Raw genomic sequence first — 57,671 nt, 5'->3', positions numbered from 1 at the left:
TTGGCTTTCATTATTCTATCAATCTTTTGCTGGTGTACTTCATAATACTGGTCAAGCGTGGCAGTACCATAGTCAAAATATATACGGTGCGTTTTTGGTGAAGGCAGGTTTTCCTCTATATACTTCCGAACAGATTCGGACGGGCTCATGTTATTGTTGTCAAATAAAAGCGGCCAGTGGGTGGATATACAGGCTACCTGCCCGAAAACTTCAGGGTATTCACTAATGGCATACAGCGAAATCAGGCCGCCCATAGAACTGCCGCAAACAGATGTGTTTTCCCTGTTGGAAAGCGTGTGGTAATTTTTATCTATATAGGGTTTAAGCTCTTTAACCATAAACTTTAAATATTCATCTGCCAGCCAGTTATATTCTACCTTCATCAGCTTTACAAGGCCCTGCATCGCTTCTTTGTCTTCACGGGTAAAATATTCTGATGCCTTTTCAGGAAAATATTCCATATACCTGTATTCGTTAGTATTCCATGAAGCTACAATAATGGCAGGTTTTATCTTGTTTTCAGTAATCAGTTTTTCTGCTGTGCTGTCTACTTCCCAGGCTACACCAAATCCCGAAACTTTTTTATTAAAAACATTTTGCCCGTCATGCATATAAAGTACAGGGTATTTTTTTCCGGGATTTTCATAATACCCGGGTGGCAGCCATATTTCTACATTGCGGCTTTTAACGTAATCAGACCTGAAGTTATCAATTTTTATATAGCGTTCCTGTGCAATGCCATTAACACACGCCAGGAATAACAGCAAAATTCCATGTAATATTTTCATAGTATGAAATTAAAAAATAAAGATATTAAAATAAGTAGTTGTAAAAAGAAAAGGCCCTGAAATTTCAGGGCCTTATGTAGTTATAGTTAAATTATTATACCTGAATTACACCCAGGTTAAATTGCTTTTCGATAGGGGCATGGTTTGCAGCCTCAATCCCCATAGATATCCATTTGCGTGTATCAAGCGGATCTATTATGGCATCTGTCCAAATCCTTGCAGCCGCATAGTAAGGCGAAACCTGGGCATCATACCTGGCCTTTATTTTATTAAAAAGTTCCTGTTCTTTTGCTTCATCCACTTTTTCGCCTTTTGCTTTTAAAGATGAGGCTTCAATCTGCATTAAAACTTTGGCTGCCTGTGTGCCACCCATAACGGCAAGCTCGGCACTTGGCCAGGCAAATATCAGCCTTGGGTCATAAGCCTTGCCACACATGGCATAGTTGCCTGCACCATAGGAATTTCCTACAACTACCGTAAATTTGGGCACTACCGAATTACTTACGGCGTTAACCATTTTGGCTCCGTCTTTTATAATACCGCCATGCTCTGATTTGGAACCTACCATAAAGCCTGTTACATCCTGTAGGAATACCAGCGGAATTTTCTTTTGGTTACAGTTGGCTATAAATCGGGTTGCCTTATCGGCACTGTCGCTGTATATAACACCGCCAAACTGCATTTCGCCTTTTTTGCTTTTCACTACTTTGCGCTGGTTGGCTACTATACCCACAGCCCAGCCGTCAATACGGGCATAGCCTGTTATAATAGTTTGCCCATAGCCAGCCTTGTATTCTTCAAACTCACTGTTATCTACCAAACGGGTAATAACTTCCATCATATCATATTGCTCAGCACGTGATTTTGGTATTATGCCATATATATCTTTTACCTCATGTGCGGGTTTTTGTGGTGCAATTCTGTTAAACCCTGCCTTTTCATAATCACCAATTTTGTCCACAATATTCTTTATAGTGTCCAGTGCGTCCTTATCATCTTTCGCTTTATAGTCGGTAACACCTGATATTTCGCAGTGTGTTGTTGCGCCACCCAGGGTTTCATTATCTATATTTTCACCTATTGCAGCTTTTACAAGGTAACTACCTGCTAAAAATATACTCCCTGTTTTATCTACTATCAGGGCTTCATCACTCATAATGGGAAGGTAAGCACCACCGGCCACACAACTGCCCATTACGGCAGCTATCTGTGTTATTCCCATACTGCTCATTATGGCATTATTTCTAAAAATCCGCCCAAAGTGTTCTTTATCAGGGAAAATTTCGTCCTGCATGGGCAGGTAAACACCTGCACTGTCAACCAGGTAAATTATAGGGAGTTTATTTTCTATAGCAATTTCCTGTGCACGCAGGTTCTTCTTTCCTGTAATAGGGAACCACGCGCCGGCTTTTACAGTAGCGTCATTTGCAACAACAATACACTGCTTTCCTTTTATATAACCTATTTTAACTACAACCCCGCCGCTGGGGCAGCCCCCGTGTTCTGCATACATGCCATCTCCTGCAAAAGCACCAATTTCAATACTGTTGCTTTTGGCATCCAGCAGGTAATCTATCCGCTCCCTTGCGGTCATTTTACCCTCGGCATGCAGTTTGGCTATTCTTTTTTCACCACCACCCATTTTTACCTTTGCCAGTTTTTGTTTTAATTCTGACAATAAAAGTTTATTGTGGTCTTCGTTCTTGTTGAAGTTAATATCCATATTTTTGAAGAAAGTGTATTATTGATTTGTATTTTGCAGTGCTAAAATACGAAATCGTTTGATAATTTAATAAATAATGAAAAAAGTGTAGTTTTAACGGCTGTAAATATTTATTTAATAATCATAACCTGTTATTTATAATTAGTTAACCATTTCTTAACATTGAGAAGGTACTTTTGCGGAAACAAAAATCAGTTCAATGTCTATAAACAGCATTTTTCAATTTCTTGTACCAAAGGACAGGAAATTTTTCCCACTTTTTGAACAGGCTACCCAAAATTTAGTATTGCTGGCAGAAAAACTTCATGAAGCAGTTAATGCACCTAAAGACAAAAGGGAAGAATATTTTAAGGAAGTGGAAAACCTTGAAAGCATAATTGAAGGTATAACCCACCAGACTAACCTTGAACTTAGCCGTAATTTTATTACACCTTTTGACAGGGAAGATATTCATGCACTTGTTTCAGCTATTGATAATGTGGCCGACTATATGTATGGTGCGGCAAACAGGATGCGCCTGTACCATGTTGAGAAAATTACCAAGTCGATAAGGAAAATGACTGAAATTAACCTTGAGGCATGCCAACTTATACAAATTGCTGTGGCCGACCTTAAGAATATGAAGAACCTTAAAGGTATAGCTGACTGTTGTAAAAGGATAAACAAGTTGGAAAGCAAATCGGATAATGTATTTGATAAAGCTGTTGCGGATATTTTTGAAAACGAAACAGATGCGTTAAACGTTATTAAATATAAGGAAGTGCTGGCAGCGCTGGAAACAGCATCAGACAAATGTAAAGGGGTTGCCAATGTTTTGGAATCTATTGCCGTAAAACATTCATAAACCTACTTTTCAACCCTACTATTTATTATGACGTTACTTGTAATAATTATTGTTTTAGCTTTTGCTTTTGATTATATAAATGGTTTTCATGATGCGGCCAACTCAATAGCCACTATAGTAGCCACTAAGGTACTTACGCCTTTCCAGGCTGTATTGTGGGCGGCTTTTTTCAACTTCATGGCCTATTTTATATCCAAATATATTATTGGTGAATTTAAAATTGGTAACACTATAGCTAAAACTGTAAGCGAAGACTTTATTACTCTTGAGGTTATCCTTGCAGGGCTTATTGCCGCAATAGCATGGAACCTGCTTACCTGGAAGCTGGGTATCCCTTCATCATCATCGCACACACTTATAGGCGGTTTTATGGGTGCAGCTATTGCGCATGCCTTTACAGTTGATGGTGCCGACCTTAACACGGTAATTAATTATGCCAAAGTATTACCTATTGTATTGTTTATTTTTATGGCTCCGCTTATAGGTATGTTTGTTGCTTATTTAATTACCATACTTATTTTGAATATATGCAAGCGCGCCAACCCTGCAAAAGCTGATAAGTGGTTCAGGAGGTTACAGCTTGTGTCTTCGGCCTTATTCAGTTTGGGCCACGGGGCTAACGATTCGCAAAAAGTAATGGGTATTATTGGTGCTGCGGTAATTTTTTATCATGTTAATGTAATGCAGGACCCTGCATTTATTAATGCTGCCGACCCTTTTAAAACATTTATAAACGAATGGGGCTGGGTGCCGTTAACAAGTTTCCTTATGATGGGTCTTGGTACTATGAGCGGCGGCTGGAAAATTGTAAAAACAATGGGCTCTAAAATTACTAAAGTAACATCTTTAGAAGGTGTTGCAGCAGAAACTGCAGGAGCTATAACCCTTTATACTACAGAACATTTTGGTATTCCGGTTTCTACAACACATACCATTACAGGATCTATAATAGGTGTGGGTATTACAAAAAGGATATCTGCTGTACGCTGGGGCGTTACCATAAGCCTGCTTTGGGCATGGATACTTACAATACCTGTATCAGCGGTAATTGCTGCACTTATATACTATATTATAAGGTTATTTTAATTCGTATTTAATTAATCATAAAAAAGCCCTGCTTATCGAAGCAGGGCTTTTTTTATCTTGTATACCGATGTTTTAATTCCCCATTAATTCAGTTTTTTTGAGCAACGGGAGTTTTACATAAAATGTGGTGCCTTTATCCTTGCCTTCACTGGTAGCAAAAATTTCGCCATTGTGCATTTCAATAAGCGATTTACAAATGGATAGCCCAAGCCCGTTTGATGTTTCCTTACCAGTAGGCCTGGAGCTTAGCTTTACAAACTTCATAAACAGTTTATCCATATCATATTTGTCCAGTCCCTGCCCGTTATCCCTAAATTCTACTACAACCATACTATTTTCCTGCCTCACAACAATTGTAATTACAGAATCGTAATAAGAATATTTAAGGGCATTGCTTAGCAGGTTATGAAAAACATCCGAAATTTTAGCTTTGTCTATATGTATAGGAGAAAGGCTGCTGTCATATTCCAGTAATATCAGCTGCCTTTTACGGCCCGCCTGCAATTCAAAATTCTTTATCAGCACATCCAAAAGCTCCCTTAGGTCGGTTTCCTCAATATTCAGCTTTAACTGCTCTTCTTCCATTTCCGAATGTTTCAGCAGGTCGTGCAGTTTGCTTTGAATGCGGTTTACACTCTCCTTTATCATGTTGCTCATTGGGGTAATCCTTTCGGGGTCTTTCCGCAAAACATCGTTTGCCAGCCTTATGGATGCCAAAGGGTTTTTTATTTCGTGCAGTGTAATATTCATCAGTTCGTTTTGCGAACGCAGCAGGTTTTTATACCTCAGCCTGCTTTCCAGCTTGTTTATTACTACTTCTGATAGTGCCTTTAGCATTTGCAGGTCTTTTTCATTTACACTTTCCCGCGGGCGGGTATCGGCTACACACAAAGTACCTATTAAAAAGCCTTCGGGCGTTTTTAATGGAGCAGCCGCATAAAACCTTATCCCATCAGCAGAGGTTGCCACTAAACTATCTTTTAAATAGGGCTCGTTTAAAATATCATTAAATACGGTAAAATCGTCAGTTAATATAGCCAGGGCACACGGATTTTTTTCCCTGGAGGCAAAATTGCCCTGAAAACTGCTGTAATTTGCTTTTAAAAATACCCTGTCTTCATCTACAAAATTTACAAAAGCAAAGGGAGTTTCAAATATTTGAGAAGCCAGCATTGCTATTTTATCAAAGGTGTCTTCCGAATGAGTATCAAGTATTTGATAGTCATAAAGCTTTTTAAGCCTTGCACTTTCGTTGTGTGGGATCAGGAAATCTGGAACTACGCTCATTCGTTGTTTACGGGTGTGATAAAACAAAACCCTAAAATACAATTTAATTTTTTAAATAAACTGTATAATAGGGTGTTAAAGTTTGTTAACAAAAATGTGCTTTTTTAACTATTCATCAGTTTTCTGCCCCATCATCATTAAATATGCTTTTAAAAATTCATCAATTTCGCCGTTCATTACACCTTCCACATCACTGGTTTCATATTGTGTACGCACATCTTTTACCAGCTTATAAGGATGCATTACATAATTACGTATTTGTGAACCCCACTCAATTTTCATTTTGTTGGCTTCAATTTCATCCCGCATGGCCTGACGTTTTTTAAGCTCAATTTCATAAAGCTGCGATTTTAACAATTGCATGGCCTTTGTTTTATTGTCAAGCTGGGAACGTGTTTCCGAATTTTCAATTATAATACCGGTAGGGTGGTGGCGCAGCCTTACGGCCGTTTCAACCTTATTTACATTTTGCCCGCCAGCACCGCTGGAACGCATGGTTTCCCAGGAAATATCTGCAGGACTTATTTCTATTTCGATAGTATCATCTGCCAATGGATACACATAAACAGAGGCAAATGATGTATGCCTTTTAGCGTTGCTGTCAAAAGGAGATATGCGCACCAGCCTGTGCACGCCATTTTCACCTTTTAAGTAGCCAAAGGAATAGTCGCCTTCAAACTCAAGGGTTACGGTTTTAATTCCGGCAACCTCGCCTTCCTGATAATTAAGTTCCTTAACCTTATACCCGTGTTTTTCGCCCCACATTATATACATACGCATCAGCATGCTGGCCCAGTCGCAGCTTTCTGTACCGCCGGCGCCGGCAGTAATCTGCAATACGGCACTCATACTGTCGCCCTCATCGCTCAGCATATTTTTAAACTCAAGGTTTTCTATATGGGAAAGTGTCTGCTGGTACTGGTTGTCCAGTTCCTCTTCGGTAGCATCGCCCTCTTTATAAAATTCATATATAACCTGTAGCTCTTCTGCCATGTTTATTGCTTTATCATAATCTTCCACCCATTTTTTCTTGGAGCGGATGTTTTTTACAATAAGTTCGGCTTCTTTGGCGTTGTTCCAAAAATCAGGGGCATAGGTTTTTTCTTCCTCGTTGGTAATTTCAATTAACTTCCTGTCGATGTCAAAGATACCTCCTCAGCGCACCAAGGCGCTCCATAATACCTTTAATTTGTTCGGTATTTGTCATAAATTCATGTAGTTTTGTATTTGCAAAAATAAGCTATCCTTTTCATAATATGGAAATAAATTTAGTAAGCGACACAGTTACCAAACCTACGCATGAAATGCTGCAGCATATGTTCAGGGCAAAAGTGGGGGATGATGTTTACAAACAGGACCCTACGGTAAACGAACTGGAGGATACTGTGGCTAACTTATTTGGAATGGAAGCAGCTTTATTTTTTCCCTCTGGAACAATGGCTAACCAGGCAGCCATTAAACTGCACACGAACCCCGGGGATGAGCTTATTTGTGATAAATGGGCGCACGTTTTTAATTATGAAGGGGGCGGGGCAGCATTTAACAGTGGTGTGTCATGCAGGCTTATTGACGGCAATCGGGGCATGATGGATGCTGCACAGGTTAAGGAGGCGGTAAATCCGCCGGATTTTTACCACAGCCCCCTAACAACTCTTGTATGTATAGAAAATACTACCAACAAAGGGGGCGGTGCCTGCTATGAAATGGAAACGCTTACAGCAATAGGGCAGGTTTGCAGGGAGCATAACCTTAAATACCACCTTGACGGCGCAAGGCTTTGGAATGCACTTGTTGCTAAAAGGCAGCACCCAAAACAGTTTGGCGATTTGTTTGATACCATAAGCGTTTGCCTTTCAAAAGGGCTGGGGGCACCTGTAGGCTCTTTGCTTTTGGGCAGCAGCCAACATATTAACAAAGCATTGCGCATAAGGAAGGTACTGGGCGGAGGTATGCGCCAGGCAGGATATCTGGCTGCAGCAGGGCTTTATGCGCTGCAAAATAATGTGGGCAGGCTGGAAAACGACCATAAAAGGGCTAAGCAGTTAGCAGAGCTTTTACAGCAGCTACCCTGGGTAGAACGTGTTGAGCCTGTAGAAACCAATATACTTATTTTTGCGGTAAAACCACAATACAGCGAAGCTTCGGTTATTGAAAAGCTGAAGCAGAAGAATATATTTATCAGTTCTTTAGGTAAAGGCAAGCTGCGTATAGTTACCCACCTTGACTATAAGGAAGTAATGCATCAGTATGTACTGGAAACATTCAGCAAACTTAGTTTTTAGGCAATAGCGATAAGGCAAAGTTTATTATACTAAAAAATAGTCATTACGATGGGATAACAACTAAGGCAATTATTAAATTGCCACTATCCGCCCGTAATGACTTTTTTGTTAATCAGGACTAATATGTTTTACCCCTTAGTTAATGGTACTCTATTTAAACATATCAAGCCCCGGTATGTTCGGCATGCCCTCTTTGGCAACAGCGCCCAGTTCGGCTTCATTTATGGCGGTAGCTTTTTCAATGGCTTTGTTAAGCACCAGTATCAGGTAGTCTTCCAGCTGCTCTTTATCTTCAAGCAGGGCATCATCAACAGAGATTGATTTTATAGCCTTATTTGCTGTAAGTGTAACTTTAAGAAGACCGTCATTACTTTGCTCATCTACCAGTACTGTATCAAGCCTTTTTTTGGTATCTTCAATCTTTTGCTGGGTTTCTTTAATTTTCCCCATCATACCCATAATATCTCCAAACATTTTTGTAAAATTTAATGATTTATATTTTGCAAAATTATTAAATTGCATGGTTATATACCAACTTTTAAAAGAATGAGAAAAAGCCTGCTTATCACAAGCGTTTGTGTTATTTTTGCAGCCAATGCACAAACAACAAAAGATAAAATGTTAAAAACGGTATTACCCCCTAAAGCTGCAATAAAACCACATAAACTCGAAAAGCACGGCGATGTTCGTACAGATAATTATTACTGGCTTAATGACAGGGAAAATCCTGAGGTTATTGAATATCTTAATAAAGAGAATGAGTATTATGAAAAGATGACTGCCCACACTAAAAAGTTCAGGGAAGATCTTTTCGAGGAGATGAAAGGCAGGATTAAGGAAGACGATTCTTCCGTACCTTATTTTTATAATGGTTACTATTACATAACCCGTTATGAAAAAGGGAAAGATTATCCTATATATTCACGTAAAAAAGGCAGCCTGAGCGCAAAAGAGGAAATAATGTTTGATTGCAACGAAATGGCAAAAGGACATTCCTACTTTAACCTTGGCGGACTTAACGTAAGCGAGGATAATAAATGGGTAGCTTTTGGTGTGGATACTGTTTCACGAAGAAAATATACCATTCAGGTTAAAAACCTTGAAACAAATGAAATTTTACCTTTGAAAATCGAAAATACAACTGGCGGTTCCACCTGGGCGGGCGATAACAAAACGCTTTTTTATACCCGTAAGGATGAGGTAACGCTGCGTTCCGATAAAATTTACAAGCATAAGCTGGGTACATCTGCAGAGGATGATAAACTGGTTTACTTTGAAGAAGATGACACTTTTGGAACCTATGTATATAAGGAAAAATCTAAAAAATATTTGGTAATAGGCTCCCATAGCACGCTTACTACCGAATACAGGATACTGGATGCCAAAAAGCCTGACGGGGAATTTAAAATATTCCAGCCAAGGGTGCGCGGTATGGAATATGGCATATCACACTACGATGATAAGTTTTATGTGGTTACAAATAAGGATAAAGCCAGCAATTTTAAGCTTATGGTTACCCCTGAAGGCAAAACAGGCATGGATAACTGGAAAGACCTGATACCGCACAGGAGGGATGTTTTGCTTGAAGATATTGATATTTTTAAAAATTACCTTGTAATAAGCGAGCGTAGTAACGGGCTTAACAAAATAAGGATTCGCCCGTGGGATGGAAGCGATGAATACTACCTGCCTTTTGATAGCGAAACATATACAGCAGGTACATCTGTAAACCCTGATTTTGATACTGATGTATTAAGGTACAGCTACCAGTCATTGGCTACACCGTCTTCTGTTATCGATTTTAATATGAAAACCCGCGAGAAAACTGTTTTAAAGGAGCAGGAAGTGCTGGGCGGGAAATTCAATAAAAATAATTATGAGGAAAAAAGGGTATGGGCCACCGCACAGGATGGTACCAAAGTGCCCATTTCCATGGTGTACAGGAAAGGTATTAAAAGAGATGGCACAAATCCACTCCTATTATATGCTTACGGCTCGTATGGGCATTCTATGGATGATGGCTTTTCATCGGTAAGGCTAAGCCTTTTGGACAGGGGCTTTATTTATGCAATAGCCCATATAAGGGGAGGGGAAGATTTAGGCCGTGAATGGTATGAAAACGGGAAACTGCTTAAAAAGAAAAATACTTTTACCGACTTTATAGACTGCTCTAAATACTTGATTGAGCAAAAATATACCTCGCCAAAGCACCTTTATGCCGAAGGAGGTTCAGCGGGAGGATTGCTTATGGGTGCAATTATAAATATGGCACCACAGCTTTATAATGGTGTTATAGCACAGGTTCCTTTTGTTGATGTGGTAACTACCATGCTTGATGACAGCATACCGCTTACTACCGGAGAGTATGACGAATGGGGTAACCCTAACAATAAGGAGTATTATGAGTATATGAAATCATACTCGCCTTATGATAATGTAAAGGCGCAGGATTACCCTAACCTTTTGGTAACTACAGGGCTGCATGATTCTCAGGTGCAGTACTGGGAACCTGCCAAATGGGTTGCCAGGCTAAGGGCTGTAAAAACAGATAACAACTTGCTTTTCCTGGACACTAATATGGAGGCGGGGCACGGTGGTGCTTCAGGGCGTTTTGAGGCTCTTAAGGAAGTAGCTAAAGAGTACAGTTTTTTGTTAGATTTGGAAGGAATTAAAAAGTAATTAAATTTTTTTTGTTAGCTTTGCAAGGTTTTGAGGTTAAAACTTTGCACATGGTTTTACCTTGATTAACTTATTTTTTATGAAAGAAGAAATAAAAGCCTATAATAATGTTCTGGAGTTAATTGGGAATACCCCTCTCATAAAACTCAATAAAGTAACAGAAGGATTAAAAGGAAATTTTTATGCTAAAGTAGAAGCTTTTAATCCGGGGCATTCCACAAAAGACAGAATTGCACTTTATATAATTGAAGAAGCCGAAAGAAGAGGAATTTTAAAGCCGGGCGACACAATTATTGAAACAACTTCGGGCAATACAGGTTTTAGTGTGGCAATGGTGAGCATTATTAAAGGTTATGAATGCATACTTGCTGTAACTTCAAAATCATCAAGGGATAAAATAGACATGCTTAGGGCAATGGGTGCAAAGGTTTATGTTTGCCCTGCCAACGTTTCTGCCGATGATTCCCGTTCTTATTACAACGTAGCCAAAAGGCTGCATGAAGAAATTAAAGGTTCTGTTTATATTAACCAGTATTTTAACGATTTAAATATAGACGCCCACTATAAATCCACCGGCCCCGAAATTTGGGAACAAACCAATGGGAAAATTACCCATCTTGTTGCTTGCAGCGGTACAGGAGGTACTATTTCAGGCGCAGCCCGTTTTTTAAAGGAGAAAAACCCTGATATTAAAATACTGGGTGTTGATGCTTTTGGCTCGGTGCTTAAAAAATATCACGAAACCAAAGAATTTGACAGCGAAGAAATTTATCCTTACCGGATAGAAGGCCTTGGCAAAAACCTTATACCTACTGCAACTGATTTTGATGTTATAGATAAGTTTATAAAAGTATCAGATGAGGACAGTGCACATTCTGCAAGGCAGATAGCAAAGCAGGAAGGACTGTTTGTGGGGTATACCAGCGGTGCTGCATTACAGGCTGTTAAACAATATGCTGAAAGCGGAGAATTTGGAGAGAACAGTAATATTGTAATGATTTTCCCTGACCACGGTTCACGCTACATGAGCAAAGTATTCAGCGATGAGTGGATGAATGAACAGGGCTTTTTTGACAGTGTTAACCTTGAGGCTGCACAAAAGATAGAATTTATAAAATAATATTATAATTATATATATAGAACCCCGGGCATTGCCGGGGTTTATTTTTTTATATACCGCAATAAATAAAAAACCACCCATAAGGGTGGTTTCTTTTCGAAGTGAATATAAAGCTAAAGCGGTCTAAACACGCCCCATGCCTTTCTTTTAAAATTCTTCTGACTTAATTATTTTCTGTTCCTGCAAGTTTTACTGAGTTACTCGTGGTATGTACTATTGCTTCTTTATTATCTGCTGCGGCCAGTTCAATTGAGCCTGAGCCGGCCAGGTCAAGCTTAACATCATTATTCAAAGGTTTTTTGGAAACTATTTTACCTGAACCCTGTAGAGAGATAGCATTAAGCTTACCTGATGGTACTTTTACAGTAATAAAATGGCTGCCGCTGCTTTTAAACAGTTTGCCTTCCATAGGTTTAATAATCAGTTCGCCGTTTTTAACTTCGGTAACTACAAAATCTATGATATTTCTGTCGGCTTCCACAGTTATTTTAGTATCGTTACCCGATACCAGTTTTACTGTAAAAGGGCCTTGAAGCAGCAGGCTGTTATATCCGCCCACGTTACGTGTAACTTTAGTTAAATGGCCATTGCCAATTACTACTTTCTTTTCCTGTGCTGTTGCAAAAAAGGCACTAAGGATTACTACCAATAAGAAGATTGATTTTTTCATGATGATTGATTTTTGATTGATGATTAATAAATTGATGATTGTTTTTAATTTACATAGTGTCTGTTATTAATTTTTACTGAGATTTATGTGTCCGTATTCTGTTTTAATATAAACTTTGTTTAGGCCACTGTTTTTATAATATCCTTTATAATAACCCCGGTTATCATTTTCCTGCTTTGTGGTGTACTGAATGCCTGAAGTATCACTTACACCTCCATATTGAGTTGAAAACTCAAAATCAAAATTGTAGTTGGGGTTAAATTCAAAATCAATACCCATGTAGCTGGAATTGATTGCTATATTTTTTGTAGTGATACTACGGTTGTTTACCTTCAGGTTGCCATAATTTGCCGTTACATTAATTAAGTTGCTTATAGTGCCTATTTTAGTATTTAAATAATCGCCCTTGCCAATAACTTTAACACCATTGGCTATTTGAATATCACCATAGCTACAATTGTAATTTATTTCGTTACATTTTTTAATATCAGTGTTCGAATATTCAGCGATAAGATTTACCACATAGCTGTTTCCTATATAAATATCCGAATAACTGATTTTTATATCTGCAGTTTTTACAAAATCTATTTTTGAAGCACCACAATACTCTATTTTTATAAGATTGCTGTTACTGTTAAGCTCATTTGCGGAAAAGCTACCATACTGGCACCTGATATTGGAAGAACCATATATTGTACCCAAAATAATATTCCCATATTCATTACTAAGTTTAATATTACCCTTTTTAGGTATTTTTACTGTATAGTTTATTTCCATGGTAATATTACCCCTTATCTGCATATCGGCTATTTGGGTAATAGCAGACACATTGCTTTTAGTGGCGTTAAGCAATACGTTAATAGAGTTAAGCCTTTTTACTACAATCCTTTCATCTTTTGCACTTACCCTGATTACAATATCTATGGCTGTTTTATTTTCGTCCCAGGTAGTAACATATATATTGCCATATTTATTTGTTATATCAAGGCCGGCATCACTGCTGACATTATATACCTTACTTATTTTTTTTTCTTTAGTATGCTTTGCTGCAAATGCAATGCAGGGCACTATATATAGTAACAGCAAAAATTTAAATGTTGTTATTTTCATTGTATTTTTCTTTGATGTTTTTAATGTTTTCAATCTGTGTAAGTACCTCTTCCAGGAAAGCAATCCGGGTTTGCAGATTAGTGATCATGGCATGTATTATTTTTTTATTTTCTCCATTTTCTATCAGCTCAAGGGTTAACTTATCATAATCCTTTTCCAGTTGCTCCATCCTTTTTAATGCATCCTGTACAATAGCTTTGGTTTCGGGGCTGTTTTCCTTTTCTACTTTAGCCAGTTCCTTTTGTATGATAGAAGCAAAGTAAACTTCAGCTTCTTTTGCCTTTGGGGAAATTTTGGCAAGTTGTGTACTGTCGCTTTTTTCGGGCTGAGGGTTATAGGTTATAAATATGCCCAGCAGTATTGCCAATACCGCAGCCGAAGCGTAAAACAGTTTATATACAGCCTTCTTTTTTCTTTTTTTACTCTCCAGCTTAGCGAGAAAACGCTGCCCGTGGCCCTGCCCCGGTTCTTCTGTGTCCCACTGGCCTGCAAAGCGGTTAAAAATTTCGTCTGTATTTCCCTTATTGTCCATTTTGCTTTATTTTATTTATAAGGCTTTCTTTAGCCCTGCTTATCAATGTACGGCAGTTACCGGGCGTAATTTTTAAAATTTCACTTATTTCTTCATTATCATACCCCTCAATATATAGCAGTGTCAACACAATCCGGTAATTTTCTTTTAGCTGCTGCAAGGCATTTTTTACTTCCTGTATCTGCACCTGCTGAAAATCGAGTACACTTTCGTTGTCATTTTCATCGGCAACTTTATACAAATGCCCATCTATAGAATCAATTGCTGTTTTACTTATTTTCTTGTAATAATCAAGGCTAAGGTTTACAACAATTTTTTTTAGCCAGGCACCAAAAGCTACTTCGCCTTTATATAAATCAAGTTTTGTAAAAGCCTTTAAAAATGACTCCTGCATTATGTCCTCGGCCCAGTGGCTATCTTTTACAATACGCAGAGCAGTGTTATACATAGCTTTATAATAGCGGTTGTACACTTCAAATTGTGCGTTGCGGCTTCCCTGCCTGCATTGCATTAATAAAAGATTTATTTCACTACCTGTGTTCAAGTTTATCCGGCCGGTTTTATATAATGACTTTACTGTTTACTATTTGTTACAGTTTGTATAAAAAAAATTAAAACAAAAAAGCACCTGTGAAACAGATGCTTTTTAAATTATTGATAAACAGGAGAATATTATTCTTCCTGCATGGTATGATACACATTCATTACATCATCATCCTCCTCAATTTTTTCAAGAAGTTTTTCCACATCGGCCTGTTGCTCGGCGGTAAGTTCCTTGGTTACCTGCGGAATCCTGTCAAAACCGGAAGAAAGTATTTCTATACCACGGTGTTCCAATTCTTTTTGTATAGCACCAAAACTTTCAAAAGGGGCATACATCATTATACCGTCTTCATCGGCAAAAATCTCCTCCACACCAAAATCTATCATTTCCAGTTCCAGTTCTTCAACATCCTGACCTTCGGCAGGAATACGGAAGTTACAGGTATGGTCAAACATAAATTCAACCGAACCCTGTGTGCCAAGTGTACCGTTGCATTTATTAAAATAGCTGCGTATGTTGGCTACGGTGCGGTTATTATTATCGGTTGCAGTTTCTATAAGTATGGCAATGCCATGTGGCGCATAGCCTTCAAAAAGTACCTCTTTATAGTTTGCAGTATCTTTATCCGATGCTTTTTTTATAGCCCTTTCCACATTATCTTTGGGCATATTGGCAGCTTTGGCATTTTGAATTACTGCCCTTAGCCTTGCATTGGTTTCCGGGTTAGGGCCGCCTTCCTTTACAGCAATAACTATATCTTTACCTATTCTTGTAAACGTTTTAGCCATGGCTGACCAACGTTTCATTTTCCTGGCTTTTCTAAACTCAAACGCTCTTCCCATAATTGTTTTATTTGCAGCACAAAAATAAACTTATTCGGTGTTTTTGCAAAATCATTTTTTAACGTGTTGCAGGGTGTGGTTACCTTTGCTCAAGCCGGTAAAGGTCAAGCAGTATATTAATGCCTTCTTTAATATAAGGGTCTGTTTTTACAGATTTTATCTTATAATCGCGCACGCTTTTTAAAAAATCGTCCTGCATGTATATTTTTTCAGGGGCAGTTATGTCCCTTACAATAATATTATTTTCTTTTTCGGCTGCAGCGTTTATGGTACCCCATATTGCATCGGTTAAGTGTACATCGGCAAATACGGCATTAAAAGTTAACGGCAGCGGGGATTTATCAGTTTCATAAAGTTTTTCCAGCCCTTCATTTATATCGTTTATTACTTTAAAATCCTCATCATCATTAATGCGCATATTGCTCAAGGCTTCCAGCTTTTTTATGCTGTTATTTTCAATCCTGTTGTAGTTTAGTTTTACAGGGATGCTATCATTTTTTATCGCGGTAGGCATACTGCTTTCGCGTGGCAGTAGTTTATCCAACAGGGCCGGCATTTTTATATCGGGCATAATACCAGTGTATTGGCTGCTCTGTCCGTTTACCCTGTAAAAACGGCTTATTGTAACCTTTACAAAATCAGTATTGTCAACTTCATTTAAAGGCAAAATAGTTTGCATTGTAGCTTTCCCTAAAGTATTGCTCCCTGCTATTACAGCCCTGTTGTAATCCTGCATTACACCTGCAAAAAATTCGCTTGCCGATGCCGAAAACCCATTTACAAGTACTACAACAGGGCCATCATAAAGCATACCCCTGTTATAATCATTTATAATATTGTCGGTTATATACTTATCGGCTATAATAGCCAAAGGGCCAAAATCAATAAACATTCCTGCCAGCCTTATTACCTCATCCATAGAGCCGCCCCCGTTAAACTGGAGGTCTATTATTAGCCCGTTTATATTTTCTGCTTTCAGTTTGGTAATTTCTTTGGCAACATCATCAGCACAGCCTTTTATGCTGTTATTATCCATAGCAGTATAAAAACTGGGTATTTTAATATAGCCTATGGGGTTTTCATTACCCAGTATAAAACTGTATACCGTGTGGTCATCAGCTTTCATAATGGTCTTTTCCAGATTGATGCTATACACTGTTCCGTCCTTTTTGCGGAGTGTCAGGCTAACATTTTTATAGGAATCCGAAAACACAATATCGTTAACCGTTTCCATTGCGGCACAGGAAACAATATATTCGGTATTGTTTACACTTAATTGTATCAGTTGGTCGCCTTTATCCACTTTACCCGTTTTATAGGCAGGGCCTCCGGGAACAATATCTTCCACAATAACTTCTTCCTTTTCATTCTGGCTTATGTAAAGCCCCAGTGAATAATTTTCCGAAGCTATGGTTGATATGAAAGAAGACTTTTCATCATAATTAAAATAAGTAGAGTGGGGGTCAAAATAAGAACAAAAAGCAGAAAAGAAAAGGTTATAGATGCTGTTATCAAAACCCTGTGGGGGATTTATCAGCGCATCAGCCCTGCAAATATATGACTCGATAATTTTACTTTTTGATTTAGCAAATAACACATCAATATTTGCAGTAAGCGAATCTTTGTTCTTGCTCAGTTTTGCTACATCTTCAAGTATATCATATATAATGCGCTTCCTTAAATAGTACTTTATTTTCTCTTTCCCGGCAGGGTAGGGAAAAACATTTTTAGAGAAATAGATGGTGTCTTTAGTATTATAGCCTATTTGTTCCCTGGCTATATCATCTATATAGCCTTTATAGCGCAAAAGCGCATTACTGTACAGGCTTATAAAGTCGGTAAAAAAAGCGCAATCCCGGTTATCAAGGTAATTATCAATACTTGTTTTATGTTTTGCCAGCAGGTCGTGCTCGCTTTTTAAAAACAATGTGTGGCTACTGTCAAGTTCATCCATTACCGTATTAAAAACATAAACCGACAGGCTGTCGTCTATCGGTTTAGGTTTTATATGGCGTTCCTGTATAAGCCTGCTTATATCAGCAAATTTTCCGCATGCTTTTTCGTGTTGTGCGGCAAGTGCCATAGGCACCAAAAAAGCAAATGCGAAAATTTTTTTCATGTTTACTGTTTTTTATAAAAGGGCAGCTTAACAACAGTGGCAGGCACATCATTTTTCCGTATGCGGATAAAAATTTCACTGCCAGGTGCCGCATATTCTGAAGGCACATAGCCCAGCCCGATGCCCTTATTAAGCGAAGGCGACATGGTACCTGATGTTACAATGCCTATTATATTGCCTTCCTTATCTGTAATTTCATAATCATGGCGCGGTATGCCCCTTTCTGTTAGTTCAAAGCCTACTAGCTTTCTTTTTACACCTTCTTCTTTTTGCTTTTTCAGCGCTTCGCTGTTTACAAAGTCCTTACTGAATTTTGTAATCCAGCCCAGTCCAGCCTCAAGCGGCGAAGTGCTATCGTTTATATCATTCCCGTAAAGGCAAAAGCCCATTTCAAGCCTTAGCGTGTCGCGTGCGGCAAGCCCAATAGGTTTTATACCGTAAGATGCCCCGGCTTCAAACACTTTATTCCATATCTGCTCAATTTCATCATTCTTTGCATAAATTTCAAAGCCGCCGCTTCCGGTATAACCGGTTGCAGAAATAATTACATGCGGTATGCCCGCAAAATCGGCTACTTCAAAATGATAGTATTTTATTGCTGATAAATCTAAAGATGTTAACGGCTGCATCGCCTCAACTGCCTTTGGACCCTGTATGGCAAGGAGCGAATAATCATCTGAAAGGTTGCGCATTTCAACCCCCATATCATTTTTCGATGAAATCCAGTTCCAGTCTTTTTCAATATTGCTTGCGTTTACTACCAAAAGGTACTGTTCTTCCTTTATTTTATAAATAATAAGGTCGTCCACAATACCACCATTGTCGTTAGGCATGCAGGAGTATTGTGCCCTGCCCACAGTAAGGGCAGCAGCATCATTAGTAGTAACTTTTTGTATCAGGTCAAGCGCTTTTGGCCCTGTCAGTAAAAATTCACCCATGTGCGACACATCAAAAACGCCCACACCGTTTCTCACGGTTTCGTGTTCGGCATTAACCCCTTCATATTGTACCGGCATATTATAACCTGCAAACGGAACCATTTTAGCTCCCAGCTTTTCATGTATGTGCGTAAGCGCTGTATTTTTCATTTAGTGTTTGTTTGTAAAAGTTTGTGGTTGCTAAATTATTGAAAAACTTACTTTAATGATAATATTAATGTATAATCTTTAATTAATGAATGTCAAAACATAGTTAATTTATTAAACTGATTAGCTTTTGTAATAACTTTACTGTAAACCTACAATAACCCGAAATGAAAATACTTAACGCCATACAGCTTAAGGAGGCAGATGCCCAAACCCTTGTAAAGCAAAATATAACCTCGGCTGAGTTAATGGAGCGTGCTGCAACCCAGGCATTTTTCTGGATTAAAAATAAGTTTGCCGATAAGGAAACGGTATTTCATATTTTTTGCGGTAAAGGCAATAACGGAGGCGACGGGCTGGTATTGGCGCGGCTGCTGCATAATGATAATTACGTAGTATTCCTTAATATTATTGGTGATGGTAGTCCTTCGGCTGATTTTTCTTTGAATTTCGAACGGCTGGGCAAGGAAGGTATAGCACTGCAAAATAGTAATGAAATATCCTCTTTCGGAAAAGGAAAAACAGTAGTTATAGATGCGCTTTTCGGCATAGGGTTCAGCAGGGAGCTTAATGATGATTTTATTGATATTATCAATATAATTAATAACAGTGGTGCATTTGTAATAGCTGTAGATACGCCATCGGGGTTGTATCTTGATAAAAAGACAGAACTTGCTGTTAAGGCTGATGTGGTACTTACATTTCAATGCGCTAAACTGGCATTTTACCTGCCGTCAAATTATAATTTTACAGGTAAGGTAGTAGTGCTGGATATCGGGCTGGACAAAGCTGCTGTTGATAACGTAAAAACAAGTTATTATCTAACCGACAGTATAGAGGTTGTAAAAAGATATAAGCCAATACCTGCTTTTGCACACAAGGGAACGCTGGGACATGCCTTGATTATTGGGGGGAGTTATGGTAAGGTGGGGGCAGTGTGCCTTTCGGCTAAAGCGGCTTTAAAGTCAGGTTGCGGACTGGTAACTGCCTTTGCACCGGAATGCGGTTATAATGCTTTGCAGTCCTATTTCCCGGAAGCTATGGTACTGACTAACGGCAATAAGCATATTGAAAATATTGGGTTTGATATTAGTCCTGATGCAATAGGTATAGGCCCCGGGCTGGGGCAGGAGCAGCAAACACAGGAGGCATTATACAATTTTATAAAGCAACAGGATAAACCCCTTGTGATTGATGCTGATGCCCTAAACATACTTTCGTATAATAAAGAATGGCTGAATCTTTTACCTGAAGGCAGTATTTTAACGCCACACCCTAAAGAACTCGAAAGGCTTTTGGGCAGTTGCAAGGACGACTATGAAAGGCTGGACAAAATGATAGCTTTTGCAGCAGAATATAAAATTGTTTTAGTGGCAAAAAATGCCCGCACAATGATTGTTTATAATAATGAAGTACACATAAACCCAACGGGTAATGCCGCGCTTGCAACCGGTGGCAGTGGTGATGTGCTTACCGGCCTGATTACAGGGTTGCTGGCGCAGGGGTACAGCCCGCAGGATGCAGCGGTTTTTGGTGTTTACCTGCATGGGCTGGCTGCCGATATTGCAGTACCGGAAACAGGAATACAGTCATTTACTGCTTCAGACATTATAAATTACGTGGGTAAAGCTTATCTTAAAATACAATCTGATATGCCTTAAATTGAAAAAGAGGCAAAAATGTTGTTTTTTAATTATTGTTTTGTGAATTTTGATGCCCCAATCTTCACTATAAAATGGAAAATATACATTATATAACCACCGACCTGTTATCCCTTGAAATTGTGAACACTATCCTTTCAGAGGATAAAAAGCTTGCCCTTTCGGAAGAGGCACGCGCCAATATAGAAAAGTGCCGTGCCTACCTGGATGAAAAGATGAAAACACAGGATGAACCCATTTATGGTATAAATACAGGCTTCGGTTCCCTTTATAATGTAAAAATATCCAACGAAAACCTTTCCCGCCTTCAGGAAAACCTTGTAAAATCACATGCCTGCGGTACAGGGGAAGAAGTACCCGAAGCCATAGTGAAGATAATGCTGCTGCTTAAAATCCAGTCATTAAGCTACGGCCATTCGGGCGTGCAGTTGCAAACCGTTGAAAGGCTTATCGACTTTTACAATAATGACATACTCCCGGTTATATATACTCAGGGCTCGCTGGGTGCCTCCGGCGACCTGGCTCCACTGGCGCACTTATCATTACCATTGATAGGCGAGGGGGAAGTATATGTCGATGGTTTCCGCCAGCCTTCTGAAAAAGTATTGGAAAAAATGGGCTGGGAACCAATAATACTTCAGTCCAAAGAAGGGCTTGCCCTGCTTAACGGCACACAGTTTATGAGCGCCTATGGTGTTTTTGTATTGCTTAAGGCTATTAAATTATCCTACCTTGCAGATGTTATAGGGGCGGTTTCGCTTGAGGCATTTGACGGGCGTATTGAACCTTTTAATGAACTTATCCACATGGTTCGCCCGCATAAAGGGCAAATAGTAACTGCCAGCCGTTTTAATGAATTACTGGAGGGCAGCGAAATTATCACTCAGGTAAAAAAGCACGTTCAGGATCCGTATTCCTTCCGTTGCATACCACAGGTGCATGGAGCCACAAAGGATACAATAGATTATGTAAAAAAGGTTTTCCGTACAGAGATAAATTCCGTTACCGATAATCCTAATATATTTATTGACAGCGACCGAATAATTTCAGGAGGCAACTTCCACGGGCAGCCACTTGCCCTAACGCTGGATTTTTTAGGCATAGCCCTTGCCGAGCTAGGCAGTATTTCTGAAAGGCGCACCTACCAGCTTATTTCCGGACTGCGCGGGCTACCTGCATTTTTGGTTAACAATGCGGGGCTTAATTCAGGCTTTATGATACCGCAATATACGGCAGCCAGTATTGTGAGCCAGAACAAACAGCTTGCCACTCCGTCAAGTGTTGACAGCATAGTATCTTCAAACGGGCAGGAAGACCATGTAAGCATGGGTGCCAATGCCGCTACAAAGGCACTTAAAATAGTAGATAACTTAGAACGCATACTCGCCATTGAGCTTATGAATGCCTCGCAGGCCATTGAGTTCCGCAGGCCTTTACAGTCAAGCGAATTTATAGAAATGTTCCTTAAGTCCTACAGGGAGGAAGTACCACTGGTAGAGGATGACAGGATATTACACTATGATATTGAAAACACCGTAGCATTCCTGCACCACCTGCAAATTGATGAGAGTGTTTTTGAATAAGCATTTATAACGGTTTAAACTCATGCTGTAGCAGGGAATACATATTGGAATCGGTATTGATGCCGTTTTCATTATAATGCTGCCTAATCACGCCTTCAAATTGGAAACCGAATTTTTTAAGGAGATTTATGGATGCATGGTTATCCAGGGCAGTTAGCGCTTCTACACGCCTCAGTTGCATTTCATTAAAGCCATAATCAAGTATTTTGTTTAAAGCCTCCGTCATTAATCCTTTTCGCTTATAAATATCATCAGAGAGGTGGTAGCCTATTTCCGCCCTGTAATGCTCGGGATACCAGGTATGATAACCGCACCAGCCAATTACATTTTCAGTACCGCCATCCAGTAAGAGGAAATGCTTAAAGGACGTTTTATAAGTAGTAATGCCTTTGTGGTATTTTTCCCTTTCTTTTTCTGCATCTGCTTCAGTTGCTAAGCCAAAAAAAGCCTGTAATTTTTCATTATCATGATTTTCAAGAATATAACTATGGACTTCAGGGGTTATAACCCTTAACCTTAATCTTGGTGTTGTAAGTATATCAATGTGAATCATGATTAAGTAATAAAGAAATTAAGCCCCTTTCAAGAGAAATAAGTCAGTACATAAAGTATTGATTGCAAATATTATTTTTTATCCCTTACTACTAAAACTTTATCCCTGCGTTTATATTTGGGGCTGTTAGCCACATGTACAGTTTGTGTATAAGTACTGTCGCTGTCCGGTACAATTTTCACTGTCATTGTACCCAGCCTTAAAACTTCTTTCCTTTTCTGTACGGTAGAGGAAGTAGGGTTTATGGTATAGGTACATTCATCAATCCATTTCAGGTCAAAAGTATAAGTTTCCTGGCTGTCTTCCATACGCTCTGTCTGTGTATCGCCGTCACGTGTTATAATACATACCTTTTTACTGCCGGGGTCGGTAAACTTAAAGGTACCATCTTTAAATTCAGAACAATCAGCAGCCTGGCTGTAACTATAAAAGCTGCCACACATTAAGCAGATTGTAAATATTATTTTTTTCATTTTTTACTATTCATCAGTTTAAAAACAACCAGGATGCCGGATAAAAGCTCCAGCCCCAATCCGATTGTTAACAGTGCTGAAGCATTAGGCCAGTGCATTAGCTTGAACATGGCTCCGAATACCACAAATAATGCGCCTATTATAAAAACTATAAGTATAAACCTCACGCTCATAAGCCTGCAACTAATCTTTAATTTTAAAATTCTTTTCAATAGCGCGAATCATTTCCCCTGCTATATCTTTATTAGTCGCACCTTCAATACCTTCAAGGCCGGGAGAGGAATTAACCTCAAGCAGTAACGGCCCTTTTGAGGAACGGATAATATCTACTCCTGCCACTTTCAGGTTCATGGCTTTGGCAGCCCTTATGGCAATCTTCTTTTCTTCGGCAGTTGCTTTTATTATAGATGCCGTGCCGCCTAAGTGTATGTTGGCCCTGAATTCTCCCGGCAGTGCCTCCCTTTGTATGGAAGCTACCACTTTACCGTCAATAACAAAAAGGCGAAGGTCTTTCCCGTTGGCTTCCTTAATAAATTCCTGCACCAGTATGTTGGCATTAAGGCTTTTAAAAGCATTTATAACACTCTCTGCCGCTTTTTTAGTTTCAGCAAGTACAACGCCTTTTCCCTGTGTGCCTTCCAGTAATTTTACAATAAGCGGCGGGCCGCCCACCATTTTAATCAGGTCGTTGGTATCCAGTGGAGAGTTGGCAAAGCCGGTGGTTGGTATATCTACTCCGCTGTTTAAAAGCAGTTGCAGTGAATAAAGTTTATCGCGCGACTGGCTAATTGCAGATGCAGAATTAAGGCAAAATACCTTTAGGGCTTCAAAGTGCCTGGTAAGGGCACAGCCGTAAAATGTCATGCTTGGCCGTATTCGCGGTATAACGGCATCAAAATCGTTAAGTACCCTACCGCCCCTGTAATGTATTTCAGGTGTGTCGGCATCAAGCTTCATGTAGCAGTATTTAAGGTTAAGGAAATGCATTTCATGCCCCCTTGCCTCACCGGCTTCCATAATGCGCCTGTTACTGTACAATTCCGGGTTGCTGGCCAAAAGCCCTATGCGCAGCCCTTTTCTGTGCTCCTCGGTCTTTTCATAATACTCCCGCAGTTTTTCAATTGTAGGCTGCCCTAATAAATATTTTTGTTCAGGGTCTACCAAAAGCCTGCCGCTCATGGCTTCGCGCCCCAGCAGCATACGGAAACCCATAGAGTCGCGGTTGGTGAGTGTAACCTCAACATCCCAGGAAGATTCACCTACCCTTAACTGGGTTTTTATAACATAACGCTGCTCGCGGTATCCGCTGGAACTTTTTACCACCCTTTTATCTACAAGGGGGGCTTCGCAGTGTATTACCGCCTTAGTGTTATTTTGTATAGGGTTTATATCGAATTTTACCCAACTCTCACCATTTTTTTCATAAGGTGATATATTAAGGGCGTGAAGCGCAGATGTTTTGGCACCTGAGTCAACCCGTGCTTTTATTGTTGGGATTTCAAGTTGTGGAAAGGCACACCATTCTTCGCTGCCTACAATGACTTTATCAAACATGCCGGTTAAAATATAATTCTAAAATACTACTTTTTTTAATTGTAAAAAGCGGAGCATGGATTTTTATAAAAAATAATCCCCGAAACCGTACGGCTTAGGGGATTACTATTTAAATAAATTGATTATTAATTATTCCGCAGGGTTTTGGGCTTTATTAATAGTTACCACAAGCTCCTGGCCGTTATCATCAAGGTCCATAAAAATCTCATCGCCACCCGAAATTTTGGAAGTTATAATTTCTTCGGCAAGAGCATCCTCAACATATTTTTGTATAGCCCTTTTTAGCGGCCTTGCACCAAACTGTTTGTCAAAACCTTTATCGGCAATAAAATCTTTAGCCTTATCACTCAACTGGATGTTATACCCCAACTCTTTTATCCTTGCATACAGCTTATCAAGCTCAATATCAATTATCTGGTTGATATGTTCTTTTTCAAGAGGATTAAACACTATAATGTCGTCAATCCTGTTGATAAACTCAGGCGCAAAGGTTTTTTTCAGCGCGCTTTCAATAACTCCTTTAGAGTAGTCATCGGCCTGTGCCTTTTTGGCAGCGGTGCCAAAACCAACTCCCTGGCCAAAGTCTTTAAGCTGCCTTGCACCAACGTTTGATGTCATGATTATAATAGTATTCCTGAAGTCTATTTTTCGGCCAAGGCTATCCGTTAAATATCCATCGTCCAGCACCTGAAGCAGCATGTTGAATACATCAGGGTGGGCTTTTTCAATTTCGTCCAGTAATACAACGCTATAAGGCTTCCTTCTCACTTTTTCGGTAAGCTGGCCGCCCTCCTCATAACCTACATATCCCGGAGGTGCACCCACAAGCCTTGATATAGCGAATTTTTCCATGTATTCGCTCATGTCAATACGAACCAGGGCATCCTCACTGTCAAATAATTCTTTTGCAAGTACTTTTGCAAGCTGGGTTTTACCCACACCTGTCTGCCCAAGGAAAATAAAGGAGCCTATAGGTTTGTTAGGGTCTTTAAGCCCGGCACGGTTTCGCTGTATTGATTTTGCAATTTTTGCCACAGCATCATCCTGGCCTATAACCTTGCCTTTAATTAAATCAGGAAGTTTTGCCAGCTTGTTGCTTTCCGTTTGCGCAATACGGTTTACAGGTATCCCTGTCATCATGCTCACCACATCGGCAACATTATCTTCAGTAACGGTAACGCGGTTGTTTTTAGAATCTTCCTCCCACTGCTCCTGTGCTATGGCAAGGTCTTTTTCTATGCGTTTTTCATCATCACGAAGCTTTGCGGCTTCTTCATATTTTTGCTTTTTAACTACAGAGTTTTTAAGCTCGCGCACTTCCTCAAGCTGCCTTTCAAGGTCAAGTATCTGCTTTGGCACATCAATATTGGTAATGTGCACCCGGGAACCTGCCTCGTCAAGCGCATCAATAGCTTTATCCGGAAGGAAGCGGTCGCTCATATACCTGTTGGTAAGCTTAACACAGGCGTCAATAGCTTCATCTGTATATATAACATTATGGTGGTCTTCATATTTACCTTTAATGTTATTTAGTATCATAATGGTTTCGTCTACAGATGTAGGCTCAACCATTACCTTCTGGAAACGCCTTTCCAGCGCTCCGTCTTTTTCTATATACTGCCTGTATTCGTCTAGCGTTGTGGCACCAATGCACTGAATTTCGCCCCTTGCCAGAGCCGGCTTAAACATGTTGCTGGCATCAAGGGAGCCTGTTGCACCGCCTGCACCAACTATGGTGTGTATTTCATCAATAAACAGAATGATATCGCTGTTTTTTTCAAGCTCATTCATTACTGCTTTCATGCGCTCCTCAAACTGCCCGCGGTATTTTGTACCCGCAACAAGGCTGGCAAGGTCAAGCGTTACAACACGTTTGTTAAATAATATCCTTGATACTTTTTTCTGCACAATGCGCAGGGCAAGGCCTTCGGCTATAGCCGATTTACCTACACCCGGCTCACCAATAAGCAAAGGATTGTTCTTTTTTCTTCTGCTTAATATTTGCGATACACGTTCTATTTCCTTTTCACGCCCTACAACAGGATCAAGCTTGCCTTCTTCGGCAAGTTCTGTCAGGTCACGGCCAAAGTTGTCAAGAACCGGGGTTTTCGATTTCTTGTTTGCTTTACTGCCGGAAGAAGGATTGTTGAATGAGCTTTCGCGCATACTGTCATCTTGTCCTGCATCATCGTTGTAGGAAGACTCTGCCTTTGGCAGGTTTTCAAGATAATCTTCTTCGTTTGATGTCATATTTATAAATTGTTCTTTAACCGTTTCGTAATCTATTTTTAGCTTGTTAAGCAATTTAGTGGTGGGGTCATTCTCGTTGCGCAATATGCAAAGCAGCAGGTGTGCCGTGCTTATAGATGTGCTTTGGAACACCTTGGCTTCAAGAAAAGTTGTGCGCAAGGCCCTTTCAGCCTGGCGTGTTAAATGAAGGTTTTTTTTATCATTACGCTCTGCACCGGGATTGGCAGGGCTTAATATTTCAACTTTTTTGCGCAGATGATCCAGGTCAACAGAGATATTGTTTAAAATAGAAATAGCTTTTCCATTTCCGTCCCTTAAAATCCCCAACATTAAATGTTCCGTACCAATAAAGTCATGGCCCAACCGTAAAGCTTCCTCTTTACTGTAGGTGATTACATCCTTGACTCTTGGTGAAAAATTATCATCCATAACACTATTTTTACTTATGTGTAAATTACTTTTATTTATGTAAGATTTTACAAAAACCATACCCATTAAAAGTCCTGACAGCTAATTGACGAAAAAAATGTGAATTTTAAAAAGGATTTAATATTACTTTATTAACCGTTGAGGGTGATTTTAATGTTAATAAAACATAAAAATTAGCATTGTTAAAATGGCAAAATCCTGTTTAAAATTCGTATATTGGCACGTTTTGTAAAAAAATTTAATTTTAATTTAATTATATATGTCTGAAGGAGAAAAGTTAATTCCTATTAACATTGAGGATGAAATGAAATCGGCCTATATTGACTATTCAATGTCAGTAATTGTATCAAGGGCGCTTCCTGATGTTAGAGATGGCTTGAAACCCGTACACAGAAGAGTACTTTACGGAATGAATGAATTAGGTGTTTTTTCTAACCGTGCCCATAAAAAGTCTGCCAGGATAGTGGGAGAGGTGTTAGGTAAATACCACCCCCATGGCGATACATCTGTTTACGACGCTATGGTGCGTATGGCACAGGAGTGGAGCCTGCGCTACCTTTTGGTAGATGGGCAGGGTAACTTTGGATCTATAGATGGCGACAGCCCTGCGGCAATGCGTTATACCGAAGCAAGGATGCGCAAAATATCAGAAGAAATAATGGCTGATATTGAAAAGGAAACCGTAGATTTTCAACTGAACTTTGACGACACATTGCATGAACCTACCGTTATGCCTACAAGGGTGCCTAACCTGCTTATTAACGGAGCATCGGGTATAGCAGTGGGTATGGCTACCAATATGCCCCCGCATAACCTTACAGAGGTGGTGGACGGTACCTTAGCTTATATTGATAATAATGATATTGAAATAGACGAACTGATGACCCATATAAAAGCCCCTGATTTCCCAACAGGCGGTGTGGTGTATGGCTATGAAGGTGTTCGCGAAGCTTTTAAAACAGGCCGAGGGAGGGTTGTTATAAGGGCCAAAGTAAACTTTGAAGAAGTTGATGGCAGGGAGTGTATTGTAGTTACAGAAATACCATATCAGGTAAATAAGGCAGAAATGATTAAAAAAACTGCCGATATGGTTAATGAAAAGAAAATTGAGGGCATAGCCAACATTCGTGATGAATCGGACAGGAACGGTATGCGTATTGTTTATATACTTAAACGCGATGCCGTACCAAATGTGGTGCTTAACACATTATATAAATTTACGCAGTTACAATCTTCTTTCAGTGTAAATAACATTGCACTTGTAAATGGCAGGCCGCAGTTGCTTAACCTTAAAGACCTTATCCATTATTTTGTAGAGCACAGGCATGATGTGGTTGTGCGCCGTACAAAATTTGACCTTCGCAAAGCCGAAGAGAGGGCACATATATTAGAGGGGCTTATTATAGCTTCTGATAATATTGATGAGGTTATCAAAATCATCAGAGCATCTAAGGATGGTGAGGAAGCCCGTAATAATTTAATTGAAAGGTTTAAGCTTTCTGAAATACAGGCACGTGCAATAGTTGAAATGCGTTTAAGGCAGCTTACAGGGCTGGAGCAGGACAAGCTAAGGGCAGAGTATGAAGAAATAATGAAACTTATTGCTGAATTAAAGGCTTTATTGGAAAATAAAGAACTGCGAATGAACCTTATTAAGGAGGAGCTTATAGAAATAAGGGATAAATATGGAGATGAGCGCCGTTCGCAAATTGAGTACGCCGGAGGCGATGTAAGTATTGAAGACCTTATTGCCGATGAAAATGTGGTTATTACCATATCTCATGCCGGCTATATTAAACGCACGCCGCTAAGCGAATATAAAACGCAAAACAGGGGTGGTGTAGGGCAAAAAGGTGTTGCCACCAGAGACCAGGATTTCCTTGAGCACCTGTTTGTGGCTACCAACCACCAGTATATGCTGTTTTTTACACAAAAAGGTAAATGTTTCTGGATGCGTGTTTATGAAATTCCGGAAGGTACCAAAACAAGTAAAGGGCGCGCCATACAAAACCTTATCAATATAGAGATGGATGATAAGGTTAAGGCCTTTATTTGTACGCAGGACCTTAAGGACCAGGATTACATAAACAATCACTATGTAATTATGGCCACCAAAAAAGGTATAGTTAAAAAAACATTACTGGAACAATACTCGCGCCCAAGGCTAAATGGTATTGCTGCCATTACTATACGTGAAGATGACGAATTACTGGAGGCAAAATTAACCACAGGTGAAAGCCAGGTATTGCTGGCTGTAAAATCGGGCAAGCTTGTTCGTTTTGAGGAAGGTAAAACCCGGCCTATGGGGCGCAGTGCCTCGGGAGTACGTGGTATAACTCTGGCTGATGATAATGATGAGGTAATCGGCATGGTTTCTGTTAATGATATGAACAGCGAGATACTTGTTGTATCTGAAAAGGGTTATGGAAAACGTTCAAGCCTTGAAGATTACCGTATTACCAACCGCGGAGGCAAAGGGGTTAAAACGCTTAATATAACAGATAAGACCGGTGCCTTGGTATCAATCAATAACGTTACCGATTCTGATGACCTTATGATAATTAATAAGTCAGGGTTAACCATACGTATGCAGGTGTCTGATTTAAGGGTTATGGGCCGTGCCACTCAGGGTGTACGTCTTATAAATATTAAAGGAAATGATTCTATAGCTGCCGTAACTAAGGTAATGCGCGAGGAAGAAGCGGTAGATGAGGTGGTGGAAGAAGTGTTGGAAAACCAGGATGCTGAAAATGGGGTAACAGGTTATATTGAGCCTGATACTGATACTCCGGCAGCCGATGAAAACCAGGAATAAATTAAATAAAAAGATATGAAAATTAAATATGTAATTGCAGCTTCAATAATGCTGTTATCTGCGGGGACTTATGCCCAAAAAGATGAGCTGAAAGCGTTGAGGAAATTATATAATAATGATAACCCCAATGCTGAAGATTATAAGAAGACAAAAGAGTTGCTGGATAAGGCAGCCCAATTAATGGGGAATGCCTCTAACGAGCAGAAGGCAGATTACCACCTTTACCTTGCAGATTATTACCTGTACCAGTCTATGACAAACCCTATGGTGGCTATGGTAAACCTGCAAAAGTCGGTAGAGAATTACGAAAAAGTGCTGGAGCTTGAAAAGAATGGTAAAAAGAACCATACAAAGGAAATACAGGAGGAAATTTACCCAAATATAAAATCCAGTATTTCAACAATGGCATCGCAGTTAAACCAGAAAAGCCAGTTCAAGCAGGCTGCACCGCTATATTACCTTGCCTATAAGATGGATCCTAAAGACCAGTACAGCCTTTATAACGCAGCTGCTTCTGCTGTAAACGGACAAGATTTTGATAAGGCTTTGGATTATTATATTGAGCTTGATAAATCAGGTTTTACAGGCGAGGCTACAATTTATACTGCTAAAAATAAAAAAACTGGTGAGGTGGAGTCTTTTGGTTCTAATATAACCACCAGAGACCTTTTGGTTAAACAAGGTGATTATATTGAACCTAAAGTGGAAAGATTACCTTCATTAAAGGGAGAAATTGTAAAAAATATTGCGCTTATATATGCCCAAAAAGGTGAAACAGAAAAAGCTAAGCAGGCTATGACTAATGCAAGGAAAGCCAACCCTGACGATGTAAGCCTCATTTTAGCTGAAGCAGATTTATACATGAAGACCAAAGACATGGATATGTATAAAAAGCTGATTAATGAAGCTATACAGAAAAACCCTAATGATGCCGACCTGTTTTATAATCTTGGAGTAGTAACCTCCGCTACAAATAAAGAAGAAGCTATAAAGCATTATCAAAAAGCATTGCAAATAAGGCCTGATTTTGTTAATGCCAATATTAACCTTGGGCTTTTAATGCTTGCCGATGAGCAGAAGATTGTTGATGAAATGAACAGTCTTGGCACTACGCCAAAGGAAAACCAGCGTTATGACCAGCTTAAAAAGCAAAGGAATGGGCTTTATACAAAAGCAATGCCTTATTTTGAAAAGGCACACCAGCTTGAGCCGGATAATCAATATGTATTATCTTTACTTGCTAACGTATATCAGGCATTGGAAAGGATGGATGATTACAAAGCTATAAAAGCAAAAATGAAAGGATAATAGTTAAAATTTCTTCTAAAATAAAAATCCCCGCATTTGCGGGGATTTTTATTTTAGAAGAATAAAATTAGTTATCTCAATTGGGCACCTGCCTGTGTTTCCAGGTTTTGCCTTATTTTATTCATAATTTTATCTATCTGTTCATCTGTAAGCGTTTTGTTACTATCCTGTAATGTAAAACTAACAGCATAGGATTTTTTACCTTCCGGCAGGTTATTGCCTTCATATACATCAAACAGGCTTATATCTTTTAAAAGAGATTTTTCAGTTTGCCTGGCTATTGCATAAACAGTATCAAAAGTAACGTCATTATCCAGAAGCAGGGCAAGGTCGCGGCGCACTTCCGGGAATTTTGAGATTTCATTATATTTTATTTTTGAAGATACAAGCTTTATTATTGCATCCCAGTTTAAGTCTGCAAAGAAAACCTCCTGCTTAATGTCAAACTCTTTGGTAACCGATTTTTTTATAGTGCCCAGTTCTGCAATAATATCTTTGCCATATACTATAGCAATACCTTCGGCAAAAATACTGTTGCTTACAGGTTGTGTTTGGAGCTTGCTTATGCCAAGCCTTTCAAAAATAAGGCTCACATAGCTTTTAAAAAGGAAAAACCCTGCCGGTTGTTGTGGCTGTGCCCAGCTTTCAGCTGACCTGTTACCTGTAACCGTAAGTGTCAGGTGTTTGTTCTCATCATAACCTGATGGCAGTTTATGGTAGCTTTTGCCAAACTCAAATAATTTAAGGTCGCTTCGCTTTCTGTTTATGTTGAATGATACTGCTTCCAGCGCACTGAATAATAAAGACTGCCTCATGGCAGAAAGATCATTGCTTAGCGGATTAAGCATAGTGACATTAAATTCTTCTTTAAGATTTTCAGATAGCTTTACATAATCTGGCGTTGTAAGCGAGTTAGCCATCATTTCATTAAAGCCAAGGCTCACAAGCTGGGCTGCTATAATGTTTTGAAGCTTGTAATCTTCCGTTCTTGAAGAATTTGAAATAGAAGCATTCAACTTTTGGGTAAAACTGATATTGTTGTAACCGTAAACCCTTAATATTTCCTCAATAACATCTATTTCCCTCTCTACATCAACACGGTATGCAGGAATAGTAAGCCCAAGTCCTATTTCTGACATGGTGCTTATTTTTATTTCAAGCGAAACCAGTATTTTTTTGATAGTTTCCACCGGTATTTCCTGTCCGATTGTCCTTTTAACATTATTAAAATTGAGGAATACAGAATGGTCTTCTATTTTTTTCGGGTGTATGTCAATAATGTCTGATGTTATTTCACCACCGGCAGTTTCCTGGATAAGTAATGCTGCTCTTTTTAATACATATTGTGTAATAGTTGGATCAATACCCCTTTCAAAACGGAAAGAAGCATCAGAACTTATTCCATGCCTTTTTGCAGTTTTTCTTATTGAAACCGGGTTAAAGTAAGCACTTTCAAGAAATATGGAAGATGTGCTTTCGGTAACGCCTGAATTTTTGCCGCCCAAAACCCCTGCTATGCACATTGGCCCATTTTCATCACATATTACTATATCTTCTTCATTTAAAGTCCTTTCCACATCATCAAGCGTAGTGAACTTTGTACCTGCTGCTGCCGTTTTAACGATAACTTTATTGCCCCTTATTTTAGCCGCATCAAAAGCATGAAGGGGCTGCCCAAGCTCATGCAGTACATAATTGGTAACATCAACAACATTATTTTTTGGTGTTAATCCAATAGCTTTAAGCCTGTTTTGCAGCCATGCAGGTGAAGGCTTAACGGTGATTCCTGATATAGTAACCCCACAATATCGTGGTACCAGCTTGCTGTCATCTACTTTTACATCAATTTTTAAGGTACGCTTGTCAACACGGAAATTGCTTACAGAAGGAGTAATCAACTCCGTATGTACATTTTTCTGGTTCAGCCCTGCGCGCAGGTCGCGTGCTACGCCCCAGTGGCTCATTGCATCTGCACGGTTAGGAGTAAGGCCTATTTCAAAAACCTCGTCGGTTTCAATATTAAATATTTTAGATGCCGGGGTTCCCGGTTTTAAATCATCTTTTAAAATCATGATGCCGTCATGCCCTTCACCAAGTCCAAGTTCATCTTCAGCGCAAATCATGCCATGGCTTTCCTCCCCGCGTATTTTTCCTTTCTTTATCTGGAAAGCATTACCCTCTTTGTCATAAAGCGTAGTACCTATTGTTGCTACTGGAACTTTTTGCCCTACGGCAACATTGGGTGCACCACACACAATTTGTACAGGTGTACCAGTGCCCAGATCAACTGTTGTAATGCGGAGCCTGTCAGCATTGGGGTGCTGCACGCAGGTTAGTACATGTCCAACTACTACGCCTTCAAGCCCACCCTTAAGCGACTCGAATTTTTCAACTCCTTCCACTTCAAGGCCAAGGTCTGTCAGTAAAGCTGCAGTTTCTTCAGATTTCCAGTCTAATTTTATAAATTGTTTTAACCAGTTGTAGGATATGCGCATCGGTAATTTCTTTTTAAAGCACGCAAAGATAAGAATTGTGGACGAATAGTATTGCTATTTAATATTTAAATGAAGTGTTTTGTTGGCTTTTTGGAGAACTAAATTTCATAAATTTGAGGTTTAATTTTTCATCATGAAGAAAATTCTTTCTGCTTTTTTATTTTTATGTTTCTTTATAGCAACCGCACAGCTTAAAAGCCCTGCCGATTTCCTGCCTGACTATGGCAGCCATGTAACCTACTACCACCAGCTTGAAAATTATTATACATATCTGGTACAAAATTCAAGCTTTATAAAGCAATTGCCATACGGTACTACTAATCAGGGAAGAAGCCTTAATGCATACATTATTTCTACACCCGAAAATTTAAAAAACTCCGAAAGCATCCGCCAATACCACTTATTTAAAATAGGGCTGGCTGAAAATGCACCAAAAATAGCAGATGAAATAGCAGTGGTATGGCTTAGCTTTAATGTGCATGGTAATGAGCCTGCAGGTGCAGAGAGCTCTATGCAGGTGGCTTTTAACCTTGTTAACCCTGATAATCCCGAAACTAAAAAATGGCTTGAAAGAACTATAGTAATACTGGATCCCTGCCTTAATCCTGATGGTTTTTCACGTTATGGTAACTGGCTGCATGATGTTACGGGAAAATATACTCATCCCGGCAGTAATGACAGGGAGCATATGGAGCCATGGCCCGGTGGCAGGCAAAACCATTATGCTTTTGACCTGAACCGTGACTGGGCCTGGCAAACTCAGGCAGAAACGAAGCAGCGAATGGTTTTATACAATCAGTGGATGCCAATGGTACATGTGGATGTACATGAAATGGGCTATAACGAGCCTTATTTTTTTCCGCCGGCTGCAGAACCTATACATGATTTTATTACTGCCTACCAAAAGAAATTTCATAATAAGATAGGTGAAAATACATCGGCAAAATTTGATGTTGAGGGGTGGAGCTATTATACACATGAACGGTTCGATTTATTTTATCCCAGTTATGGCGATACGTATCCCTGCTTTAATGGTGCTGTGGGTATGACGTATGAGCAGGGCGGTATTGTTGCAGGCAGGGCTGTAAAAATGAATAACGGAAATATATTAACCCTTCAGGACAGGATTGACCATCATACGGCGGCTGTACTAACTGCAGTAGAAACCGCATCAATGCAAAGGGAAAAATTAGTGGGTAACTTCAGCAATTATTTTAAAGATAGTAAAGAAAATCCCAAAGGAAAATATAAAACCTATATAGTTAAAAACAGTGGTAAAAATGTGCAGATGGCACAGTTGCTGGATTTAAATAAAATTGAATATTCCTATGCAGATGAAAGCAGGAAACTGAAAGGTTACAGCTATCAGCATGGCAAAAATAAGGACTTTACCGTAGAGCCTAACGACCTTATTATTAATGCCCACCAGCCTAAAGCTGTATTGGCGCAGGTTTTATTTGAACCTGTACAAAGGTTGTCAGACAGCCTTTCTTATGATATTACCGCATGGGCTTTGCCGCTGGCATACGGAACGGAAAGTTATGCACTTACAACTTCGCCTGGCCTCAAAACTAAAAAAGAACGCAGTTATAAAGGCAGGCTGGAATATGACAGGGCTTATGCTTATTATATTCCATGGAATGGGAGGGAAGCAGTACAGGCACTATCCGAACTGCACAAAAATAATATTGTTGTGCGCATGGCAAACAAAGCATCGGCTTTCAGGGGTATTAAAATAACTCCCGGTGATTTAATTGTATTAAAAATTGATAATACAAAAATTGCCGATTTTGAAATTACACTTAACATAGTACTGGATTGCAAGCCCGATTATGAAGTAATTGAATCTGGTTTCTCAGTAAGCGGCGCTGATTTGGGCGGTGAATTTTATACAATTTTAAAAAAGCCTGAAGTACTACTGCTTTCCGGCAGCGGCATTAGCCCTACCGATTTTGGTGAAGTATGGTTTTACATGGACGAGGTTGCCAATTATCCGGTCAGTATTATTGACATACAAAATTTAGGGAGAATAAACTTTAGTGAATTTAATACCATTATTCTTCCAGATGGATGGTACACGTTTACTGATCCGCTGAAAAATAAAATAAACGACTTTATTTCCAATGGGGGAAAAGTTATAGCTATGGGAGGGGCATTAAACCTTTTTGAAGATGCACCCGGCTTTGGCCTTACACGTTTTGCTACCGAAGGCGATAAAAGTGCCGAGCAGCAGGCTGAAAGTGAGGAATTGCTGAAAGCCCGCTTTGATAATTATGAAGGTGCAGAGCGCAGGGCAATTTCTTCGTCAATTGCGGGGGCTATTATAGAAAATGTGGTTGACGGTACACATCCGCTTGGTTACGGGCTGGGTAATGTATATTACAGCCTTAAAACAAACGATAACCGCTACCAATTATTAAAAGACGTCCAAAACGTTGTTTATGTACCCGCAAATTACAAGAGCTATGGTTTTATCGGCAACAGCCTGAAAAAGAAACTGGGAGATACTGTAACTTTTGCAGTTGAAAATAAGGGAAGGGGGCAAGTGGTTTATATGGCTGACGACCCTTTATTCCGTGGGTTTTGGGAAAACGGGAATATACTTTTTGCCAACGCCTTATTTCTATTGAATTAATTAAAAATGTCATCTTGTCATATCTCCTGTCATTTTAATGTTATTTTTCCTGTTGGCACAGTGATTGACTATATATAGCAGTTGTGAAAACAAGAAAATCAAAATCAGGAAATAAAAACTATTAAACAAGACAAGATGAGTAAAATAATCGGAATTGACTTAGGGACAACTAACTCTTGTGTTGCCGTAATGGAAGGCGGTGAGCCGGTAGTTATAGCAAATGCTGAAGGTAAAAGGACTACACCATCGGTAATTGCTTTTGTTGACGGCGGTGAGATTAAAGTTGGTGACCCTGCAAAAAGGCAGGCGGTTACAAACCCTACAAAAACTATATCTTCCATAAAGCGTTTTATGGGCAATAAGTTTTCTGAAAGCTCTAAAGAGGCAGGAAATGTACCTTATAAAGTAGTTAAAGGTGATAATGATACACCCCGTGTAGATATTAACGGACGCCTTTATACACCACAGGAACTTTCTGCCATGACTTTGCAGAAAATGAAAAAAACGGCCGAGGATTATCTTGGGCAAACGGTGAGTGAGGCAGTAATTACTGTACCGGCTTACTTTAACGATGCACAGCGCCAGGCAACTAAAGAAGCCGGTGAAATTGCAGGCCTTAAAGTAAGAAGGATTATTAATGAGCCCACCGCTGCTGCTCTGGCTTATGGCCTTGACAAATCGGGTAAAGACCAGAAGATTGCTGTGTATGACCTTGGTGGTGGTACTTTTGACATCTCAATTCTTGAATTGGGTGACGGTGTATTTGAAGTACTTTCTACAAATGGTGATACCCACCTTGGTGGTGATGATTTTGACCAGGTTATTATTGACTGGCTGGCAAGTGAATTCAACAGCGAAGAAGGTGTAGACTTACGTAAGGATGCCATGGCATTACAGCGTTTGAAAGAAGCTGCTGAAAAAGCAAAAATCGAGTTGTCTTCTTCTACACAAACAGAAATAAACCTTCCTTATGTTACGGCTACGGCTTCAGGGCCTAAACACCTTGTAAAAACATTAACAAGGGCCAAATTTGAGCAACTGGCAGATGAGCTTGTAAGACGTTCTATGCTGCCATGCGAAAAAGCATTGAAAGATGCCGGCCTTTCTAAATCAGATATTGATGAGGTAATATTAGTAGGTGGTTCTACCCGTATTCCAAGGATACAGGAAGAAGTAGAGAAATTCTTTGGTAAAAAGCCATCAAAAGGCGTTAACCCGGATGAGGTTGTGGCTATAGGTGCTGCAATTCAGGGAGGTGTATTAACAGGAGATGTTAAAGATGTACTGCTTCTTGATGTAACCCCGCTTTCATTAGGTATTGAAACTATGGGTGGAGTTATGACAAAGTTAATTGAAGCCAATACAACTATCCCTACCAAAAAATCGCAGGTATTTTCTACAGCAGCAGATAATCAGCCATCGGTAGAAATCCATGTGTTGCAGGGTGAAAGGCCAATGGCGCAGGATAATAAAACAATAGGGCGTTTCCACCTTGATGGTATTCCTCCTGCACAAAGGGGTGTGCCGCAAATTGAGGTAACTTTTGATATTGATGCCAACGGTATTATTAAAGTATCGGCTACTGATAAAGGCACAGGAAAATCGCACGACATCCGTATCGAAGCTTCAGGATTAACCCAGGAAGAAATTGACAGGATGAAGAGGGAAGCAGAGGCCAATGCCGAAGCTGATAAAGCAGCCAAAGAAAAAGTGGATAAGCTGAATGAGGCTGACGGAATGATTTTCCAGACTGAAAAACAACTTAAGGAGTTTGGCGATAAACTTTCAGATGCTAATAAGCAGCCTATTGAATCGGCTCTTGAGGAACTGAAAAAAGCTTATGAAACCAAAGATGTTGCTACAATACAGCCGGCGCTTGACAAAATAAACGAAGCCTGGAAAAATGCTTCGGAAGAAATGTACAAAGCACAGGCCGAAGGTGCACAACAGGCACAGCCTGAAGGCGGCCAGCAAGGTGGCGGCGATGACGAGGTTCAGGATGTAGATTTTGAAGAAGTGAAATAACCTCTGTTAGAAGATTTTTAGATACGAGATTATAGATAATAGAAAATGCCACGCGAATAGCGTGGCATTTTTGTTATGTTAAATACTATTTTGCAAAGTGTAATAGCTGAATATATATAGTGATAAATATAGTATTACTTATAAGAATAAAAAAACTGCCCTAAGGCAGTTTCTATTAAATATCGTCAAAGTTTATATCCGTAAAGCTTTCTGTGGTTACTGTTTCTTCCGGTTTTTCAGCAAAGAGCTTCCTGAAGTCTTTTTGATGCCTTTCGGAAATTACTTCCTCACCTTTCTGGTCCAGCACATAGTTTGTCATTTCATCAAGTATCTCTTTAAACGCCCCAAAATCTTCTTTGTAAAGATAAATTTTGTGCTTTTTAAAGTGAAAAGAACCATCCTCTTCGGTAAATTTTTTACTTTCAGTTATGGTTATGTAGTAATCATCAGCTTTTGTAGCCCTTACATCAAAGAAGTATGTTCTTCTTCCTGCCCTTAAAACTTTAGAAAAGATTTCTTCCTTTTCCAACATGTCATTTTCTCTCATAATCCTTTACTTAACTTTATTGGTTTAGTCGCAACCAAAAATCTAAAAAAAATATAAATAATGCAAACAAATTATTGTAATTCTTTTTCCGAAAGCTGTTTTAAATACAGTTCTTTATAATAACCCTGCTCATTTACCAGTTGATTGTGAGTGCCTTGCTGTATTATTTTTCCGTCTTCCAAAATAATGATTTTGTCTGCATTTTTTGCTGAGGATACCCTGTGGCTTACTATTATTGTGGTTTTATCCCTGCAAAATTCTTCCAGGTTATTTAAAATAGCCTCTTCAGTTTCGGTGTCAACTGCCGAAAGGCAGTCGTCCAGCAGCAACACAGGAGCATCTTTAATCAATGCCCTTGCGATGGATACGCGCTGTTTTTGCCCACCTGAAAGTGTTATGCCCCTTTCGCCTAAAATGGTTTCATATTGTTTTGTAAAGCCTTCAATATTACTATGCACCACGGCTTTTTTGGCAACTGTAATAATTTCATCTTCTGTGGCATCCTCATTACCAAATTTTATATTGTTTTTTATACTGTCGGAAAAAAGGAACGCATCCTGTGGTACAAACCCTATACTGTTTCGAAGGTCATAAAGGTTAATGTCTTTTATATTTTCCCCATCAATGGTAATAGTACCTTTTTGTACATCATAAAGCCTGCTTATTAAGGAAAGCACGGTTGATTTTCCCGAGCCTGTTTTGCCTAATATTGCCAGTGTTTCTCCTTTATTAACATTAAAGGATATGTTTTTTAATGCCGTAATATTAGTGTCCTCATAAGTAAAGGTAACGTTGTTAAAGGCTATGGAGCCCAATACGGCAGTACGCTCATTATTTGCATTTTGTATTTCAGGCTCTGTTTTCAGGAATTCGTTTATCCTTTTTTGTGAAGCCTCCGCTTCCTGCACCATTGATGAAATCCACCCAAGTGAGGCTACGGGCCAGGTAAGCATATTTATATAGAGTATAAACTGTGCAATAACACCAATATCAGGTATATTTCCGTTTATATACATCATACCACCCACATATATTACAACCAGGTTGCTTATGCCTATCAGCAATATCATTAGCGGGCCAAATTGCGCGTTTACTTTTGCAAGGCTCATGTTTTTAGCTTTGCTGTCGCGTGATAAATCGGTAAAATCAGCCTGCTTTTGCGGCTCCAGCGCATAGGCTTTAATAACCCTGATGCCCGAAAACATTTCCTGCGTAAAGGTTGAAAGCCTTGATAGGTTTTGCTGGTAAAGCGCACTGCGTTTATTTATTTGTGTACTGACTTTATATATACTGTAGGCTAGTAATGGCAAAGGCAGCAGGGTATACAAAGTAAGCTTTGGTGATATTATATACATATGTGTAATAACCACCGCAAAACGAATTATGGTATTAAGTGCATACATTACAGCCGGGCCTACATACATGCGCACTTTGCCTACGTCTTCACTTATGCGGTTCATAAGGTCGCCTGTACGGTTGCGTTTATAAAAACTTTGCGAAAGGTTTTCATAATGCCTGAATATTTCATTCTTAAGGTCAAACTCAACATGGCGGGACATCACTATAAGGGTCTGCCTCATTAAAAATGTAAGTACACCCGCTATCAATGTAGTGGCAATAATCAATAATATATTGTTAAGCAATTCATCTTTTATTACAGATGCGGGCACATTACCGTTTTTATGAAATTCTTCTATTGCTTTAATAGAGTTACCTATAAGTTCAGGTGTAAAGAGGGAAAAAATCTGGGCGGCAATGGTAATTAGTATGCCTAAAAGAAATTGAAATTTATATTTCTTAAAATATTTATTTAAATATTGAAGTTCTTTCATTTTAATATTTATGTAATAGTAAAATTTAAATCAATTACTGTTAAATTACTTGTTGTGGCGGCTGTATATGGCTATTTAAAATATACTGTTTTAATTATCGAAAAACTAAAAAAAGCGTTTTATATTGCAATGTTTTAATTATAAGTGTATTTTTGTACCCTGTTTTTGAATTAATTTCAATTTTAAAATTATTACCATGATAGCAGAAGTTATTAAAGCTAACGAGCTTACAAAAGCCGATCCTGTTTTTGGCCAGGCTTCTTTTAATGACCACGAACAAATTGTTTTTTGTCATGACAAAGATACTGGATTAAAAGCAATAATTGGTATACATAATACTGTTTTAGGCCCTGCTCTTGGAGGAACAAGAATGTGGAAGTATGCAAATGAGTGGGAGGCACTAAACGACGTTTTAAGGCTGTCAAGGGGTATGACTTACAAGTCTGCTATATCAGGTTTAAATCTTGGTGGTGGTAAAGCTGTTATAATTGGCGATGCTAAAACCGATAAGACTCCTGAAATGATGGTGAAATTCGGACAGTTTATACATTCCCTTAGCGGAAAATATATTACAGCAGAAGATGTGGGTACTACCACTCCTGATATGGACATTATACGCGATGTTACACCTTATGTAACCGGTATATCCGAAGCAAGGGGAGGATCTGGCAACCCATCGCCTGTAACTGCTTATGGTGTATACATGGGTATGAAGGCTGCTGCTAAATTTAAATTTGGTTCTGATAACCTTGCAGGTAAAAAAGTACTTGTACAAGGAACGGGCCATGTGGGTGAAACCCTTATAAGCCACCTTACTAAAGAAGGAGCTATTGTAACTGTATCGGATATTAATGAGGCAAGGATGCAGGAAATGGTTGCCAAATATGGAGCAACTATATATACAGGTGAAGATGTTTACAGTGCTGATGTAGATATTTATGCTCCTTGTGCGCTTGGTGCTACTATTAATGACCTTACTATTGAAAGGATAAAAGCTAAAGTTATTGCCGGTGCTGCCAATAATCAGCTTGCCAATGAAGAAATACATGGCAGGGTATTGCAGGAAAAAGGCATTGCTTATGCCCCTGATTTCCTTATCAATGCAGGTGGTATTATTAATGTATATGCAGAGATAGTAGGTTATGATAAAGCGGAAGCTTTAAGGAAAACCGAAAATATATACAACACTACGCTTGAAATATTCACTTTTGCCGAAGCTAACGGTATTACTACCCAGCAGGCAGCTATGTCTATAGCACAAAAGCGTATTGACGATAAGAAAAAAGAAACAGCTAAATAATATTGGCTTAAAAATATTATTATTAATTTTGCGAAGCGAAAGAAAAACTCTTTCGCTTCGTTAATTTTTAAAAGTTCTTAAAAGGCGGATGTTAAACAGAAGACATATTCGTGTTAAGGTGATGCAGTCTATTTATGCCATGCACCAAACAGATTCAGATAACCTTGAAAAGGAAGAAAAATTCCTGTTCCAGAGTATTGAAAACATCCGGGACTTATACCTTACCATGCTTTCTGCACTGGTTGAATTAAGGAATATTGAGGAGGATTTTATTGATAAGTCAGCCAGGAAACATCTTGCCACCAGCGAGGAACGCAACCCAAACAGGAAATTTATAAATAATAAAGTATTACAGCTGCTTGCTGACAGTAACACTTTATCTATTGCGCTTGAAGACAGGAAAATAAATAACTGGAAGCTGAACGATGACTACCTGCTTATACTGCTGGACGAAATAAAAAAAAGCACCCTGTATGAAAGCTATATGCAAAACAGGGACAATAACTTTGAGGAAGACAGGCAGTTTGTAACCGATATTTTTACTGAAGTTATTGCGCCTAATGAAAAGCTTTATGAATACCTGGAAGATTACAAGCTTACCTGGGTTGATGATATACCTTTGGTTAACACCCTAATAAGCAAGCAACTGAAGCAGGTAAAGGAAAACGGTAATGATTCATTTCTGGTACCTAAGCTTTATAAAGATGCCGATGATAAGGATTTTGTGCGGGACCTGTTCAGGAAAACAGTGCTTAATGAGGTGGAGCTTGCCAAGGAGTTTATTGATAAAACACCAAACTGGGATACCGAAAGGATTGCTGAAATTGATGCCATTATATTAAAAATGGCAATATGTGAATTTTTAAAATTCCCTTCTATACCGGTAAAGGTTACTATAAATGAATACCTGGAAATAGCCAAGGAGTATTCTACGCCTAAAAGCAGTATTTTTATAAACGGTATACTGGATAATCTGGTAAAGAACTATCAAACCAATAATAAATTAATAAAAACCGGAAGAGGTTTAATGTAAAACTATAAAAACTGAAATTATGATTAGAAAATCAGTAGCTGTGCTTGCCATAGCATCTTTAGTGTTTACGGTTTCCTGTAAAGAAAATGCAGCTTTGCGCATTGACGAAGAAACAGCAAAAAAAGCTGAAATTGCCCATGCTGAATCAGGTAAACTGCCTGTTATGAAATTTGAAAACCTTGAGTATGACTTTGGTACTGTAAATGAAGGTGACAAGGTGGAACATGTTTATACATTTACTAATGAGGGCAGTGCCGACCTTATTATTAATGAGGTAAAGCCAAGCTGTGGCTGTACTGTGCCTGATTATACCAAAACCCCTGTTAAACCAGGCGATTCTGGCGAAATTAAGGTAACATTTAATACAAATGGTAAAAGCGGTAACCAAAATAAAACAGTTACTGTAACATCAAATACAGAAAAAGGTACAGAAACCCTTAAATTTACTGCCAATGTTACCCCTAAAGCAGGCGGTATAGGCGTAACCCCCGTAAAAGGAAAATAATATATGGAACAGATACAGTCGTTTTTGCCACTGATTTTAATGTTTGTGGTTATCTATTTTTTAATGATAAGGCCACAGCAAAAAAGGCAAAAACTTGAAAAGGAATTTGAAAAGAATTTAAAGGTGGGCGACAGGATTATCACCAAAAGCGGCATTCACGGAAGGATTGCCGAACTTGCCCATGATTCGGTAGTTGTTGAAACAATGGCAGGAAAACTGAAAATGGAACGCAGCGCGATTTCTCTTGAGTTGAGCCAGAAGTTAAACGCACCTGCAAAATAAAAAATCCCCATCTTTAAGATGGGGATTTTTTTATGGTACTCATTATACATTAACAACATCTTAGGCTTCACTTAAGAGTGTTATAAGAAATGGTTGCCTAACTTTACAGCATTGAAACAGGTGAAACTGCTTATATGATGTCGAAGCGAAGATGACGGGTAGTCAGCTTTGCCGAGGAGGCTGTAAGGGGCGCTGTACTTTCCACCCGTTCGTACAGGGCGAAACCTACGCCGGCGCTTTATGCGGAAACCGGTCAGCAACACGGCAATACACGGCGAATAAATATAAGTTTGTGTAGCCTTGCTGTTTTATAGCAGTAAAATATAAAAATCCCCATCATATAATTTATGATGGGGATTTTTTAAGGCATACTTATTATTTAAATAGCTGCTTATTCCTTTTTTGTTTTTCCATTTTTTTGTTTTGCTGTAAGCTCTGCAATTTTTACAATCACTTCTACAGCTTTTTGCATGCTTTCTACAGGTACATATTCATACTTACCATGAAAATTGTGCCCACCCGCAAATATATTAGGGCATGGCAGGCCCATATAAGAAAGCTGGCAGCCATCAGTGCCGCCGCGAATAGGTTTAATTATAGGTTTAATATCTAAAGATTTCATGGCTTTTTCAGCAATGTCAACTATGTGCATTACAGGAACCACTTTTTCTTTCATGTTATAGTACTGATCTTTAACTTCGGCTATAACAATATCATCACCAAATTTCTTTCGGTATTTTTTGTTTATATCCTTAGCAATTTTCTTTACCAGCTTCTTGCGTTTTTCAAACTTCTTTTTATCATGGTCGCGTATAATAAGCTGAACAACTGTTTCCTCAATGCTCCCTGTAATTCCTGTAACATGAAAAAAGCCATCGTAACCGGAAGTTTTTTCAGGTACTTCATCACCGGGCAGTTCAGAAATAAATTTATTTGCCAGCAGCATAGAGTTTATCATTTTTCCTTTTGCATAACCGGGGTGAACGCTTTTACCCTTAAATGTTATCCTGGCACCGGCAGCATTAAAGTTTTCATATTCCAGTTCGCCAATCTGGCTGCCATCCATTGTATAAGCCCAGTCGGCACCAAATTTTTTCACATCAAATTTATGTGCACCGCGGCCAATTTCCTCATCCGGTGTAAAACCTACACGAATTTTACCATGTTTAATATCAGGATTATTTATAAGGTATTCCATAGCCGTTACAATTTCGGTAATACCGGCTTTGTCGTCTGCACCCAATAGGGTAGTACCGTCTGTAGTAATAATGGTTTGGCCTTTATATTGTAAAAGGTCTTTAAAATAATCAGGGGAAAGTATTATATCCTGTTCTTTATTCAGTACAATGTCGCCACCATCATAGTTTTCAATAATCTGGGGTTTTACATTTGCACCTGTAAAATCGGGTGTAGTATCAAAATGCGATACAAAGCCAATAACCGGAACATCATGCTCAACATTAGAGGGTAATGTAGCCATTATATAAGCATTTTCATCAATGGTAACATCTTCCATGCCTATTGCTTTTAGCTCTTCTACAAGCTTATTGGCAAGGTCCCATTGTTTTGCGGTGCTTGGGGTGGTATCAGAATTAGGATCAGATTCTGTATCAACAGTAACATAGCTAATAAAACGGTTTATTATATGCTGCATTTTTTAATATTTATTAATAATGAAGCACAAATTTACGATTTATTTGAGAGTATCATATTTAAAGCAGGCTTAATTCTTTTTGGATATTAGTCCTTGCAGTATTTTCATATTTATTCTTGAAAAACTCAGTTTTAAATATGCTTTCCATATCAAGAAAATGTTGCAATACCTTTTTCCTGCCGGGTTTGTACAAAAAGTCAGGATATATGCTGTATTCTTTCCGAACCTGTTTATAGTATTCTTCATACTTTTCCCAAGAATAGCCTAATATTGAAAGGTCGGCATCCGTAAAAAGGTTTACATCATAATTATCATTTATTGTATGGCTTTTTGTAGCCATAATTTCCTGACAACATAAATCTATCCTGTGGCTATGATAATTGATTTGAAGTAAGCATTTTACAGCTACATCTACACTCTTTTCCTCATTATCCTTTTTTGATGAATTGTAAATTACATCGTGGTAAAATAATGAAAAAAGTATGGTATCCCAATCAGAAATTTCATCGTAGCATTCACATAACTCTTTAAATATATTTTCCAAATGCTGTAGGGTATGGTAATGCCTGGCACGAGATGTATAATTGGTTTCTATTTCAGCCCAAAGTTTCTGAATTAAAGACTTATCCTTAGTATAAACTCCCAATAGTTCATAAAAAATATCTTTTATCATAAAAGGATATGAGATTTATCGGTTCTTATCAAAATTAGTAATTATTGTCAGGATAATGTTATTTTTGCACCACAACACAACAACTATGTACAAATCAGTTATACGCCCTTTGCTTTTTCATTTTGATCCTGAAAAAGTACACCACTTTACCTTTAATTCATTTCGTTTTATAAGCAGGATACCAGGTGTATCCTCAATGATAAAATCAGCTTTTACAGTTAATGATAAAAGGCTGGAACGCGAAGTTTTCGGGCTCAGGTTTAAAAATCCCGTAGGGCTTGCTGCCGGGCTTGATAAGAATGCCACTCTTTTTCATGAATTGTCCAGTTGTGGATTCGGATTTATAGAAATAGGCACACTTACCCCAAAGCCACAGGAAGGCAACCCCAAAAAAAGGCTGTTCCGTTTAAAGGAGGATAATGCTATTATTAACCGCATGGGCTTTAATAATGGCGGGGTAGCTGCTGCAGTTGAGCGATTGAAGAAAAACCCCAAAGGGAAAAATCATGTACTTATTGGCGGTAACATTGGTAAAAATAAGGTAACACCAAATGAAGAGGCAGTAACAGATTATGAAATTTGTTTTGAAGCACTTTATGATTATGTTGATTATTTTGTAGTTAATGTAAGCTCGCCCAATACACCTAATTTAAGGGAATTACAGGATAAAGAACCATTAACCAGGCTGTTAATGGCACTACAGGCTTTAAATAAAGCTAAAGTTATGCCTAAGCCAATACTGTTAAAAATAGCACCCGACCTTACTGATGACCAGTTGCTTGATATTATTGATATTGTAAAGGAAACAGCTATAGCGGGTGTAATAGCCACTAATACAACATTAAGCCGTGAAGGTTTAAAATCTGAAAACAGAAAAGAATCAGGCGGACTAAGCGGAAAACCATTATGCAGGTGTTCTACTGAAGTGATACGCTTCCTGTCACAAAAAAGCAACAGGTCTTTTCCTATAATTGGTGTAGGCGGTATTCATACGCCTGAGGATGCCATTGAAAAACTGGAAGCTGGTGCAAGCCTTGTACAATTATATACAGGGTTTATTTATGAAGGCCCGGCTTTGGTAAAAGCCATAAATAAAAAAATACTCGAAAAGGGCTTGTATTAATATATTATCACAATAAGCCTTTTAAAATTACAGATATTATAATTTAGGCTATAGTAAAGATATTTTAGGTTTACTATCTTTAAAAATCTTTATTATCTTTGGTTTTCTATGGAGCAGGTAAAAATTATAGAATGCCCCCGCGATGCCATGCAGGGCATTAAGGCTTTTATTCCTACTGAAAGAAAGATAACCTATATACAATCACTGTTAAGGGTTGGGTTTGATACTATTGACTTTGGCAGTTTTGTGTCGCCCAAAGCCATTCCGCAGATGCAGGACACTGCCGAGGTATTAGCAGGATTAGACCTTTCAGCCACAAGAAGCAAATTGCTTGCCATTATAGCCAATACCAAAGGGGCTGAAAATGCAGCAGTGCATCCTGAAATACAATATCTTGGTTATCCGTTTTCAATATCAGAGAATTTCCAGATGCGTAATACGCATAAAACTATTTCCGAATCTATAATTACATTACAGGAAATACTGAATATTGCTGCCAAAGCAGGTAAAGAAGTGGTAGCATATCTTTCAATGGGATTTGGTAACCCTTATGGCGACCCTTGGAATGTGGAGATAGTAGGGGAGTGGACAGAAAAACTTGCCGGTATGGGCGTAAAGATTTTATCACTTTCGGACACCATAGGCAGTTCTACCCCAGAAGTAATTGATTACCTTTTTGCCAACCTTATACCTAAATATCCTGATGTTGAATTTGGGGCACACCTGCACACCACACCTGACAAATGGCATGAAAAAACAGATGCGGCCTATAAAGCAGGTTGCCGTCGTTTTGATGGAGCCATCCAGGGTTTTGGCGGTTGCCCAATGGCGAAAGATGACCTTACAGGTAACATGCCGACAGAAAAAATGCTTTCCTACTTTACAACCCAGAAAGTTACAACGCACCTTAATTCCTTAAGCTTTGAAAGCGCGTATAATGAAGCAACTAAGCTGTTTGGTGAATTTCATTAATCAAAAAAGTCACCAATAATTTTTTTATTTCTATATTTATCGTAATATTGCAATATATAAATATAGGTATGGGTATTACTAAAACAGGATTATTTACAGAAAATCAAAATGAAGTTGCCGTAATAGCAAAGGCATTGGGAAACCCGGCACGGGTAGCTATTCTGGAATATTTATTAAAAGTAAATGAATGTATTTGCAGCGATATTGTTAATGAACTGCCTTTAGCACAAACTACAGTTTCACAGCATCTTAAAGAATTGAAAAATGCAGGGCTGATAAAAGGGAATATTGAAGGCACTGCTATATGTTACTGCATTGATGAAACAGCAGTAGAAAAGCTATTGAAGTATTTTTCAGGAATTTCTGAAAAGCTTAAAGAAAAAAACGAAGAATGTTGTTAACGTAAAATAGTAATTATGAAATTATCTGAGTTTAAAAATATTCTACAGCAAATTGATAAAGTCAGTTTCAGGCTTGAAGATAGTAGCTATGTGCCTGCTCATTTTCATGTTACAGAAGTTGGATGTATCGAAAAACGTTTTATTGATTGTGGAGGCGTTGTACGTGTAGAAAAAAATATAAATTTCCAGTTATGGAGTGCCAATGATATTGAGCATCGGCTAAAACCACATAAACTACTGAATATTATTAAACTTTCAGAAAGGAAACTGGATTTGGAAGACGGGGAAATTGAAATAGAATATCAGGGAAGTACTATTGGTAAATACAGCCTTGAATTTAATGGAAGTGACTTTATACTTACAAATAAAACCACAACCTGCCTTGCACCTGACAGTTGTGGCATTACTGTTATAACAAAAGAAGATGAAAATCATAAAACTGCTGAATCATGCTGTTCACCCGGTAGTGGGTGCTGCTGATGCTAAAAGAAATTTAAATAAAAAGCATAAAAAGATAATTATAATAACTACATCAGTTATTGTGCTGCAGTTAATTTTTGGCTTTGATGCCAAGTTTTGCATTATTAATATAATATGGTTAATGGTATGAAAAAGAAAATTTTAGTGCTTTGTACAGGCAACAGTTGCAGGAGCCAGATAGCAGAAGGTTATCTCAGGCATTTTAGCGGTAATAGGGCAGAAGTTTACAGTGCAGGTACACAAACCCATGGGGTAAACCCTAAAGCTATTGCTGTAATGAGGGAAGATGGTATAGATATATCCATGCATACTTCCAATAATGTTGATGAATACAGCAATATAAATTTTGATTATGTAATAACCGTATGTGATAATGCCAAAGAGCAGTGCCCTTTTTTCCCTGGAAATGCCCTAAAATTTCATCATAATTTTCCTGACCCGGCAAAAGCAACAGGAAATGATGAAGAAGTAATGAAGCAGTTTAGGGAAGTAAGGGATATGATTAAGGAGTTTAGTGCAACCTTTATAAATCAACATATAAAACAGTCTCGGCAAGCATAAATCATTAAAAATTATGTATATTTGCATGCAATTTAACTACAAATTGCAACGATGAAAGCACACACAACTAAAATCATCGGTGAGGGTTTAACTTACGATGATGTATTGCTGGTTCCAAACTATTCTGAAGTACTTCCGCGCGAAGTAAGCATCAAGTCCAAATTTTCCCGAAATATTACATTAAATGTGCCAATAGTTTCCGCAGCTATGGATACTGTTACCGAAAGCGATATGGCTATTGCCATGGCACGAGAGGGCGGTATAGGTGTACTGCATAAAAATATGACTATTGACAAGCAGGCAGCTGAGGTGCGAAGGGTAAAAAGGGCAGAATCAGGCATGATAATAGACCCCGTTACATTGCCGCTTACTGCTTTGGTGTCCGATGCTAAAAATGCCATGAGGGAATATGGTATAGGTGGTATTCCTGTGGTAGATGAAAATGGGATATTGAAAGGTATTGTTACCAACCGCGACCTTAGGTTTGAAAAAGATAACAGCCGTTCTATACAGGAGGTTATGACTTCCGATAATCTGGTAACGGCAGGCGAGGGCACAACCCTTGAGGCCGCAGAAAGTATTTTACAGGAAAATAAAATTGAAAAGCTACCGGTAGTAAATACTGAATATAAGCTAATAGGGCTTATAACCTTCAGGGATATAACAAAACTAACCCAAAAGCCTATTGCCAATAAAGATAAATTCGGCAGGCTGCGTGTTGCTGCAGCACTTGGCGTTACTGCTGATGCCGTTACAAGGGCAGAAGCTTTGGTTAACGCGGGTGTAGATGCGGTTATTATTGATACAGCGCATGGGCACACACAGGGTGTTGTAAAAGTTTTGAAAGAAGTAAAAAGTAAATTCCCGGAACTTGATGTGGTGGTAGGCAATATTGCCACACCCGAAGCAGCAAAATACCTTGCCGAAAATGGCGCAGATGCTGTAAAAGTAGGTATAGGCCCGGGCTCTATATGCACAACAAGAGTAGTGGCAGGAGTGGGTTTCCCCCAGTTTTCTGCAGTGCTGGAGGTAGCTGCCGCCCTGCGGGGTACCGGAGTACCTGTTATTGCAGATGGCGGTATCCGTTATACGGGTGATATACCTAAAGCCCTTGCCGCAGGAGCCGATTGCGTAATGCTGGGTTCTTTATTGGCAGGCACTAAGGAATCTCCGGGAGAAACTATAATATTTGAAGGCAGGAAGTTTAAATCTTACAGGGGGATGGGTTCTGTAGAAGCTATGAATGAAGGCTCGAAAGACCGTTATTTCCAGGATGTTGAGGATGATGTAAAAAAACTTGTGCCCGAAGGTATTGTGGGGCGTGTGCCCTATAAAGGCGAGTTATACGAAAGTATGCTGCAATTTATAGGCGGCCTGCGTGCAGGCATGGGATATTGCGGAGCAAAAGATATACCTGCTTTACAGGAAAATTCCCGTTTTATAAGGCTGACTTCGAGCGGTATAACAGAAAGCCATCCGCATAATGTAACTATTACTAAGGAAGCACCTAATTACAGCAGGTAAATGAATTGAAAATATTTAAATAAAAAAAACAGCCCTGATTCAGGGCTGTTTTTTATTACCGAAAATAAGCGGTTTTATTTGTTATCAGAATTATTCTCCATTGTTGCCTCGCGTTTAAGGTCTTCACTTTCCCAAGCGTGGTCATTGGCGCCCAGCATAGTATAAAGGTCGCTTTTTATAAGCTGTTCCTGCATTTCAATTTCTTCCATAGATGTTACAAGGAAAGCTTTTTTGTCATGGCGTTTTTCTGCCAGCCTGAAGGTTGCCTGTTCGTCAAATTTAATAAATCGTTGTCCCTGCCTTGTAGCGGTATAACGGCGGTGGCCCAGTTCTACCAATGCATCCACACCCAAGTGTACGGCACTGTATAAATTTTCCCTGTAAAAGTTTTTAAGCCCCATATCTACTATTTCAAAGGCATCGTTCCTGTTGCGGGCACGTGCAAGTATTTTCAGGTGCGGAAAATGTTTCTTTACCTTTTCAATAACGCTTAGGTTTACCCTCGGGTTATCTATAGCGGCAATAAATATTTTGGCATTTTCACAGCCTGCTGCCTTTAGCAGTTCCAGCCTTGTGGCATCCCCGTAATATACCTTAAAGCCAATCTTCCGCAGGGAATCAACCCGTTCTGAATTCATATCTAATACGGTTGCAGGAATACCGTTTGCTTTTAAAAGCCGTCCTATAGTACTTCCAAAATTACCGAAACCGGCAATTATTACATCATTATTTTCATCTTCATCAATTTTGTCATAATCATTTTTGGCTTTTTCCTTAACACCAAAATAGGGGTCTATCCATTTTTCATTAATAAGGAGCAGGAAGGGTGTACCTATCATACTGAGCGCAATAACCGCCATCATCTGGTTGGCCAGCATGGTAGGCATAAGGTTTAGCTGGTTGGCAAAGCCCAGTATAACAAAACCAAATTCACCGGCCTGGCTGAGGGCAAAGGCAAACAGCATATTCTGGTCTGAGCTTTTCTTATATAGTTTCCCTATTCCCAATAAAACAAAAAACTTAATTATGTTGAATATGGTACAGAAAATTATAATAAAGGCAGGGTCGGCAAAAATCAGGTTAAAGTTTATAGATGCACCAACGCCTATAAAAAACAGCCCTAAAAGCAATCCTTTAAACGGTTCAATATCGCCTTCAAGCTCATGCCTGAATTCGCTGTTGGCCAATACTACACCTGCCATAAAGGCACCTAATGCAGGGCTTAACCCCACAAGCTGCATCATATAGGATACCGCCATTACCAGCAGTAGTGCCGAGGCTGTAAATAATTCCTGCAGGCGTGTGTTTGCAATTATATGCAGCAGCGGCACTATTAAATACCGCCCCCCGAAATATACTGATGCGATAGCTACAAATACTATTAAAGTTTGCAGCCACGCAGATAAATTGCTTATTAAAGACTGGCTTATTCCCTCGTTGTGTATATCACCATCAGCCAATAACGGCAATATGGCAAGTATAGGAATTACAGCAATATCCTGGAAAAGTAATACTGCAAAGGAAGACCGGCCCATTGATGTTTTGGTGAGCCCTTTTTCCTTTAGTGTCTGCATCACAATAGCTGTAGAAGAAAGGGTTAATGCCAGCGATATTGCAAGTGTGGTTTGCCACTCCCAGCGCAATACTGCCGAACAGGCAAGGAATAATATTATAGTAGTTAGCGCTACCTGGATAAAGCCCATGCCGAATATAAAACGCCGCATTTTCCAGAATTTATACGGGTCCAGTTCCAGGCCGATAATGAAAAGCATCATTACCACACCAAACTCGGCAAAGTGCATTATATCTTCACCTTCCTGCCCAATAAGCCCAAGCACATAAGGGCCGATAATTATACCTGCAAAAAGATAACCCAGTATAGAGCTAAGCCCTATTTTTTTGGCTATAGGCACGCAAATAACCGCAGCTGCCAGATAAATAATCGCCTGAAAAAAAAAGCTGTCTGCCATAGTTACTTGAGTTTAGTTTTAAACCAGTCGTTAAAATAGGAGTAATTAAAAAGTTCCGAAAGGTTAATGCCCCTGTTTTCAAGGTACCCCAGTAAAAGATTATACATTTTCCCTTCTTCTTCATAAACCTCACGTGGCATGGAGTGTGTACCATGCACCACATAGGGCGGAAGGTAAATCATGTTGCACACTTTTGCTGTTTGGTTAAAAGGCTCCAGCAACTGCATTACAGTAAAACGGTCGCGGCCTGTGGCGCAGTAATTTTCCTTTCTGCCCCCGGTAGTAATTACCTGCAGCAGTATTTTATCCTTTAGGGCTTTCCCCTCTTTGCCATAAGCCCAGCCATGCTCCAGCACTATATCTATCCATTGTTTTAAAAGCGGCGGGCAGCTGTACCAGTACATAGGGTGGTGCCATATAATTATATCATGAAGCATGAGCAGTTCCTGCTCACGCTTCAGGTCAATATCAAATTCAGGGTATTCCTGGTATAAATCGTGAAATGTAATGTTAGGCGATTGCGGTATATGCCTTACGAGTGCAGCATTGGCATTCGATTTTTCGAATAAGGGATGGGCAAAAATGATAAGTATTTTGTTTGGCATAAATTATTACATCTGCTGCCTAAAGTTATGGATTTATTCCCAAATAATTTGCAGGTGTTATTTGCAGTAATTCATTTTTTACCTGTTGCGATACGTTGAGATTGCCAATAAACTCATGTATGGCATTTTTATCAATAGCCTTGTTAGTTCGTGTAAGGTCTTTTAACGCTTCATAAGGGTTGGGATAGTTTTCCCTGCGCAGTATGGTTTGTATAGCTTCGGCAACTACTGCCCAGTTCTTTTCAAGGTCTTCCTCAAATTTTTCTGCATTCAGCAATAATTTATTAAGCCCTTTAAGCGTTGCTTCAAAAGCTATAAGCGTGTGCCCCATAGGTACGCCTATGTTGCGCAATACGGTACTGTCGGTAAGGTCGCGCTGCAGCCTTGATACAGGCAGTTTAGCCGAAAGATGCTCAAAAATTGCATTGGCAATACCCAGATTGCCTTCCGAGTTTTCAAAATCTATTGGGTTTACCTTGTGTGGCATAGCCGATGAGCCTATTTCCCCCGCTTTAATTTTTTGCTTGAAATAGTCCATTGAAACGTATGTCCATATATCCCTGTCAAGGTCGATAAGGATTGTATTAATACGTTTCAATGCATCAAAAAATGCGGCAAAATGGTCATAATGTTCAATCTGTGTCGTGGGGAAAGAATGTTTTAAGCCCAAAGAGCCTTCTACAAAATCCTGCCCGAATTTGCGCCAGTCGTTATTTGGGTAAGCTATAAAATGCGCATTAAAGTTGCCTGTGGCACCGCCAAATTTAGCAGCAAAAGGTATATTGAATAACAGGCGCAGCTGTTCTTCAAGCCTTTCTACAAAAACGCCTATTTCCTTACCTAAACGGGTAGGGGAGGCAGGCTGGCCGTGGGTGCGTGCCAGCATGGGCACATCAGCCCATTCCACACTCAGTTCCTTAAGCCTTGAAATTACCCCGATGAGTGAAGGCATATATACTCTTTCAAAAGCGTCTTTGGTGGAAAGCGGTATGGCGGTATTATTTATATCCTGGCTTGTAAGCCCAAAATGTATAAACTCTTTATATTCCTGAAGCCCCAGCCTGTCGAATGCATTTTTTATAAAATACTCAACTGCCTTAACATCGTGGTTAGTAGTTTTTTCAATTTCTTTTATCTGCAGGGCATCTTCTGCCGTAAAATTTTTATATATATCACGCAATGCCGGAAATTTGCTTTTATCTGTATTTTTAAGTTGTGGTAAAGGCAATTCGCAAAGTGCAATAAAATATTCAATTTCAACCAGTACACGATAGCGTATCAGGGCTTCCTCAGAAAAATAGGCAGATAAAGCCATAGTTTTGCCCCTGTACCTTCCATCTATAGGAGATATGGCATTCAGTTCAGATAAAATTTGCATTTGTTGTGTGTTTAAAATAGGTATATCTGCAAAGATAATATTTTGAAAAGAATATCTAAATCACATTATCCTAACATTCGTTTTTAAACATCTAGTTCTTTTTCAATCAATGAGAGTGAGCAATAATATTCAATATCATTAAAATAATTTATTCTCATATGGTCAAACTCCTCTATAATTAAATTATTATTTGAAGTGCTTGATTTGATAATACTACTAAATAGTTCGAAACTAGCATAATCGCGCTTACTATATAATTTACCTAGTGCATAATTGTTATGGTTTATATTATCTTTTGGTTTTACTTTTTCATTGTCATCATCATTATTGTCAACAAATTTAATATAGTCACAAAAACTAACTTTTAAATTTTGTGCCCTGTGATTTGACTTATTTTGAGGGATGTATTTCCAAGCTATAAAATTTGATGCGTTTAATTTTGCTTCATAAATAGAACTCTCTAACTCAAAGAAAAATTCATTAATATAATTACTATAGCGGGGATGCACATCTTTTAATTTGTAAATTTTTAAAATATCACTGGCATTATATAGATTTTTGTGTTCCAAAAATGACTCAAATGTTATACTTAATATTTTTATAATTGTATCAAATGATTGTTTTTTGATGCTTTTATTTAAACCATCTAAAACCTTAATATAGTCTTTTATGACTTTTGATAACTTCTGTAAAATTTTATCTAAATATAAATTCAAAAAATTAATATGCCTATCAATTAACAAAGCTATATCTATAGTTCGGAGGTCAAAATTATGTTCATTATCAATATGATACCTTAAATAACTAATTTGTGATTGTTTTTGTTGGTATCCAAAAAGGGAGGCTGAAATCAGTCTATTACCTATTTTACTTTTACGTATAGGGTGCCCAATTAATTCATTTCTTATCTCACGATTTATAAAATAGTTTTCGTCTTTTTTCAAATCTCCTTTAGTAACGTTACATTTAAAAATGTATAGCATTTCCTCAATGAAATCTTGATGAATATAAATTGTCTGCAATAGGCTAATATGATGAGAAAATTTTTGATAAAATGATTTAATGTTTGGCTTTCTATCGCAAATAATTTCCAAAGTGTCATCGAAATACCCAAAGATAATTCCTATATAATTTGTTTGGATATCTTCTGTGAAGTTAATATGCTTTCTACAAGATTTATATTCTAGTATGTAATTATTCCAAACTAATCTTATTTGATCAATTTTTTCCTTTACTTCATTCATTTACAACCTCACTTTAATAACATTTTTTTCTTAACTACCTCCATTCCCACACTGCCTTTCATGGCAATTACTTCAAGCGGGTTACACAGCTTAGGTATTTGTGCAGGATTAGGGTCAATATAGTAAATGGGAGTATCCGGCTTTACATAATCCACAAGGCCTGCAGCCGGGTAAACCTGCAATGAAGTCCCTATCACGATGAGGCAATCTGCCTGTTTTACAATTTCCATTGCTTGTGTTATAGCAGGCACAGCCTCGCCAAACCAAACAATATGAGGGCGCAACTGCTTTCCTGTTTTAGGATGAAGTGTGCCGATTGTAATATCTCCTTTCCAGTCTATTACTGCTGTTTCGCATTGTGTACAGCGTGCTTTAACCAATTCGCCATGCAAATGCAAAACTTTGGTACTGCCGGCACGTTCGTGCAGGTCGTCAACGTTTTGCGTTATTACCGTTACATCAAAAGTATCTTCCATCCCCGCAATTGTGGTATGGGCTTTATTGGGGGAGACTTCAAAAAGCTGCCTGCGCCTTTTATTATAAAAGTCCAGTACAAGCTCAGGATTTTTCCGGAAGCCCTCAGGCGAGGCTACTTCCATAACATTATGCCCTTCCCACAGCCCGCCGGCATCCCGAAAGGTAGCCACGCCACTTTCAGCGCTTACACCCGCACCGCTAAGCACAACCAGTTTCTTCTTCATAATGGTTTATACTTTTCCAAGGGTATACAATTGTTCTAAAGTAGGGCTGGCACTGCCGCCCGCAGGTTCAAGCGTGATACCAAAAGCTTCCGCCCCTTCAAAATTATCTACTTTATATATCCCGTTACTTTCAGTACTGTCATCATCCAGTACGCCTATACTGGTAGGGGTAATTGGGTTAAGCTTAAGTGCCCATACCTGGTAAACCTTGCCCTCAGGAGCTTTTGGCAGTCCGGCTATATCTACATATATTTCATTTTTGGCATTATTAATGTATACCTTGGCATAAGATTCAGGCGAAGCCTGCTGCCCTTCAAGTGCAACAGTTATATTATCCTGCCCCCGCACAATGGCAAGTGCCTTTTCAGTTTCAGAATTCTGCTTTTGCAGTGTG

The 57,671-nt window shown here is 38.9% G+C and carries 49 protein-coding genes (2 of these 49 running past the window's edge); 21 read left to right on the top strand and 28 right to left on the bottom strand.

What is annotated here, in order from left to right; translation table 11 throughout:
* Together GSF09_RS05960 and GSF09_RS05955 are read right to left on the bottom strand one after the other, a co-directional pair.
* On the bottom strand, positions 1 to 788 hold the 5' portion of the coding sequence (locus tag GSF09_RS05960; RefSeq protein WP_159800027.1) for an alpha/beta hydrolase. 115 nt of this gene lie to the left of the window's left edge; 788 of the gene's 903 nt are visible here — the first part of the coding sequence; its start codon is at positions 786 to 788; the stop codon falls past the left edge of the window.
* A 94-nt stretch (positions 789 to 882) separates the two neighbouring features.
* The gene (locus GSF09_RS05955; RefSeq protein ID WP_159800026.1) at positions 883 to 2,511 is read right to left on the bottom strand and encodes an acyl-CoA carboxylase subunit beta; all 1,629 of its coding nucleotides are present in this window, start codon (positions 2,509 to 2,511) and stop codon (positions 883 to 885) included.
* Positions 2,512 to 2,710: 199 nt separating this feature from the next.
* On the opposite strand from GSF09_RS05955, the gene GSF09_RS05950 reads away from it, so the two are divergent.
* Both GSF09_RS05950 and GSF09_RS05945 read left to right on the top strand, forming a co-directional pair.
* A complete protein-coding gene (locus GSF09_RS05950; RefSeq protein ID WP_159800025.1) occupies positions 2,711 to 3,355 on the top strand; it encodes a DUF47 domain-containing protein in 645 nt (214 codons plus the stop codon).
* A gap of 27 nt (positions 3,356 to 3,382) precedes the next feature.
* Entirely contained in the window at positions 3,383 to 4,441 is a 1,059-nt protein-coding gene (locus tag GSF09_RS05945; RefSeq protein ID WP_159800024.1) for an inorganic phosphate transporter, read from the top strand.
* A 72-nt stretch (positions 4,442 to 4,513) separates the two neighbouring features.
* On the opposite strand, the gene GSF09_RS05940 is transcribed toward GSF09_RS05945, so the two are convergent.
* The gene (locus GSF09_RS05940; protein ID WP_159800023.1) at positions 4,514 to 5,728 is read right to left on the bottom strand and encodes a GAF domain-containing sensor histidine kinase; all 1,215 of its coding nucleotides are present in this window, start codon (positions 5,726 to 5,728) and stop codon (positions 4,514 to 4,516) included.
* A 108-nt stretch (positions 5,729 to 5,836) separates the two neighbouring features.
* A protein-coding gene (gene prfB, locus GSF09_RS05935) for a peptide chain release factor 2 (RefSeq protein ID WP_159800022.1) occupies positions 5,837 to 6,935 on the bottom strand; the annotation gives its coding sequence in 2 pieces (ribosomal slippage) (positions 5,837 to 6,871 and positions 6,873 to 6,935; 1,098 coding nt in all).
* Between the two features lie 49 nt (positions 6,936 to 6,984).
* On the opposite strand from prfB, the gene GSF09_RS05930 reads away from it, so the two are divergent.
* Entirely contained in the window at positions 6,985 to 8,010 is a 1,026-nt protein-coding gene (locus GSF09_RS05930) for a low specificity L-threonine aldolase (protein ID WP_159800021.1), read from the top strand.
* A 150-nt stretch (positions 8,011 to 8,160) separates the two neighbouring features.
* Here the strand turns inward: GSF09_RS05930 and GSF09_RS05925 are convergent, their stop codons facing one another.
* Positions 8,161 to 8,484, bottom strand: coding sequence for a YbaB/EbfC family nucleoid-associated protein (locus tag GSF09_RS05925; RefSeq protein ID WP_159800020.1), 324 nt, complete (start codon positions 8,482 to 8,484; stop codon positions 8,161 to 8,163).
* A 72-nt stretch (positions 8,485 to 8,556) separates the two neighbouring features.
* Between GSF09_RS05925 and GSF09_RS05920 the strand changes: the two genes are divergently transcribed.
* Entirely contained in the window at positions 8,557 to 10,689 is a 2,133-nt protein-coding gene (locus GSF09_RS05920) for a S9 family peptidase (RefSeq protein ID WP_159800019.1), read from the top strand.
* Positions 10,690 to 10,768: 79 nt separating this feature from the next.
* Complete coding sequence (locus GSF09_RS05915; protein ID WP_159800018.1) at positions 10,769 to 11,809, top strand: PLP-dependent cysteine synthase family protein; 1,041 nt, start codon at positions 10,769 to 10,771, stop codon at positions 11,807 to 11,809.
* 163 nt (positions 11,810 to 11,972) lie between these two features.
* Here the strand turns inward: GSF09_RS05915 and GSF09_RS05910 are convergent, their stop codons facing one another.
* From GSF09_RS05910 to gcvT, 7 genes are all read right to left on the bottom strand, one after another.
* Positions 11,973 to 12,479 (bottom strand): GIN domain-containing protein, encoded by a 507-nt coding sequence (locus GSF09_RS05910; RefSeq protein ID WP_159800017.1) that lies wholly within the window; start codon positions 12,477 to 12,479, stop codon positions 11,973 to 11,975.
* Between the two features lie 66 nt (positions 12,480 to 12,545).
* Complete coding sequence (locus GSF09_RS05905; protein ID WP_159800016.1) at positions 12,546 to 13,589, bottom strand: hypothetical protein; 1,044 nt, start codon at positions 13,587 to 13,589, stop codon at positions 12,546 to 12,548.
* Positions 13,570 to 14,121, bottom strand: coding sequence for a hypothetical protein (locus GSF09_RS05900; RefSeq protein ID WP_159800015.1), 552 nt, complete (start codon positions 14,119 to 14,121; stop codon positions 13,570 to 13,572). The genes GSF09_RS05905 and GSF09_RS05900 overlap by 20 nt, the downstream gene beginning before the upstream one ends.
* Positions 14,111 to 14,632 (bottom strand): RNA polymerase sigma factor, encoded by a 522-nt coding sequence (locus tag GSF09_RS05895; RefSeq protein ID WP_159800014.1) that lies wholly within the window; start codon positions 14,630 to 14,632, stop codon positions 14,111 to 14,113. The genes GSF09_RS05900 and GSF09_RS05895 overlap by 11 nt, the downstream gene beginning before the upstream one ends.
* A 161-nt stretch (positions 14,633 to 14,793) precedes the next feature.
* Positions 14,794 to 15,507: a YebC/PmpR family DNA-binding transcriptional regulator gene (locus GSF09_RS05890; protein WP_159800013.1), complete on the bottom strand. Its 714-nt coding sequence runs from the start codon at positions 15,505 to 15,507 to the stop codon at positions 14,794 to 14,796.
* A 79-nt stretch (positions 15,508 to 15,586) separates the two neighbouring features.
* Positions 15,587 to 17,626, bottom strand: a complete 2,040-nt coding sequence (locus tag GSF09_RS05885; RefSeq protein ID WP_159800012.1) for a carboxy terminal-processing peptidase — start codon at positions 17,624 to 17,626, stop codon at positions 15,587 to 15,589.
* A gap of 2 nt (positions 17,627 to 17,628) precedes the next feature.
* A complete protein-coding gene (gcvT, locus tag GSF09_RS05880; protein WP_159800011.1) occupies positions 17,629 to 18,714 on the bottom strand; it encodes a glycine cleavage system aminomethyltransferase GcvT in 1,086 nt (361 codons plus the stop codon).
* A 164-nt stretch (positions 18,715 to 18,878) separates the two neighbouring features.
* Between gcvT and GSF09_RS05875 the strand changes: the two genes are divergently transcribed.
* Together GSF09_RS05875 and hutH are read left to right on the top strand one after the other, a co-directional pair.
* A complete protein-coding gene (locus GSF09_RS05875) occupies positions 18,879 to 20,372 on the top strand; it encodes an NAD(P)H-hydrate dehydratase (RefSeq protein ID WP_159800010.1) in 1,494 nt (497 codons plus the stop codon).
* A 74-nt stretch (positions 20,373 to 20,446) separates the two neighbouring features.
* Positions 20,447 to 21,955, top strand: coding sequence for a histidine ammonia-lyase (gene hutH / locus GSF09_RS05870; protein WP_159800009.1), 1,509 nt, complete (start codon positions 20,447 to 20,449; stop codon positions 21,953 to 21,955).
* Between the two features lie 4 nt (positions 21,956 to 21,959).
* On the opposite strand, the gene GSF09_RS05865 is transcribed toward hutH, so the two are convergent.
* From GSF09_RS05865 to GSF09_RS05845, 5 genes are all read right to left on the bottom strand, one after another.
* The gene (locus tag GSF09_RS05865; RefSeq protein ID WP_159800008.1) at positions 21,960 to 22,508 is read right to left on the bottom strand and encodes a GNAT family N-acetyltransferase; all 549 of its coding nucleotides are present in this window, start codon (positions 22,506 to 22,508) and stop codon (positions 21,960 to 21,962) included.
* A gap of 71 nt (positions 22,509 to 22,579) precedes the next feature.
* Positions 22,580 to 22,981 (bottom strand): hypothetical protein, encoded by a 402-nt coding sequence (locus GSF09_RS05860; protein ID WP_159800007.1) that lies wholly within the window; start codon positions 22,979 to 22,981, stop codon positions 22,580 to 22,582.
* Positions 22,978 to 23,154, bottom strand: coding sequence for a gliding motility protein GldL (locus GSF09_RS05855; RefSeq protein WP_159800006.1), 177 nt, complete (start codon positions 23,152 to 23,154; stop codon positions 22,978 to 22,980). The genes GSF09_RS05860 and GSF09_RS05855 overlap by 4 nt, the downstream gene beginning before the upstream one ends.
* Before the next feature lie 10 nt (positions 23,155 to 23,164).
* Positions 23,165 to 24,535, bottom strand: coding sequence for a 30S ribosomal protein S6--L-glutamate ligase (gene rimK / locus GSF09_RS05850; RefSeq protein ID WP_159800005.1), 1,371 nt, complete (start codon positions 24,533 to 24,535; stop codon positions 23,165 to 23,167).
* Between the two features lie 129 nt (positions 24,536 to 24,664).
* Positions 24,665 to 27,214, bottom strand: coding sequence for an ATP-dependent Clp protease ATP-binding subunit (locus tag GSF09_RS05845; protein WP_159800004.1), 2,550 nt, complete (start codon positions 27,212 to 27,214; stop codon positions 24,665 to 24,667).
* 259 nt (positions 27,215 to 27,473) lie between these two features.
* On the opposite strand from GSF09_RS05845, the gene gyrA reads away from it, so the two are divergent.
* On the top strand, positions 27,474 to 30,029 hold the full coding sequence (gene gyrA / locus GSF09_RS05840) for a DNA gyrase subunit A (RefSeq protein WP_159800003.1): 2,556 nt from the start codon (positions 27,474 to 27,476) through the stop codon (positions 30,027 to 30,029).
* A gap of 15 nt (positions 30,030 to 30,044) precedes the next feature.
* Entirely contained in the window at positions 30,045 to 31,337 is a 1,293-nt protein-coding gene (locus GSF09_RS05835; protein WP_159800002.1) for a tetratricopeptide repeat protein, read from the top strand.
* Positions 31,338 to 31,408: 71 nt separating this feature from the next.
* On the opposite strand, the gene pheT is transcribed toward GSF09_RS05835, so the two are convergent.
* A complete protein-coding gene (gene pheT, locus GSF09_RS05830) occupies positions 31,409 to 33,832 on the bottom strand; it encodes a phenylalanine--tRNA ligase subunit beta (RefSeq protein ID WP_159800001.1) in 2,424 nt (807 codons plus the stop codon).
* Positions 33,833 to 33,965: 133 nt separating this feature from the next.
* Here pheT and GSF09_RS05825 point away from each other — a divergent pair, with 133 nt between their 5' ends.
* Positions 33,966 to 36,467, top strand: a complete 2,502-nt coding sequence (locus GSF09_RS05825; RefSeq protein ID WP_159800000.1) for a M14 family zinc carboxypeptidase — start codon at positions 33,966 to 33,968, stop codon at positions 36,465 to 36,467.
* A 135-nt stretch (positions 36,468 to 36,602) separates the two neighbouring features.
* Positions 36,603 to 38,492 carry a molecular chaperone DnaK gene (gene dnaK / locus GSF09_RS05820; protein WP_159799999.1) on the top strand — a complete coding sequence of 630 codons (1,890 nt, stop codon included), beginning with the start codon at positions 36,603 to 36,605 and terminating at the stop codon, positions 38,490 to 38,492.
* A 175-nt stretch (positions 38,493 to 38,667) separates the two neighbouring features.
* Here dnaK and GSF09_RS05815 read toward each other — a convergent pair whose 3' ends face one another.
* Positions 38,668 to 39,039 carry a PUR family DNA/RNA-binding protein gene (locus GSF09_RS05815; RefSeq protein ID WP_159799998.1) on the bottom strand — a complete coding sequence of 124 codons (372 nt, stop codon included), beginning with the start codon at positions 39,037 to 39,039 and terminating at the stop codon, positions 38,668 to 38,670.
* Between the two features lie 71 nt (positions 39,040 to 39,110).
* Positions 39,111 to 40,871: an ABC transporter ATP-binding protein gene (locus tag GSF09_RS05810; protein WP_159799997.1), complete on the bottom strand. Its 1,761-nt coding sequence runs from the start codon at positions 40,869 to 40,871 to the stop codon at positions 39,111 to 39,113.
* Positions 40,872 to 41,067: 196 nt separating this feature from the next.
* On the opposite strand from GSF09_RS05810, the gene GSF09_RS05805 reads away from it, so the two are divergent.
* The 4 genes from GSF09_RS05805 (at position 41,068) to yajC (ending at position 43,991) form a co-directional block, all read left to right on the top strand.
* Complete coding sequence (locus GSF09_RS05805; RefSeq protein WP_159799996.1) at positions 41,068 to 42,171, top strand: Glu/Leu/Phe/Val dehydrogenase dimerization domain-containing protein; 1,104 nt, start codon at positions 41,068 to 41,070, stop codon at positions 42,169 to 42,171.
* An 88-nt stretch (positions 42,172 to 42,259) separates the two neighbouring features.
* Positions 42,260 to 43,204, top strand: coding sequence for a transcription antitermination factor NusB (gene nusB, locus GSF09_RS05800; protein WP_201309332.1), 945 nt, complete (start codon positions 42,260 to 42,262; stop codon positions 43,202 to 43,204).
* 19 nt (positions 43,205 to 43,223) lie between these two features.
* Positions 43,224 to 43,709 (top strand): DUF1573 domain-containing protein, encoded by a 486-nt coding sequence (locus GSF09_RS05795; protein ID WP_159799995.1) that lies wholly within the window; start codon positions 43,224 to 43,226, stop codon positions 43,707 to 43,709.
* A 3-nt stretch (positions 43,710 to 43,712) separates the two neighbouring features.
* The gene (yajC, locus tag GSF09_RS05790) at positions 43,713 to 43,991 is read left to right on the top strand and encodes a preprotein translocase subunit YajC (RefSeq protein ID WP_159799994.1); all 279 of its coding nucleotides are present in this window, start codon (positions 43,713 to 43,715) and stop codon (positions 43,989 to 43,991) included.
* A gap of 391 nt (positions 43,992 to 44,382) precedes the next feature.
* Here the strand turns inward: yajC and pepT are convergent, their stop codons facing one another.
* Together pepT and GSF09_RS05780 are read right to left on the bottom strand one after the other, a co-directional pair.
* Positions 44,383 to 45,645, bottom strand: coding sequence for a peptidase T (pepT, locus tag GSF09_RS05785; RefSeq protein WP_159799993.1), 1,263 nt, complete (start codon positions 45,643 to 45,645; stop codon positions 44,383 to 44,385).
* A gap of 58 nt (positions 45,646 to 45,703) precedes the next feature.
* On the bottom strand, positions 45,704 to 46,318 hold the full coding sequence (locus GSF09_RS05780; protein ID WP_159799992.1) for a hypothetical protein: 615 nt from the start codon (positions 46,316 to 46,318) through the stop codon (positions 45,704 to 45,706).
* Between the two features lie 85 nt (positions 46,319 to 46,403).
* Here GSF09_RS05780 and GSF09_RS05775 point away from each other — a divergent pair, with 85 nt between their 5' ends.
* The 6 genes from GSF09_RS05775 to guaB all read left to right on the top strand — a co-directional run bounded on the left by GSF09_RS05775 (position 46,404) and on the right by guaB (position 51,379).
* Positions 46,404 to 47,441 (top strand): quinone-dependent dihydroorotate dehydrogenase, encoded by a 1,038-nt coding sequence (locus GSF09_RS05775; RefSeq protein WP_159799991.1) that lies wholly within the window; start codon positions 46,404 to 46,406, stop codon positions 47,439 to 47,441.
* 108 nt (positions 47,442 to 47,549) lie between these two features.
* Positions 47,550 to 48,413 (top strand): hydroxymethylglutaryl-CoA lyase, encoded by an 864-nt coding sequence (locus tag GSF09_RS05770; protein WP_159799990.1) that lies wholly within the window; start codon positions 47,550 to 47,552, stop codon positions 48,411 to 48,413.
* A gap of 68 nt (positions 48,414 to 48,481) precedes the next feature.
* Positions 48,482 to 48,814 (top strand): helix-turn-helix transcriptional regulator, encoded by a 333-nt coding sequence (locus GSF09_RS05765; protein WP_159799989.1) that lies wholly within the window; start codon positions 48,482 to 48,484, stop codon positions 48,812 to 48,814.
* A 15-nt stretch (positions 48,815 to 48,829) separates the two neighbouring features.
* Positions 48,830 to 49,294, top strand: coding sequence for a DUF6428 family protein (locus GSF09_RS05760; RefSeq protein WP_159799988.1), 465 nt, complete (start codon positions 48,830 to 48,832; stop codon positions 49,292 to 49,294).
* A gap of 126 nt (positions 49,295 to 49,420) precedes the next feature.
* Positions 49,421 to 49,855, top strand: a complete 435-nt coding sequence (locus GSF09_RS05755) for an arsenate reductase ArsC (RefSeq protein ID WP_159799987.1) — start codon at positions 49,421 to 49,423, stop codon at positions 49,853 to 49,855.
* A 51-nt stretch (positions 49,856 to 49,906) separates the two neighbouring features.
* A complete protein-coding gene (gene guaB, locus GSF09_RS05750; RefSeq protein WP_159799986.1) occupies positions 49,907 to 51,379 on the top strand; it encodes an IMP dehydrogenase in 1,473 nt (490 codons plus the stop codon).
* A 74-nt stretch (positions 51,380 to 51,453) separates the two neighbouring features.
* On the opposite strand, the gene GSF09_RS05745 is transcribed toward guaB, so the two are convergent.
* The 6 genes from GSF09_RS05745 to GSF09_RS05720 all read right to left on the bottom strand — a co-directional run.
* Positions 51,454 to 53,349 (bottom strand): monovalent cation:proton antiporter-2 (CPA2) family protein, encoded by a 1,896-nt coding sequence (locus GSF09_RS05745; protein ID WP_159799985.1) that lies wholly within the window; start codon positions 53,347 to 53,349, stop codon positions 51,454 to 51,456.
* A 2-nt stretch (positions 53,350 to 53,351) separates the two neighbouring features.
* The gene (locus GSF09_RS05740) at positions 53,352 to 53,954 is read right to left on the bottom strand and encodes an NAD(P)H-dependent oxidoreductase (protein WP_159799984.1); all 603 of its coding nucleotides are present in this window, start codon (positions 53,952 to 53,954) and stop codon (positions 53,352 to 53,354) included.
* Positions 53,955 to 53,979: 25 nt separating this feature from the next.
* Positions 53,980 to 55,332, bottom strand: coding sequence for an adenylosuccinate lyase (gene purB / locus GSF09_RS05735; RefSeq protein WP_159799983.1), 1,353 nt, complete (start codon positions 55,330 to 55,332; stop codon positions 53,980 to 53,982).
* 83 nt (positions 55,333 to 55,415) lie between these two features.
* The gene (locus tag GSF09_RS05730; protein WP_159799982.1) at positions 55,416 to 56,576 is read right to left on the bottom strand and encodes a hypothetical protein; all 1,161 of its coding nucleotides are present in this window, start codon (positions 56,574 to 56,576) and stop codon (positions 55,416 to 55,418) included.
* Positions 56,577 to 56,584: 8 nt separating this feature from the next.
* Positions 56,585 to 57,277 (bottom strand): NAD-dependent deacylase, encoded by a 693-nt coding sequence (locus GSF09_RS05725; protein ID WP_159799981.1) that lies wholly within the window; start codon positions 57,275 to 57,277, stop codon positions 56,585 to 56,587.
* A gap of 6 nt (positions 57,278 to 57,283) precedes the next feature.
* Positions 57,284 to 57,671, bottom strand: the end of a protein-coding gene (locus GSF09_RS05720; protein ID WP_159799980.1) for an anti-sigma factor domain-containing protein. Its footprint extends 398 nt past the window's final position; only the last 388 of its 786 coding nucleotides appear in the window; its start codon lies off the right edge, out of view; its stop codon occupies positions 57,284 to 57,286.

The organism is Flavobacterium sp. MK4S-17, assembly GCF_009848495.1.
GTDB lineage: Bacteria > Bacteroidota > Bacteroidia > Flavobacteriales > Flavobacteriaceae > Flavobacterium.
Note: the sequence above shows the minus strand (reverse complement) of the source record. Positions and strands in the feature narration are given on the sequence as shown.

Excerpts from the sequence above, each read along its gene's own strand:
- GSF09_RS05955 (WP_159800026.1), bottom strand. The coding sequence starts at position 2,511 with ATGGATATTAACTTCAACAAGAACGAAGACCACAATAAACTTTTATTG.
- GSF09_RS05950 (WP_159800025.1), top strand. The coding sequence starts at position 2,711 with ATGTCTATAAACAGCATTTTTCAATTTCTTGTACCAAAGGACAGGAAA.
- GSF09_RS05945 (WP_159800024.1), top strand. The coding sequence starts at position 3,383 with ATGACGTTACTTGTAATAATTATTGTTTTAGCTTTTGCTTTTGATTAT.
- GSF09_RS05940 (WP_159800023.1), bottom strand. The coding sequence starts at position 5,728 with ATGAGCGTAGTTCCAGATTTCCTGATCCCACACAACGAAAGTGCAAGG.
- GSF09_RS05930 (WP_159800021.1), top strand. The coding sequence starts at position 6,985 with ATGGAAATAAATTTAGTAAGCGACACAGTTACCAAACCTACGCATGAA.
- GSF09_RS05925 (WP_159800020.1), bottom strand. The coding sequence starts at position 8,484 with ATGTTTGGAGATATTATGGGTATGATGGGGAAAATTAAAGAAACCCAG.
- GSF09_RS05920 (WP_159800019.1), top strand. The coding sequence starts at position 8,557 with ATGAGAAAAAGCCTGCTTATCACAAGCGTTTGTGTTATTTTTGCAGCC.
- GSF09_RS05915 (WP_159800018.1), top strand. The coding sequence starts at position 10,769 with ATGAAAGAAGAAATAAAAGCCTATAATAATGTTCTGGAGTTAATTGGG.
- GSF09_RS05910 (WP_159800017.1), bottom strand. The coding sequence starts at position 12,479 with ATGAAAAAATCAATCTTCTTATTGGTAGTAATCCTTAGTGCCTTTTTT.
- GSF09_RS05905 (WP_159800016.1), bottom strand. The coding sequence starts at position 13,589 with ATGAAAATAACAACATTTAAATTTTTGCTGTTACTATATATAGTGCCC.
- GSF09_RS05900 (WP_159800015.1), bottom strand. The coding sequence starts at position 14,121 with ATGGACAATAAGGGAAATACAGACGAAATTTTTAACCGCTTTGCAGGC.
- GSF09_RS05895 (WP_159800014.1), bottom strand. The coding sequence starts at position 14,632 with ATGCAATGCAGGCAGGGAAGCCGCAACGCACAATTTGAAGTGTACAAC.
- GSF09_RS05890 (WP_159800013.1), bottom strand. The coding sequence starts at position 15,507 with ATGGGAAGAGCGTTTGAGTTTAGAAAAGCCAGGAAAATGAAACGTTGG.
- GSF09_RS05885 (WP_159800012.1), bottom strand. The coding sequence starts at position 17,626 with ATGAAAAAAATTTTCGCATTTGCTTTTTTGGTGCCTATGGCACTTGCC.
- gcvT (WP_159800011.1), bottom strand. The coding sequence starts at position 18,714 with ATGAAAAATACAGCGCTTACGCACATACATGAAAAGCTGGGAGCTAAA.
- GSF09_RS05875 (WP_159800010.1), top strand. The coding sequence starts at position 18,879 with ATGAAAATACTTAACGCCATACAGCTTAAGGAGGCAGATGCCCAAACC.
- hutH (WP_159800009.1), top strand. The coding sequence starts at position 20,447 with ATGGAAAATATACATTATATAACCACCGACCTGTTATCCCTTGAAATT.
- GSF09_RS05865 (WP_159800008.1), bottom strand. The coding sequence starts at position 22,508 with ATGATTCACATTGATATACTTACAACACCAAGATTAAGGTTAAGGGTT.
- GSF09_RS05860 (WP_159800007.1), bottom strand. The coding sequence starts at position 22,981 with ATGAAAAAAATAATATTTACAATCTGCTTAATGTGTGGCAGCTTTTAT.
- GSF09_RS05855 (WP_159800006.1), bottom strand. The coding sequence starts at position 23,154 with ATGAGCGTGAGGTTTATACTTATAGTTTTTATAATAGGCGCATTATTT.
- rimK (WP_159800005.1), bottom strand. The coding sequence starts at position 24,535 with ATGTTTGATAAAGTCATTGTAGGCAGCGAAGAATGGTGTGCCTTTCCA.
- GSF09_RS05845 (WP_159800004.1), bottom strand. The coding sequence starts at position 27,214 with ATGGATGATAATTTTTCACCAAGAGTCAAGGATGTAATCACCTACAGT.
- gyrA (WP_159800003.1), top strand. The coding sequence starts at position 27,474 with ATGTCTGAAGGAGAAAAGTTAATTCCTATTAACATTGAGGATGAAATG.
- GSF09_RS05835 (WP_159800002.1), top strand. The coding sequence starts at position 30,045 with ATGAAAATTAAATATGTAATTGCAGCTTCAATAATGCTGTTATCTGCG.
- pheT (WP_159800001.1), bottom strand. The coding sequence starts at position 33,832 with ATGCGCATATCCTACAACTGGTTAAAACAATTTATAAAATTAGACTGG.
- GSF09_RS05825 (WP_159800000.1), top strand. The coding sequence starts at position 33,966 with ATGAAGAAAATTCTTTCTGCTTTTTTATTTTTATGTTTCTTTATAGCA.
- dnaK (WP_159799999.1), top strand. The coding sequence starts at position 36,603 with ATGAGTAAAATAATCGGAATTGACTTAGGGACAACTAACTCTTGTGTT.
- GSF09_RS05815 (WP_159799998.1), bottom strand. The coding sequence starts at position 39,039 with ATGAGAGAAAATGACATGTTGGAAAAGGAAGAAATCTTTTCTAAAGTT.
- GSF09_RS05810 (WP_159799997.1), bottom strand. The coding sequence starts at position 40,871 with ATGAAAGAACTTCAATATTTAAATAAATATTTTAAGAAATATAAATTT.
- GSF09_RS05805 (WP_159799996.1), top strand. The coding sequence starts at position 41,068 with ATGATAGCAGAAGTTATTAAAGCTAACGAGCTTACAAAAGCCGATCCT.
- nusB (WP_201309332.1), top strand. The coding sequence starts at position 42,260 with ATGTTAAACAGAAGACATATTCGTGTTAAGGTGATGCAGTCTATTTAT.
- GSF09_RS05795 (WP_159799995.1), top strand. The coding sequence starts at position 43,224 with ATGATTAGAAAATCAGTAGCTGTGCTTGCCATAGCATCTTTAGTGTTT.
- yajC (WP_159799994.1), top strand. The coding sequence starts at position 43,713 with ATGGAACAGATACAGTCGTTTTTGCCACTGATTTTAATGTTTGTGGTT.
- pepT (WP_159799993.1), bottom strand. The coding sequence starts at position 45,645 with ATGCAGCATATAATAAACCGTTTTATTAGCTATGTTACTGTTGATACA.
- GSF09_RS05780 (WP_159799992.1), bottom strand. The coding sequence starts at position 46,318 with ATGATAAAAGATATTTTTTATGAACTATTGGGAGTTTATACTAAGGAT.
- GSF09_RS05775 (WP_159799991.1), top strand. The coding sequence starts at position 46,404 with ATGTACAAATCAGTTATACGCCCTTTGCTTTTTCATTTTGATCCTGAA.
- GSF09_RS05770 (WP_159799990.1), top strand. The coding sequence starts at position 47,550 with ATGGAGCAGGTAAAAATTATAGAATGCCCCCGCGATGCCATGCAGGGC.
- GSF09_RS05765 (WP_159799989.1), top strand. The coding sequence starts at position 48,482 with ATGGGTATTACTAAAACAGGATTATTTACAGAAAATCAAAATGAAGTT.
- GSF09_RS05760 (WP_159799988.1), top strand. The coding sequence starts at position 48,830 with ATGAAATTATCTGAGTTTAAAAATATTCTACAGCAAATTGATAAAGTC.
- GSF09_RS05755 (WP_159799987.1), top strand. The coding sequence starts at position 49,421 with ATGAAAAAGAAAATTTTAGTGCTTTGTACAGGCAACAGTTGCAGGAGC.
- guaB (WP_159799986.1), top strand. The coding sequence starts at position 49,907 with ATGAAAGCACACACAACTAAAATCATCGGTGAGGGTTTAACTTACGAT.
- GSF09_RS05745 (WP_159799985.1), bottom strand. The coding sequence starts at position 53,349 with ATGGCAGACAGCTTTTTTTTTCAGGCGATTATTTATCTGGCAGCTGCG.
- GSF09_RS05740 (WP_159799984.1), bottom strand. The coding sequence starts at position 53,954 with ATGCCAAACAAAATACTTATCATTTTTGCCCATCCCTTATTCGAAAAA.
- purB (WP_159799983.1), bottom strand. The coding sequence starts at position 55,332 with ATGCAAATTTTATCTGAACTGAATGCCATATCTCCTATAGATGGAAGG.
- GSF09_RS05730 (WP_159799982.1), bottom strand. The coding sequence starts at position 56,576 with ATGAATGAAGTAAAGGAAAAAATTGATCAAATAAGATTAGTTTGGAAT.
- GSF09_RS05725 (WP_159799981.1), bottom strand. The coding sequence starts at position 57,277 with ATGAAGAAGAAACTGGTTGTGCTTAGCGGTGCGGGTGTAAGCGCTGAA.